The sequence below is a fragment of the Pandoraea sp. CB10b_02 genome (assembly GCF_002216225.1).
GTDB lineage: Bacteria > Pseudomonadota > Gammaproteobacteria > Burkholderiales > Burkholderiaceae > Pandoraea > Pandoraea nosoerga.
Map to the genome: position 1 here is coordinate 1 of NZ_NJGW02000022.1, position 53563 is coordinate 53563.

Genomic DNA, 53563 nt, shown 5'->3' on the forward strand with positions numbered 1-53563 from the left:
CGATCAAGTGGGAAGTCTTGTGAAGCAGCTAAAGGCCGAACGAGATTTGAGCGACACTCGCCGCATCAAGAGCGCAGAGCTTAACAATAAGATGGTCAAATTGTCTGCAACGGATCAGAAACTCGCCTTGGCTGCGATAGAGCGCGGAGAAATCAGTGACGCGGAGCAACTCACGGAAGCCCTCCCTACAATTAGAGCAAAAAACGCCCGGGCTATTCTTAATGCCATCAAGCGACTTCCTGTTTCAGACCAAGCAATTGCTTGGGACAGAGTGTTGCTGGGGAGCATCACGACGAGCGATCAAGTGGGAAGTCTTGTGAAGCAGCTAAAGGCCGAACGAGATTTGAGCGACACTCGCCGCATCAAGAGCGCAGAGCTTAACAATAAGATGGTCAAGGCGTTAGCCAGCTTGTCGAGTGCACATCGGAAACTGGTACGCGACGCGCTTGAGAATGGCCAAATCGATGTGGATCAAGCTATTGCGTCTGCTAACAAGCTGGCTTTGGATGAGGCATTTGACTCGCTGCCCGAAGCAGTGAAGAAAGAGCTTCTGACGCAGTACGCCTCGGGACAATTCGCCGATCCGGCTGCGTTGGCGATGCAGGCCGCGCAGGTGCAGGCTCACTTGCTGGACCAAGATCGCCGAGGCGCTCTGACGCTGCCGCAGATGGCTTTTGCAGCCGAACAAAACGCAGCCCGTTTGCAGCAAGGTATGCGTGATCGTTTGGCTGGAGATAGCGCTTTCATGCAGGGCGGTGCGCAGTCTGATATTACTGACAGCCGAAAGAATGTCTGGGCACAGGCCTCGGGCGACCAAAGCAACGCGACTGGCAGCGCTGGCGCACTAGGCTTCTCCATGCGTGGCGCGGGGGTCAGTGTCGGCGCGGACACCACCTTCGGCAACAACCGTGTCGGTATCGCACTTGGCTATGCCAACTCGACGATCGATGCGAGCGGCAAGCACGCCAAGTCAAAGGTCGACACCTTCAGCGTTGGCCTCTATGGATCACACAGCATCAACGACTGGTTCGCCAATGCCGGTGTTTCGTACTCAGGGCACTCCATCAAGAGCGACCGAAATGCAGTAGTAGGCGGCACTAGCTATGGCATGTCGGCCAAAACTCACGGCGATACGGTGGGCGGCTTCGTAGAGTTCGGCAAGAAGATTGAGACGTCTTTGGTCAATATCACACCAAGCGTGACGGCTCGAGTCAACGAAACGTCGATCAAAGGCTTTACGGAAAACGGTGTTGCGTCAGTCACCGCAGATAAGAGCGAATATCTCTCTGCCCGCGTCGGTTTCGGCGTGCGTCTCTGGAAGGACTTTGGTGACGAAAGCCATCACATTACGCCGTCGCTTCGCATCGCTTATGAGAGAGACGTTGCCGACAGTGCACCCTCGATGAATGTCGTGCTTCACGGTATCAATGGCCTCGCTCCGATGCGCACCAACCTTTCTGGTCTGAAGCTTGGTCGCAACATCGTCAGCGCACAAGCGGGCGTGACGATGCAACTGAGCAAACGACTGTCAGCAAACGCGGCAATCAACTCGAGCTGGAGGCAGCACGAAACCCAAGTCGGGGCCAGCGGATCCATCGTATATCACTGGTGAGGCACCGGAAGCAAACCGGAGCATGTCTACGGGCATGCCCCTCGCTCATTGAACTAACAGAAGCTCTTAACAAGAGCCAGCGGAAAGAACGTCGTTGAGAACGATCTTTGCCCATTTGAAATATCAAATGGGCATTTTTTTAATCGCTCTCAAAGCCCCCGATCCCGCATGCGCATTGCGCCGACGTCTCCCTAGGTTCCGTAGCACGCCGTGGCTTTTCAGCGTTCCGTTTGCCCTTGAGCCGCCGCAGTTCGTGCGGCCCTTCGTCAAGAGCAACAAAAACGATTTCGTCGACGCCGAGGCTTATCGCTGTGCTGGATCGTTTGCACGCGCATTTCCAATATCTGAGCGAGCAAATCGGCGAGATCGAAATGACCTGCCCTGACCTGCCCCCTTCAATAGGGCCAATGGGCTTCTAGCAAAGTCCCTTTAAACCAGCTCCTGGAAAGCGGCAGGAGCATCCGCGGTTGGGCGTACTCGTATTGCAGGGCGCGCTCGCAGGCGACGCCGAGGCGCGAAGCGCCAAGGTAACTGCGGGCTGTCTGTGCGGTCCGTTCGCGCGCCAGCGCCTCGTCGATGACGGCGTTGACGCGCTCGTGGAACCTGGGGTGGTGGTTGTAATCGAGCATCACCGCCTCCTCAAAACGGCACGTCGTCGGGCGTGAGCTCCCGCAGGTTGTCGAAGTAGGCGGTGATCCGCGCCTTGCGCTCGTCGTCCGACAACTCGCCGTGGATCAGCACGGCGCGGATGCCGGCGGCGACGAAGGCGTCGGCCACGCACTGCGCGTGGGCCACGGTGGAGCAGAACACGATGGTCTTGCGCTCGCCGGCCTTCTCGCGCCAATGACGGATCACCGCGTCGTTGATCGGCGTCCTGTTGAGGATCGCCTCCACCTCGGTCATGTCGAAGTCGGTGGCGGTGCGGCGCACCTGTGCGAGGGCCGACTGCGCGCCGACATCGATGACGAAGGTGCGCGGCGGCACCAGATGGCCGGACCCGGCTCGACGCGATCTGGGATCAGCTATTCCCGGCCGAGCAGAGCCGGATCGTCCGGCTGCTGGTTGAGAAAGTGATCGTGTCGCCCAACGACCTCGAGGTTCGGCTACGCGCCAACGGCATCGAGCGTCTGGTGCTGGAGCTCCGTCCCGAGTCCGTCGAGCAGGCGGAGGAGGCCATGGCATGAGCGACATCCGCATCCAGAAGACCGGCGAGCCGGACATTCTCCAGACCAGCGACGGCAGGCTGACCCTGTCGGTGCCAATTCAGATCAAGCGGCGCAGCGGGCGCAAGCTGGTCACCTTGCCGAACGGCGAAACCGCTCCCGTAAGGCCGTGGGACGTAACACCCACGCCACTCCAGTTGGCGCTGGCCAGGGGGTACCGCTGGCTGGCCATGCTGGAGTCGGGAGAAGTGAAGTCACTGAAGGAGATCGCCGCGCGGGAGGGGATCGACAACAGCTACGTGAGCCGGATGGTCAACCTGACCACGCTGGCGCCGGACATCGTAGCCGCGATCCTGGACGATACGCTGCCGAGCCACATCACGTTGTTCGACCTGGCGGTTGATCCACCGGCGCTGTGGGATGAGCAGCGGGAGAGAGTCGGGCTCTGAGGCGGTAACACCACCTCAGCTCAACATGCCCTTGAGATCCTTGAGCATCAGGAACAGATGGTACGGATCGGTCGGGCTGGGCTCGAATTCCCAGGATTCGTACCACTGCCGCGCCGCATCATCCTTGGCATGGACCAACAGGCAGCGAATCCCGGCGATGTCGGCAGCCTGTGCGGTGCGCAGCAGGGCGTCCTTGAGCAAGGCTTGGCCCAGACCTTTACGCTGATGCGCCTTGTCCACGGCGAGCCGAGCCAGGATCATGACCGGCACCGGGTGACGCGCCAGCCCCTTCATCACTCGCGACGGCGCAGCTTCCGGATCGACACTGCCGACCGCGAGGCTGTAGAAGCCGACCACCACATCACCCTGGCAGCAGACATAGGTCTGCGCGCTATTGGCCTTTTGGTTGATCAGCGCGTAGCGCTGCAGGAACTGGTTCAGCGCGGCCTGGCCGCAGTCGAACGCATCGACCTGATCCGTTGCAGCCAGCTTGCGAACGGGTGAGTAGTCATTGCTCAATCCAGCACCCCAGGTTCACGCAGCAACTTCTTCAGGCGCGGCTTGCTTTGCACCGGGCGGTCCAGCGCCTCCTGGAAGGACTGCCACTGTGTGTCGTCCAGCACGAACTGGCGGCGATCCGCCAAAGTCTGCGCGGCCGCCGTCACGCCCGCGTCGAGCAGGAACTCGCTGACGTTCTTGTGGCAGGCGCGCGCGGCTTCCTGCAGCAGTTGCTTGACCGGCGTGCTGGCACGAACGTCAATGCGTTCGGTCTTGGAAAGATTTAGGGTGCTCATGGTGCCCCTCCGGATTGATCTTGGATGCTTCTATTGTAGGCGTCCGGACATTGTCCTGACAAGGTGTTTCCTCTGCCACCCAATGCTGCAATCCAACCGCTTGATTCGTCCGCGCGTAACGCATTGATTTGTAATGGCCTTGTTCGCGGCGTTTGCGGACTTCTGGCGTGTATGGGGGAGCGAGGCCGGAGAGAAAAATGGCCGGGAGAGAGAGGAAGGTGGCTCTGGACGGGGCCAGGGGCCGGATGCCGAAGTCCGCAGGCTTCCGCAGGAATCCCCGCGAACACGCGGGAACCGGCGCGATCGGGCAAGAAAAAACCCCAACCGAGAACGGTTGGGGTTTTGGTATTGGTGGTGGGATGGTACCCCGCATCAAACGACTATTGAAAGTACGGAATCGAAGCGCTGCGGGCTGCTGCGAACCGGTGCGAACTCGATCAAAAAGCCTGTCGGTACGCTGTTCGTCCGTGGACGATCAAGCAGGTTTTTCGCTCTGATTGGTGCCCGGTAAGGCCGCTCAACCTCGTCTGCTTTCCGGCGCCACTTCAATTCCCGTTTTGGGAGTCGAACCCACGTCCGTCGCCACGACCAAAAGCACACCCATTTACACCCATTCGAGCCGGGTGTCCGTGGAGGCAATGCAACTGCATTGACAAGACAATGCGACTGCATTACCATGCAAGCATCAACCTAGATCCGCAGGAGACCGCCATGGCCGCGACCCTCGAAGTCGAATCCACACTTACCGATCGCTACCAGACCACGGTGCCGGAAACCGTGCGTCGTGCCCTCAAGCTAGGCAAGCGCGACAAGATCCACTACACCATTCGCCCCAGCGGAGAGGTGGTGCTGACGCGCGTCGAAGCATCCGAAGGTGATGACCCGGTGCTCGGTCAGTTCCTCGGCTTCCTGGCCGCCGACATCACTCGCCATCCCGAACGGCTGCAAGCTGTGGATGCCGGCCTCGTCCAACGCATCCAGTCGCTAGTCGGCGGCGTCGATGTCGATCTCGATGCTGCCCTGTCGGAAGACGATGAATGAGCGCGGGGAGGCCTGAGCCCTTGGTCATTCATGGCTGGACGGTCTTCGCCCATCCACTGTTCCTGGCGCAGATTGAAGCGCTGGCGCGGCAGGTCGAGACCCTGAAGCAGAAGGACCCGGCCGGGTACGTAAAAAAGAACGCCAGCAAGCGGCTGGCCGCGCTCACCAAGCTGGCGTTCGATGTCATCCCGCAAGATCCGACGCGACCGGAGTACCGCCAGGGTGGGACGCTCGGTGACGATCACAAGCACTGGTTCCGGGCCAAGTTCTTCCAGCAATACCGACTGTTCTTCCGCTACCACGCCCCGAGCAAGGTGATCGTCTACGCCTGGGTGAATGACGAAGACACCAAGCGCGCCTACGAAAGCAGCGACGACGCCTACCGGGTGTTCCGCAAGATGCTGGATAACGGACATCCGCCCGATGACTGGGATCAGCTCCTGGCTGAGGCGCAGAAAGAGTCGCAGCGGATGCAGGAATCATTGGCTAGAGCGGTAGCAGCCCAGTGATTGGCCCAGTGCGCGTCTACTCGTACCCCATCTTGAGTGCTTGGGCTTGGGCAACCAGTTCGTCCAAGGCCTGATGCCGTTCAGCGTGGCTGGCCGGTTGGTCAGCGACCGACAATGGCCTTGCGGCAACGGGATCACTCGAGGCCGAGGGCAGTCCGCCAAGGCTGAGTTCGCCACCCAGCGCGTTGATGACGCGCAGCACGTGTTCGAGCCGGAGAGTCGGTTTGCCGGCCTCCAACTCGACGATGAAACGCAGGCCGACTCCCGCCGCCAAAGCCAGTTGGGCCTGCGTCAGGCCGAGTTGCCTGCGTGCCGCACGCAGAGATTGTCCGAGAGTATGAATGGTGTCGATGTGAATCATGGGCGCTGCCTGCTCATTGAAAATTCCCGATCGGGAATGTTTGCCCAATTCAGCGAGACAGGCAACGGAATAATCCCGATCGGGAATTCGCAAACCGTGTTGCGGCGAATAGGCCGGTCAATCTCCGCAGAAAATGCGGCGAATAGATTGGCGCAGCGATACCGCTTGGCTCGTCGGCCGAACAGCGCCTTCATGGACTCCTGCCAACTCATTCGGAAGGAGACTAAGATGGAAGTCGCTCACCTCAATCAAAAACAACTGGCCGCACGCTGGAGCATCAGCGAGGCCACCCTGGAACGCTGGCGCAGCGAGGGGATCGGGCCCAAGTTCCTGAAGCTCTGCGGCCGGGTGCTCTACCGGCAGGTCGACATCGAGGCCTACGAGGAGTCGTGCCTAGCGACGTCGACCAAGACGGTCGCGACGCAGGTCAGTGCTGGCTGAGATGTTCTGTTTCGTCGGTAGATATCGACGAATACCGACTTTTTGCAACGTGTCGGTACCGAGAGCCGTCTGGGCGAGCCAGATTTCCGGCCAATCGAAAGTCCGCAGTCCGCAAGCGCGGACCGATAGAGCGGTTTGTTGAAAATCAACGACCTGGCATCGGGCCGTGCGGGCTGGTGAGGGTTCCTGCGAGTTCGTGCGGAAAGATTCGAACTCCTGCGGGGTCTCGGTGGGATGGTACCCCGTATCAAACGACTATTGAAAGTACGGAATCGAAGCGCTGCGGGTTGCTGCGAACCAGTGCGAACTCGATCGAAAAGCCAGTCGGTACGCCCTTCGGCACCGGACGATCAAGCAAGTTTTTCGCCCTGATTGGTGGCCGGAAAGGCTGCTCAACCTGGTCTGCTTTTCGGAGCCAGTTCAATTCCCGAAACCGGAATCGAACCCGCGTCCGTCAGATCGCTACCTTCCACTCCCGCAACTGCCCAACGGTCTGCGTCAGGCCCTGCTTGAGCAGGGTGTCCAGGTACTCGTCGGCAGTCTTGGGCGGGTTCTTCAGCGAACGGCGATGGTTGGCAGCCTGTGCAACGGAGCGAGTCTAGACGGGCAGCTCACCAGCAGGAAGAAAATCGCCCGCCGGGTCTTCACGTAGGCTGATGTACTCGAGGCGCCATTGATCCACCTTCCGGAGATCCGCCAAGGTCATGAATGTGTCGGCTACTGCATTGCATGCGTCCAATGCGATCTCTGTTGCAGTGTCAGCAGTTCCATAGGCTTGCTCGAAGAGCGTACGGAGTTCGCCGGCAACTTTTTCAGCACTCGCCCTAGCATTCGGCCCACCCTCCGTGGCGTCATAGACAACCGAGATGGATAAGAAATAGGGATCTCCGTCCTCCAACTCAATGGCCTTGTCCTCACCGAGATCGAAGAAAAGTGCCACCAGGTGCGATGACTCCGGTTCCAGGATTTTTGCGATGCGATATTCGACAGACTTCTTGCCAACGGTCTTTCGTAATCGGTTCTCGAAGGCGTTGGGGAACGCGGGGCGTCCGTATCGAGCCGCAAGCCACTGCTTCAAAGCGCGCTTCTCGTCAGCGGGCAGAAGAAAGTTTCCGTCCCTCGCCCCAATCTTGGCGAACTCAGCTTTGCTTATCGGTGCGCACCACCAGGGACAATTGTGTTTCCCAAGCGAGGCGCAGCGATCGCGACCAACAAGAAGCGGCTGACTGAATCGTGGAGCGTGTTCGACCCCAATGTCATTGGCGTCGTCCCGGGCAACACAATCAACGCGCGATTTCTCTTTCACTGGTTCCAGTCGTTTGACTTGAGAACCATCACCGAGCCCGGGCCGACGCCGCAACTCAACAAAAAGCATCTTGACCCGCTCCCGATTCCGGTTCCACCGACGACTGAGGGACAAGAGGAAATCGTCGCCATCCTGGACGCCCTTGACCGCAAGATCGCCCTGCACCGGCAAAAACGCGCCGTGCTGGAAGAACTGTTCCAGTCGCTGCTGCACAAGCTCATGACCGGCGAGATCGCCGTGTCTGATCTGGATCTGTCGGCGCTGTCCCCGGCCTCGACGCAACACGCGGAGGCCACGGCATGAGCACACTCAAGATCAGCGAAGCCGGCACGGTGCAGTTCCCGATGGTCAAGCACGCGGTGGAGATCGGCTGGACGTCGATCACGCCGGAGGATGCACGCACCCAGCGCGGTGGTGAGGCGGGCACCTTCTTCCGCGACGTGCTGGAGGCCAAGCTCGCCGCGTTCAACCCCTGGATGTCCGCCGATGCTGTGCGCTCGGTGGTGGAAACCCTGGACGCGCTGCCGGCCAAGGACGCCCTCGATAGGTTGCCGCCATTGACGCTTGTCCAGGTCATGACAGACACGGTGGACGGGGTCACGTTGGGCGGCGAGGATCACGCACCCGAACTGATCGATGACCTTGTCGACAGCTACGAAGTGGAGAACGTGCTTGGTCAGCAGGTCCTGTTCTCGAATCCAAGTGGCTATTGCACGCCGGGTGAGTCGGCGCGCGAAGTCGAGCTCATGGACTTGGCAAAGCGTTCCCGGGCCGCGTCATCGAAGATGTCGTCCTTAAAGCCGTCGATGACGTCCTGGCCGGCGCCGTCCGACAGCAGCACGATACGTTCGGCCACTTCTTCGATCCGCTGCCGCTCGCCCACCCCAAGAGCCGCGAGCACAGCCTCCATCTGCTCACGCTGTTCTTTCTTGGGCTTCTTGGCGTCCGCGTCCGGCATGGCCAGGCCGAATTCATCCACCATAAATTCACGGAACACCGCCGGTGGCAGGTGGCCCAGGAGCTTGCTCAGGTTTTCTGCATCGTTCATCTACATACCCCTCAAAGGTTTGGATCGGCTTGGTATCAGCCTCGACGGCCCCTTCTTCTTGTTGGGGTGTGCAGACCGATGAAGTTCGGTGTACCGAACGATTTAGATTGTCGCGGAGCGGTTATAGGTTTGTCAAGCAGGTACGAATTCGTTCGGTACAGTGGTATTATTTTAGGATTGAAGCCAACAAATGAGGAAATACCGGTGCCATCGCCCCTGGGGGACAAGATCCGCGCACTGCGGAAGCAAAAGAAGCTCAGCCTGGAACAGTTGGCCGAACTGACCGACTCCAGCAAGAGCTACATCTGGGAACTGGAAAACAAAGACGACCCAAAGCCATCGGCCGAGAAGATCGGCAAGATCGCCGCCGTCCTCGAGGTCACCACGGAGTTCCTGCTGACCGAGTCGGCAGCCACCCCGGACGAGGAAGTGCTCGACGAGGCCTTCTTCCGTAAGTACAAGAACATGTCCGAGCCGGACAAGAAGAAGATCCGCAAGATCCTCGATGCCTGGGAAGATGAATGACGGACGCGAAAAAGCCCATGGCCGAGGCCAACCGCATCTCGTCCATGCTCAACACGGTTCTCGGTACGGATCGCTTTCCGGTCAAGGTTGACGAGCTGGCGTTGGAGTATTCCCGCCAGTGCTTTGCAGACTCGCCGATCGACACGGTTCGGGGCGAGGATCTGGAGGGTTTCGATGGCCTGTTGAAGGCCAATAAGGCGCGCTCGAAGTGGCTGGTCCTCTACAACAGCGCCACCCCGTCGGAAGGCCGCAAGCGCTTCACGATTGCGCATGAGTTCGGCCACTACATCCTGCACCGTCACCAGCAGGACCTATTCGAATGCGGCGACGACGACATCGAGACAGGGGACAACAACGAGCGCGACATCAAGGCCGAGGCGGATCTGTTCGCCTCAACCCTGCTGATGCCGCTGGACGACTTCCGGCGGCAGGTGGACGGTCAACAGGTCAGTTTCGATCTGCTCGGCCACTGCGCCGATCGCTATGGGGTATCGCTGACGGCTGCCGCCCTGCGCTGGACCGAGATCGCACCCAAGCGCGCCATACTGGTGGCCAGCCGCGACGATCACATGCTGTGGGCCAAGTCGAACAAGGCGGCGCTCAAGTCCGGCGCCTACTTCGCGACGCGCAAGAACACCATCGAGCTGCCGCACGATGCGTTGGCGCACAGCTACAACGCCTTTGGCATGGCCGACAGCCAGACGGGGCGTGCCCAGTCCTGGTTTGCCCGTGAACCCGCCAGCATGCCGGTCACGGAGATGACGCGCGTCGCGGGTCAGTACGACTACACACTGACCTTGCTACTGCTGCCCGAGGCCGAGTGGCAGGGCGCGCGCCACGACGATGAGGAACCGGAGGAAGACACTTACGACCGCTTCATCCGCAATGGCCAGTACCCGGTGCGATAGATCATGGTGGATCGATCATGAGCGCCCACAAGTGGCAATTCGCTTCCCGTTTTCGCCGGCATGCCTTTGGCTGGCGGTCCGACACGCCGGTGCAGCGGATCAAGGAAGCCATCACGGAGATCAAGCAGGTCGCCCGCAAGGAGCCCGTGCTCGCAGCTGAGGGAGCCATCATCCTGCTGGAAAAGCTCTCTCCGGCACTGGAACAGGTGGACAGTTCATCGGGGGCACTCGGTTCCGCCATCAACAAGGCCATCGATACCCTGGTGCCCCTCATCGTCAAGGCTGACGTCGAGCCGAAGCTGCGACAACGCTGGCTCGAGCGCTTGTGGCAAGCGCTGCAGGACGACGAGATGCCCTACATCGAACTGCTCGGCGATTACTGGGGCGAGTTGTGCGTGACGCCGGAGCTGGCGTCGCACTGGGCCGATGAGTTTTTGCCGGTCGTCGAGAGCGTGTGGAGCCCGAAGGCTTCTGGACATGGATTCTTCAAGGGCACCAGCGCTTGCCTGGCATCGATGTTCGGGGCGGGCCGCCACCAGGAACTGTTGGCGTTGCTCGACAAGGCGCCGTTCAAGTGGTGGCACGATCGGCGTTGGGGTGTGAAAGCGTTGTCGGCGATGGGCAGGAAGGCCGAGGCGATCCGATACGCCGAGGAGTCTCGCGGTCTCAATGATCCTGGCTGGCAGATTGCCCAGTCCTGCGAAGAGATCCTGTTGTCCTCCGGTTTGCTCGACGAGGCCTACCGCCGCTATGCCATCGAGGCAAATCAGGGCACAACGAATCTGGCGACGTTTCGCGCCATCGCCAAGAAGTATCCCCACAAGCAACCGGAAGAGATCCTACGCGACCTGGTAGCCAGCACACCTGGCGCCGAGGGCAAATGGTTCGCCGCTGCCAAGGACGCGGGTCTATTCGAAGTGGCTGCTGAGTTGGCAACACGCAGTCCGACCGATCCGCGCACGCTGACGCGCGCCGCCCGTGACTACGTCGAGAAGCAGCCAGCATTCGCGCTCGCCGCAGGTCTTGCCGCATTGCGCTGGATCTCTCTCGGGCATGGCTTCGACATCACCGGCGCTGATGTTCTCGATGCTTATTCGGCAGTCACGCAGGCGGCGGTGAACGCTGGTGTGCCAACCCCACAGGTCAATGAGCAGATCCGGGACATGATCGCCAGCACCCAGCCCGGCAATTCGATGATGAAGACCATCCTCGCCCGTCATCTGGCGAACTAAAAGGGACCTGCTTTTCGAAGCAACCCGCATTGGTTCGCACGACTCCGAAACTCCCTCATGGTGTCGGCGGCAGTCCATCCGGACAATTTCACTGCATGTGAGTTTGACCGAGAGGACCGCCACCGATGCATCAAATCAACCATCTACCACCGGAGCGGATGACGCCGGAACAGCGTCGCTACGAGATCGCGTCGTTGCTGGCCAACGGCCTGGCACGCCTGCGTATCACCGGCACAGAACAGTCCGCAAGCGCCGCATGCGCTGCGCGGTCTACACGCGCAAATCCACTGATGAAGGGCTGGACCAGGAATACAACTCGATCGATGCGCAGCGCGATGCCGGACATGCCTACATTGCCAGCCAGCGCGCCGAAGGCTGGATACCGGTCGCCGACGACTACGACGATCCGGCCTTCTCCGGTGGCAACATGGAACGTCCGGCGCTTCGCCGCATGATGGCGGACATCGAGGCCGGCAAGATCGACGTGGTCGTCATCTACAAGATCGACCGCCTTACGCGCAGCCTCGCGGACTTCTCCAAGATGGTCGAGGTGTTCGAGCGCTACGGCGTGTCGTTCGTTTCGGTCACCCAGCAATTCAACACGACGACCTCGATGGGCCGCTTGATGCTGAACATCCTGCTGTCCTTCGCCCAGTTCGAGCGCGAGGTCACCGGCGAACGTATCCGCGACAAGATCGCGGCCAGCAAGCGCAAGGGCATGTGGATGGGCGGCGTGCCGCCGCTGGGCTACGACGTCGAGAACCGGCGGTTGGTGCCCAACGAGCGTGAGGCCAAGCTGATCCGGCACATCTTCCAGCGCTTCGTCGAACTCGGGTCCAGCACCGCACTGGTTAAAGAGCTAAAACTGGATGGCGTGACGTCGAAGGCGTGGACCACGCAAGACGGTAAGACCCGCGATGGCAGGCCGATCGACAAGGGTCACATCTACAAGCTCCTGAGCAACCGAACCTACCTTGGCGAGTTGCGGCACAAGGACCAGTGGTACCAGGCCGAGCATCCGCCCATCATCAGCCGCGAACTGTGGGACAGCGTCCACGCGATCCTCGATACCAACGGCCGGGTGCGGGGCAACACGACGCGGGCCAAGGTTCCCTATCTACTCAAGGGCATCGTGTTCGGCAACGACGGCCGTGCGCTGTCGCCGTGGCACACCACCAAGAAGAATGGCCGACGCTACCGTTACTACGTGCCCCAGCGCGACGCCAAGGAACACGCGGGCGCCTCGGGTCTGCCGCGACTGCCTGCCGCAGAACTCGAATCGGCGGTGCTCGACCAACTGCGTGCCATCCTGCGTGCCCCGAATCTGCTCGGCGACATGCTGCCGCAAGCGATCAAGCTCGACCCAACGCTGGACGAGGCCAAGATCACCGTGGCCATGACCCGACTCGACGCGATTTGGGATCAACTGTTCCCGGCGGAGCAGACCCGGATCGTGAAATTGCTGGTCGAGAAGGTGATCGTGTCGCCCAATGACCTCGAGGTGCGATTGCGCGCCAACGGCATCGAGCGGCTGGTGCTTGAACTGCGTCCCGAGCCGGTCGAGCAACAAGCGGAGGCGTTGGCATGAGCGACATCCGCATCCAGAAAACTGGCGAGCCGGACATCGTTGAGGCGAGTGATGGCCGGCTAACTCTGTCTGTGCCGATCCAGATCAAGCGGCGCAGCGGCCGCAAGCTGGTCACTCTCCCGAACGGTGAGACTGCACCGGTCAGACCATGGGACGTGGCACCGACCTCCATTCAATTGGCGCTGGCCAGGGGTCACCGCTGGCTGGCGATGCTGGAATCGGGGGAAGCGAAGTCCTTGAAGGAAATCGCCACGCGGGAGGGGATCGACAACAGCTACGTCAGCCGGATGGTCAACCTGACCACGCTGGCACCCGACATCGTGGCGGCCATCCTGGACGACGAATTGCCGAACCACGTCACGCTGTTTGATCTGGCGGTTGATCCGCCAGCGCTGTGGGATGAGCAGCGGGAGAGAGTCGGACTCTGAGGTGGAGACACCACCTCAGCTCAACATGCCTTTGAGATCCTTGAGCATCAGGAACAGATGGTACGGATCAGTCGGGCTGGGCTCGAATTCCCACGATTCGTACCACTGCCGTGCTGCGTCGTCCTTGGCATGGACCAACAGGCAGCGGATACCCGCAATGTCGGCGGCCTGTGCGGTGCGCAGCAGTGCATCCTTGAGCAAGGCCTGGCCCAGACCTTTATGCTGATGCTCCTTGTCCACGGCGAGCCGGGCCAGGATCATGACCGGCACCGGGTGGCGCGCCAGCCCCTTCATCACTCTCGACGGCGTGGCTTCCGGATCGACGCTACCAACGGCTAGGCTGTAGAAGCCGACCACCACGTCACCCTGGCAGCAGACATAGGTCTGCGCGCTGTTGGCCTTCTGGTTGACGAGCGCGTAGCGCTGCAGGAACTGGTTCAGCGCGGCCTGGCCGCAGTCGAACGCATCGACCTGATCCGTTGCAGCCAGCTTGCGAACGGGCGAGTAGTCATTGCTCAATCCAGCACCCCAGGTTCACGCAGCAACTTCTTCAGACGCGGCTTGCTTTGCACCGGGCGGTCCAGCGCCTCCTGGAAGGCCTGCCACTGTGTGTCGTCCAGCACGAACTGGCGACGATCCGCCAGCGTCTGCGCGGCCGCCGTCACGCCCGCGTCGAGCAGGAACTCGCTGACGTTCTTGTGGCAGGCGCGTGCGGCTTCTTGAAGCAGCTGCTTGACCGGCGTGCTGGCACGAACGTCAATGCGTTCGGTCTTGGAAAGATTCAGGGTGCTCATGGTGCCCCTCCGGACTGATATTGGATTCCTTTATCGTACTCGTCAGGACATTGTCCTGACAAGAGGTTCCTTATCTTAGCCACCATCCAAGCACGTACTTTCGCGTTGCGACATGTCGGTAGTTCTCGATAACTACCGACGAAACGCACCCGCAGCGTGTCCTTCGCCCCCCGATGCTGCAATCCAACCGCTTGATTCGTCCGCGCGTAACCCTTTGATCTGTATGGCGCTGACTTGTGGCCCTTGCGGACTTCGGGCAACTTTCAGGGAGCGAGGTCGGAGCGAGGAATGGCTAGGAGAAAGTGGAATGTGGCCCGGAACGGCCAATTCAGGCGGCGGGCGAAGTCCGCAGGCTTCCGCAGGAATCCCCGCGAACACGCGGGAACCGGCGCGATCGGGCAAGAAAAAACCCCAACCGAGAACGGTTGGGGTTTCAATATTGGTGGCGGAATACGGAACCGAACCCGCGCCCGCATATGAGGTTCTTTAGAAAAGCACTGATCTTGAGGGTGCTCGCCTCTATCAAATGGCCGTTTTGCATCGTGGGAACCCCCTGTTGGGCCAGCCTGCCGCTGCAATAGTCCCAAAATGGGACTAAACTCCGACCAATGCGAGTGATTGCTGTGTCCACCCTTCGAGCCTTCTGGGAGCGCCATCCCGACGCCGAGCAGCCGCTGAAGGCTTGGTATGAGGAAGCAACGAATGCGACCTGGACTCAGCCCGCAGACATCAAGGCGCTGTACCGCAGCGCCAGCGTGCTGAAGAACCGTCGCGTGGTCTTCAACATCAAAGGCAATGATTACCGGCTGATCGTGGCCGTTGCGTACAAGTTGCAGATCGTCTACGTGAAGTTCGTCGGCACCCACAAGGAGTACGACGCAGTGGACGCAGAAACCGTTGAAATGGCCTGACCGGCCACGGAGGAAAACATGGACATCCGCCCTATCCACACCGAAACAGACTACAAGGCCACGCTTAAAGAGATTTCGGCCTTGATGGAGTCCGACCCTGATCTGGGCACGCCGGAGGGGGATCGCCTGGATATCCTCGCCACGCTGGTGCAAGCCTACGAGGCCAAGCACGTGCCCATCACTGCGCCTGATCCAGTAGAAGCCATCAAATTCCGGATGGATCAAAGCGGTCTGTCCGTTAAAGATCTCGAGCCGATGATTGGCAAAAGCAACCGCGTCTACGAAGTCCTGAGCCGCAAGCGCCCGTTGACGCTGGCCATGATCCGCAGGCTGCACAAGAGCCTAGGCATCCCGGCCGACGTGCTGATTGCGGAGACGGCCGCAGGGTAATCATCGAACACTGAGCTTGGCTTCTACAAGGAACAGCGTTGTCATGGGGGCATCAGTCTTGGAGAAGAAGATGCATTACCCCGTGATGACCGAAAGGCAGCTTGCCGCCCGCTGGAAGATCAGCCTGAAAACCTTGCGACGCTGGCGTTCTGACAACGAAGGGCCCACCTGGCACAAATTGTTCCAGTATGTCCGTTACCACGAAGCCGACATCCTCGGCTTCGAGCGACAGAGCGCGCAGCACTGGTCAGCGATTCTTGGTGACGGTGAACGCGTGCCCAAAGTCGTGACTCGGCCGCAGGAACAGCCTGAAACGGAAGAAGATGCCGGGGCGTTCTACGTCACGGCCCAGGATGTGATTGAGGCGACCGGACTGCCCAAACACTGGTTCACAACCCCGGAATACCGTGCCAGGAAGCAGGTTCCACATCTGGCCTTGGTTGGCAGCGTCCGCTTCTCGCTGCAAGCCCTCTGGGAATGGGAGCAAAACCACAGCACTGTCGGTCGGCCGCCGGAGCCCAAGGCACCCCGACAACCAGATACGGAGCCAGAGCCTGCACCGCCATCGCGCGTGCCACTATGGCATGAACTCGCCCGGGAACTGGACAGAGAACAGTTCGATTCCACTTCGTAGTCCGAACAAATGTCCCCGGTTTTGGCCCAAAGTCCACCGTTTCGGCCATTTGTCCCTTGAAGGCGGAACACGGAACCGAACCCGCGTCCGTAATCCGAGCCAGATAGTATCGCCTTGGCCTTGAGGGTGCGGATTCGACGATTTGGCCGAGTGGTACATCACCGGGGCGGATCAGTTCGAGCGATCTCGCTCCAGCCATGGTCGAACGTGAACGTCCGGGCGTGGCCGACGGGGTTTTGAATCCTCAGCACGCGGGCTTGTGCCGGATCGGTCGCGTGCTCGACCACGTACAACCAGTACGCATCGCCCTTTTCGCGTGCGAACTCGAATTGCGTGTGTGACAGACCCACCGGACGATCTTCCAAAGTGCCAGTCATGGACTTCACTTCGACCCATCGGGTTTGCCTGCCATCACTGTCGACCTCGAAGAGGTCAAAGCCTGGATTGCCTTCCGGAGTGTGGCGCTCTTCAGAGGGCGGATCTCCTCCCGCAGCGCGTCAAGCACCCCTTGATCGGTGCCGATGCAGTCAGCAATGGCCTCCTTCAGTTGGGCCTGGCTTGCCGGGTCGATCATCCTCCCTCCTTGCCATCTGGCTGTTCAACGATGTCAAATTCTGCTGTATCCTAGCCAAGATTACCATCATCACCGGTCTTTGCCTGGTGCCGGATGAGGAAGTGATGAAAGAAGACGCTGGAGAGATATTCACGCTCGACGAAGTGGCGGCCTACCTCAAGGTGGGCAAGCGCACGGTTTACCGCTTGGCTGCGGCCAAGAAGATCCCGGCATTCAAGGTGGGGGGTACGTGGCGGTTTCGTCGCCAGGAAATCGATCAGTGGATCACAGAGCAGACCGAGAAGGGGTGGCAGGGCCGAGAGGACTACCACGCCTCGCCCGCTCCAGTGTCGAGCGAACAGAAGAAGACGGTATGAAAAATGGAAAAGTGCAAGACCAAAGCCAGATCAAGTGGATCTCCGACTTCATCTGGAACATCGCGGACAACCGCCTGCGCGATGTCTATGTGCGCGGCAAATACCGCGATGTCATCCTGCCCTTCACCGTGCTGCGGCGGCTCGACGCCGTCCTGGAAGAGACCAAGCAGAAGGTGTTGGAGCGCAAGCGCTTCCTCGACAAGAACAACGTCGCCGAGCAGGACGGGGCTCTGCGGATGGCCGCGGGGCAGGCGTTCTACAACGTCTCGGAATTCACGCTCGCCAAGCTCAAGGCCAGCAGTCAGGGCCAGCGTTTGCGTGAGGATTTCATCGCCTACCTGGATGGCTTTTCACCGAACGTCCAGGAGATCCTCACCAAGTTCAAGTTTCGCGACCAGATTCAGACATTGGTGGATGCGCATGTTCTGGGCTACCTGATCGAGGACTTTCTCGATCCCGAGATCAACCTGTCGCCACTCCCGGTCAAAGACGCGGACGGCCGCATCAAGCTGCCCGCGCTGGACAACCACGGCATGGGCACTGTGTTTGAAGAACTGATCCGCCGCTTCAACGAGGAAAACAACGAGGAGGCCGGTGAGCACTTCACGCCGCGGGATGTTGTCAGGCTAATGGCCAAGCTGATGTTCATGCCGGTGGCCGACCAGATCCAGTCCGGCACCTACTTGCTCTACGACGGCGCCTGCGGCACCGGGGGCATGCTGACCGTCGCCGAGGAGACTCTGCGGGAGCTGGCTGAGGAACACGGCAAGGAGGTCTCCATCCACCTGTTCGGGCAGGAGATCAACCCCGAAACCTACGCGATCTGCAAGGCCGACCTGCTGCTCAAAGGCGAAGGCGATGAGGCCGAGCACATCGTGGGCGGCGCGGACAAGTCCACCCTGTCCAACGACCAGTTCCGTTCCCGCGAGTTCGACTTCATGATCTCCAACCCGCCCTACGGGAAGAGCTGGAAGACAGATCTCGACCGCATGGGCGGCAAGAAGGGGTTCAACGATCCGCGCTTCATCGTCAGCCACGGCGGCGACCCGGAGTTCAAGCTCATCACCCGCTCCAGCGACGGGCAGCTCATGTTCCTAGTGAACAAGCTGCAGAAGATGAAGCAGCACTCGCCTCTGGGCAGTCGCATCGCCATCGTCCACAACGGCTCCGCCCTGTTCACGGGCGATGCAGGTCAGGGCGAGAGCAACATCCGGCGCTGGATACTTGAAAACGACTGGCTCGAAGCCATCATCGCCCTGCCGCTCAACATCTTTTACAACACGGGCATCGCGACCTACATCTGGGTGCTTACCAATCGCAAGGCTGAGCACCGCAAAGGCCGCGTGCAGCTCATCGACGCCACCCGCTGGTTTCAGCCGCTGCGCCGCAACCTCGGCAAGAAGAATTGCGAGCTGTCCGAGGCTGACATCCAACGCATCCTCGACCTCTACCTCGGGCAACCGCAGGACACACCCGAGTGCAAGTGGTTCGACAACGCCGACTTCGGCTACTGGAAGATCACCGTCGAACGTCCGCTGCGGCTGAAAAGCCAGCTTACGCGCCGCGCCATCGAGACCTTGCGCTTTGCCAGTGGCGATGAAGCCCTGCGCGCCGAGATCTGGGCCAAGTACGGCGACAAGCTCTACGCAGAGTTTTCCAAGCTCAAGCCCGAGATCGAGGCGTGGCTGAAGGGCGATACCGGGGAAGACGACGACGAGCCGGAGGGCGATGAAGACGAGGGCGCGCCCGCGAAGAAGGCCGTGCCCGAGAAACGCCGCAAAAAGCTGCTCGATGTTTCGACCTGGCAACGCGACAAGACTTTAATCGAGCTGGCGCTGCTCGCCCAACAGGAGCTTGGCGACGGCGTGTTCGACGACCACAACGACTTCCGCGCCCGTTTCGAGGCGGCCATGGCCAAGCGCGGAAAGAAGCTGGCCGCCGCCGAAAAGAAGGCGATTTTCAAGGCCGTGAGCTGGCGTGACGAAACGGCGCCGCCGGTGATTGCCAAGCGCACCAAGCTGAAAAAGGACGAACCGTTCGAGCCGGGGCTCGACGGCGTGTACCTCGAGGTGGCGGGCAAAGACGGGTTCCTGGTCGAGTACGAGCCCGATGCCGACCTGCGCGATACCGAGCAAGTGCCGCTGAAGGAGCCCGGCGGCATCGATGCCTTTTTCCGGCGCGAGGTGCTGCCTCACGCGCCGGATGCCTGGATCGCGCGGGACAAGACCCAAATCGGCTACGAGATCTCCTTCGCCCGCTATTTCTACAAGCCTGCGCCGCTGCGCACGCTGGATGAGATTCGCGCCGACATCCTCAGGCTGGAACAGCAGACCGAAGGCCTGTTGCAGAAGATCATTGGAGGGGTGCAGGCATGAGCGAACGTCAAACTCTACTGGCGTCCATCGCGCAGACGATCCAGGACTACCGCGACGGCTCGCTACCAAAGCCGATCACCGACCATGTCGACCGCTGGGTGCAGCAGTTCGATGCCGACGTCCAGCTCCCTATCCTGCGGGAAATGGATCACGTCCTGAAGAACACCTACTTTTCAAAAGAGAACGTATCGAAGTTTATCCGCGGAGCGATCCACACGGCCAAGCTTACCGGCCCGAACCCCAAGGACTTCTGGCGGTCGGCGAATTTCCTGGACATCCAGGGCGGCGGCGACAGCCAGACCGACATGCTCGCCTTGTTCTCGGAGGTGCTTCAAGAGGAATTCGGCATCGGCATCGAAGACTGCGGCCAGGGCAACGACGTCTTCATCTACCTTGATGACGGCATCTTCACCGGCAATCGGGTGAGGCGCGATCTGGAAGGGTGGGTGCGCGACTTCGCCCCTGCACAGGCAAAGATCCATGTAGTTTGTATCGCCGAGCACAGTGGTGGCCGGTACTACGCGAACGGAAAGATCCAGGAGGTCATTAGGGCGGCCGGCAAGCAGATTGAGATCACCTGGTGGCGCGCCATCGAGCTGGAGGATCGCAAAGCCTATAGCGCGATGGCAGACGTGCTGCGCCCCACGGTGATTCCGGACGATCAAGCGGTGCAGGATTACGTGGCGGGCATGCAGTACCAGCCGACGCTGCGCGCTCCCGGTAGCCCTGGCGCTGCCGGTTTGTTCTCCAGCGACGCGGCCAAGACTCTTCTGGAGCAGGAGTTCCTGAAGGCTGGCGTTCGCATTCGGCAGATGTGCCCGAACCTCGGTGCCACCCAGCGCCCTCTGGGCCACATGACGCTGGAGACCCTTGGCTTCGGATCGCTCATCGTGACCTATCGCAACTGCCCCAACAACGCGCCCCTGGCGCTCTGGGTGGATGCGCCGTGGTACCCGCTGTTTCCCCGAACCACGAACACGCAGACGGCTGTGCGAAGGATGTTTGCCGACTTGACCGGGGACGGGCTTTGATGAGTGGCCGCAATCAAGTCCGCACCTACCGCCGGGCCGAGAGCGTCGTCTTCCTCAAGACAGACGAGCCGTTTGGTGGCCTCTCGAACATGGCTGGGGGCTACCCCATCCGTGTGAACGGCATCCGCATCCTCACGTCCGAAGCGCTGTACCAAGCCTGTCGCTTCCCTCACCTGCCCGACGTCCAGCGGATGATCATCGGCGAGAACAGCCCGATGACGGCCAAGATGCGGAGCAAGCCATACCGCAAGGACTCGCGCCGGGACTGGGACCAAGTCCGCGTGCGCATCATGCGCTGGTGCCTGCGCATGAAGCTTGCCAACAACTGGGGCGCGTTCAGCGAGCTGCTGCTTCGCACCGGCGACCGCCCAATCGTGGAGGAATCCAGAAGGGACGATTTCTGGGGTGCCAAGGCCATGAGCGACGGCAGCACGCTGGTGGGCATGAACGTGCTCGGCCGGCTGCTGATGGAGCTGCGCGAACAGGTGAAGGAGCATGGCCGTGACGCCTTCCTGCGGGTTGAATTGCCTGAGGTTCCGGACTTTCAACTGCTCGGCCGCCCCATTGAAGTCTGGGCGTTGAAGGCCGCGCCGCAAGAGGCGGCCGTATTGGCGCCGCCGCAAGCGGGACTCTTTGGTGATGACCTGCCGTGCGATCAAGCGGCAGTGATCGTCTCAGCGCCAGCAACCTCGGCCCAGCAGATGAGGGCACAGCCATCGAAATCCGATACGTTGGAAATGAATGGAAAAACCGAGTCCGCCGCACCGGCAAGCCTTCCGGAGGCGACCAACCGGGCGAACGCGTACCCGAGTTACCGAGAGTCAGGTCTTCCCTGGGCTCCCAAGATGCCTGAGGGCTGGCAGGTGCTGCGCAATGGCCGCCTCTTCGGTCATCGCGTCGAAACAGGTTTTCCCGATCTGCCCATTCTGGAAGTGTCGCTGCGCACAGGCGTGCGGGTACGTGACATGGAAAACCTGAAACGCAAGCAGGTGATGAGCCAAAAGGATAAGTACAAGCGTGCGCTCAAAGGCGACATCGCCTACAACATGATGCGAATGTGGCAGGGCGCGGTCGGCACAGCCCCGGTTGATGGCCTAGTCAGCCCGGCTTACGTCGTGGTCAAACCATACCCGGAAGCCAACAGCGCGTACTACAGCTACTTGTTCCGCACGGCGGCATACATGCAGGAGGTCAACAAGTTCTCGCGTGGCATCGTGTCAGACCGTAACCGGCTCTACTGGGAGTCTTTCAAGCAGATGCCGTCCTTGGTTCCGCCCCGCCCCGAACAAGACCAGATCGTCGCCTACCTGCGCGCGCAGGACGCGCACATCGCCCGGTACATCTTGGCCAAGCGCGAGCTCATCAAGCTGCTGACCGAACAGAAGCTCACCATCATCGACCACGCCGTCACCCGCGGGCTTGACCCCAACGTCCGCCTCAAGCCCTCCGGCATCGAATGGCTGGGCGAGGTGCCGGAGCATTGGGAAGTCGCTTCCATCAAGCATATTGCGGATGTGCGCTTCAGCGGGGTGGACAAGCACTCGAACGACGATGAAACGCCGGTGCGCCTGTGCAACTACACCGACGTCTACAAGAACGAGCGCATCACGGCTGATATGGATCTGATGCGCGCCACTGCGACGGCAGCGGAAATTGCCCGCCTGACGCTGAAAGCTGGCGATGTCATTCTGACCAAAGACTCCGAAACCCCGGACGACATCGGCGTACCCGCATGGGTGCCGGAGGACTTGCCTGGCGTGGTTTGCGCCTATCACCTTGGTTTGCTGCGTCCGGTGCCGCAGCGCGTGTTGGGCGAGTTTCTGTTTCGCTCCATCGGTTCGACACGCACCGCGCAACAGTTCCACGTTCTCGCCACCGGTGTCACACGCTTTGCGCTTGGCAAGCACGATGTGAAGAACGCAATCATTGCGTTGCCACCGGTCGAAGAACAGCAAGCCATCTGCCGCTGGATTGTGGAGGAATGCCAGCCGCTGGACGAAGCCATCGCCCGCGCCGAAGAGGAAATCCAGCTGATCCGCGAGTACCGCGACCGCCTGATTGCCGATGTGGTGACCGGCCAGATCGACGTGCGCGGCTGGCGGCCCGGGCCGGATGATGTGGTGAGCGACGAGGAGCTGGCCGCCTTGGGCGACGACGAGGCCGACTTGGGCGAGGATGAGCCAGGCGATGACGGTGAGTGAAGCAGGGTTCGGCTGCGCGCTGGCCTTGGCTGAGCGGCCATCCAGGGGGTGGCCGGGGAGATAGACTTTACCGATTTGGTAAAGATTGTGCTACCATGGAGAACCGCGTTGGAGATCCGCTTCCGGGACAAGAAGGTGCGCTTGCTGTGCGAAAGCCAGGCTACCGCCGTGAAAAAACTGGGCGATGCCTGCGCCCGCAAGCTGCGGGCCCGACTGGATGACCTGGAGCACGCCGCAAGCGTGGCCGAGCTGGTGGCGGGCAATCCCCACCCGTTGACGGGCGACCGGTCCGGCGAGTACGCGGTCAACCTGGCGGGTGGCTGGCGGCTGACCTTCTCGCCCGCCAATGACCCCGTGCCACGTCATGCCGACGGTGGCATCAACTGGCGGGCCGTGACCATTGTTTGTATCGAATTCATCGGGGACTACCATGACTGATCTGGATGCACCGTTCGCGCCGGACTGGGTTTCCCCGCCCGGCGACACCATTGCCGATGTGCTGGAGGAACGCGGCTGGACGCAAGCCGAGCTGGCCCGGCGGCTGGGCTACACCGAAAAACATGTGAGCCAGCTCATCAACGGCAAGGCGGCCATCACTGAAGACACGGCCTCGCGGCTGGAGCGCGTCCTCGGCAGCACGGCGGGCTTCTGGTTGCGCAAAGAGGCCACGTATCGCGAACGGCTGGAGCGCCAGCAGTTCGCCCAGCGCTGCGCAGGGTGGGTAGGTTGGCTGGAGAGGCTGCCCATCAAGGAGCTGATGGCGCAAGGCGTCGTTGCCAAGGCCCGTCTGGTGGAGAAGAACAAGCCGGCGCTGGTTGAAGCCTGTTTGCGCTTTTTTGGTGTGGCCTCCCCCGAGGAATGGGAGGGCGTTTACGTGGCCGACTTGAAGGCGCAGTACCGCCGCAGCCGCGCCGAGCAGAGCGACCTGGCCGCCATTGCAACCTGGCTGCGCCTGGGCGAGAAGCAGGCCGAAGGCTGGGATGCCCTCAAGTACGACCGTGCGCGTTTCGAGAAGGCGCTGGGGCAGATTCGCCACCTGACGACGCAGCCGCCGCAGGTTTTCGAACCGCAAATGAAGCGGCTGCTTCGCGATGCGGGGGTGACGCTGGCCTTGGTGCCGGCAATACCCCGGGCGCACGTCTCGGGGGTGGCGCGGTGGTTGTCCCCGTCGCGGCCGTTGATTCAGCTTTCCCTCTATGGCAAATCCAACGACCGCTTCTGGTTCACGTTCTTCCACGAGGCGGCGCACATCCTCTTGCACGGAACGTCGGCGCAAGGCCGCAAAGCCGTGTTCCTTGACGACCCTGACGGCGGCACGAGCACTGATGATTGCGAGCACGAGGCTAACCAGTGGGCGGCAGATTTCCTGATCCCTCCGCAGTATCGGCAGCGCTTGGTCAAGCTGGGTAGCCATGCCGCAGCGATTCGCGCCTTCGCCGGTGAACTCTCGATTCATCCGGGGATCGTGGTGGGGCGCCTGCAGCATGAAGGGATCGTCCCGTACGCATCGCCCCTCAATGCATTGAAAGTGAGTTTCCGCTGGGCAGACCCCAAGCCGGACGCGAAGGGGGAACCCGATGAGCACGACTGACACCAGCGAAAAGGGCCTCGAAGCCCTGATCGTGCGCGACCTGGTCGCCAGCGGCTACGTACAGGGCCATGCCGCGGACTACAACCGCGATGTGGCGCTGGACGTGACCCAGTTGCTCGCCTTCCTTCGCGCGACGCAGCCCAGGGCGGTGGAAGCGCTGAACCTGGACGCCGAGGGCATCCAGCGCACCCAATTTCTGCACCGGCTGCAGGGCGAGATCACCAAGCGCGGCGTGGTGGACGTGCTGCGCAAGGGCGTGAGCCACGGCCCGGTACACGTGGACCTTTACAAGCTGTTGCCCACCCCGGGCAATGCTGCCGCTGCCGAGGCCTTCGGCAAGAACATTTTCAGCGTCACGCGGCAGGTGCGCTACAGCAACGACGAGTCCCAGCGTGCGCTGGACATGGTGATTTTCATCAACGGCTTGCCGGTGCTCACCTTTGAGCTGAAGAACTCGCTCACCAAGCAGACCTTCGCGGACGCCATCGTGCAGTACCAGACCGATCGCAACCCGGATGAGCTGCTGTTCCAACTCGGCCGCTGCGTTGCCCACATGGCGGTGGACGACGCCGAGGTGCGCTTTTGCACTCACCTGACCGGCAAGACCTCCTGGTTCCTGCCTTTCAACCAGGGTTGGAACAGCGGTGCAGGCAACCCACCGAATCCTCATGGTTTGAAGACCGACTACCTGTGGAAGCAGGTGCTGGTGAAGGAGTCGCTGGCTAACATCATCGAGAACTACGCGCAGCTGGTAGAGGAGGAAGCGGCAGACGCCAATGGCCGCAAGCGCAAGACGCGCAAGCAGATCTTCCCCCGGTACCACCAACTTCGCACGGTGCGCGCCCTGTTGCGGCGCAGCCGAGCGGACGGCGTCGGCAAGCGCTACCTGATCCAGCATTCAGCCGGCAGCGGCAAGAGCAACACGATTGCCTGGCTGGCCCATCAGCTGGTGGAACTAAAGACGGCGGCGGATGCGGGGCAGGCACAGTTCGATTCGGTCATCGTCATCACCGACCGCCGTGCGCTGGACACGCAGATTGCCCGCACGATCCGGTCCTACGACCATGTGGCCTCGATCTACGGTCATTCGGAAAGCGCCGAGGAGCTGCGCACCTTCCTGCGCCGAGGCAAGAAGATCATCGTCACCACGGTACAGAAGTTCCCGTTCATCCTGGACGAGCTGGGGGATCTCGGCGACAAGAAGTTCGCGCTGCTGATCGACGAGGCCCACTCCAGCCAGGGCGGCAAGACGACGGCTAAGATGCATCTGGCGTTGTCCGGACACACCGCGGAAGGCGGCGAGGACGAAGAGGAGGAATCGATCGAGGACAAGGTCAACGCCTTGATCGAGTCCCGAAAGATGCTGGCCAACGCCAGCTACTACGCCTTCACGGCCACGCCCAAGACGAAGACCTTGGAGCTGTTTGGCGAGCGCCAGGTCGTCGGCGACACGGTGCAGTTCCGGTCGCCCGAGGAGCTGACGTACACCACCAAGCAGGCGATTCAGGAGGGCTTCATCCTCGACGTGATCGCCAATTACACCCCGGTATCGAGCTTCTATCATGTCGCCAAGACCGTCGAGCACGATCCGGAGGTGGACAAGGCCAAGGCGTTGAAGAAGATTCGGCGCTACGTGGAATCCCACGACAAGGCGATCCGTCGCAAGGCGGAGATCATGGTCGATCATTTTGTCGAGCAGGTGATCGGTGCCAAGAAGATCGGCGGCAAAGCGCGCGCCATGATCGTCTGCAACGGCATCGCCCGGGCCATCGACTACTTCCGCGAGGTTTCAGACTACCTCACCGAGATCAAGAGCCCGTACAAGGCCATCGTGGCGTTCTCCGGCGACTTTGAGATCGGCGGGTCGAGGAAGACCGAGGCCGATCTCAACGGATTTCCGAGCAAGGACATTCCGGCCAAGCTCAGGCAAGACCCGTATCGCTTCCTGATCGTCGCGAACAAGTTCGTCACGGGCTTCGACGAGCCGCTGCTGCACACGATGTACGTGGACAAGCCTCTGGCCGGCGTCCTGGCCGTGCAGACACTCTCGCGACTGAACCGCGCGCATCCGCAGAAGGCGGACACATTCGTGCTCGACTTCGCCGACAACGCGGAGGCAGTCAAGGCGGCGTTCCAAGAGTACTACCGCGCCACGATCCAGGAAGGGGAAACCGATCCGAACAAGCTCCACGACCTGAAGAGCGATCTGGACGCACAGCAGGTCTACAGCTGGCAACAGGTGGAAGACCTCGTCGCGCAGTACCTCGGCGGAGCCGAGCGCGACCGGCTTGACCCGATCCTCGATGCGTGCGTCGCGGAATACGTCGAGAAGCTCTCGGAGGACGACCAAGTGAAGTTCAAGGGCAAGGCGAAGGCCTTCGTCCGCAGCTACGGCTTCTTGGCGGCCATCCTGCCCTACGGGCATCCGGCATGGGAGAAGTTGTCGATCTTCCTCAACTTCCTGATTCCAAAGCTGCCTGCGCCCAAGGAGGAGGATCTGTCCAAGGGTGTGCTGGAGGCCATCGACATGGACAGCTACCGCGCTCAGGCCCAGGCGTCCATGCGCATGGCGATGGATGACGCAGATGCCTTTGTCGAACCTCCACCCCCCGGAGGTGGCGGAGGCAGCGGCGAACCAGAGCTGGACAGGCTGTCGAACATCATCAAGCAGTTCAACGACCTGTTCGGCAACATCGAGTGGCATGACGCCGACAAGATTCGCAAGGTCGTCACCGAAGAGATTCCGGCGCGCGTCGCGCAGGACAAGGCCTACCAGAACGCACAGGCGAACTCGGGCAAGCAGAACGCCAGGCTGGAGCACGACAGGGCGCTCAACCGCGTAGTGCTGGAGCTGCTCGACGACCACACCGAACTCTTCAAGCAGTTTAGCGACAACCCGAACTTCAAGCGCTGGCTGGCGGACATGGTGTTCGATTCGACCTACCGCCCAGGACAGAAACCGTCAGTGCCGCCTCAATCGGGCGCCCAAGCCTGAGCTGCACCCGGGGGCAACATGCAGGAAAAGCTCAATCTCAGCAAGACGATGCTCAGCTTCCTGAAGGAACGCGCTGGCGAGAAATTCACCGCCAGGCAGATCGCCGAGTGGGTGTTCTCGACCTACCCAGAGGAATGCCAGGCCAAGAAAGCCAGCAGCAAATTCATCACCGACGACGCTGGCCTGGTGCAACAACTGGTGGCGGAGATTAGCTCGCAACGGCCCACGCTGCAGAAACGCCACCCCGAGTTGAAGACCACAGAGGGGCGCCCGCGCAAGTACTACTACTCGGAGAAGTCCGACAGCGCCGAGGTGGCAGCGGCTGAGGCGGGACAAGCGGCTGTGCCTGCTGCCGATGCGGCGGCAGGCAAGCTCGGCGAGCACGCGCTGTATCCAATGCTGTCGCAGTACCTGTGGGAGGAGTTCCGGGTCTTCTCCAAGCGCATCGACGAGAAGAAGTCGTCGAACAAGCGCGGCCCCAACGGCAACCGCTGGCTCTACCCCGATGTGGTAGGCATGGAGGACCTGGGCGCGGAGTGGCATCAGGAGGTGCGCGACTGCGTCAATCAGTACTCCGACAAGCGAACTCGACTGTGGTCCTTCGAAGCCAAGCTGCTGATCAACCGGTCAAACGCGCGCGAGTGCTTTTTCCAGGCTGTTTCCAACTCATCATGGGCCAACTTCGGCTACCTGGTCGCGGCGGAGATCGAGGGCCAGGACACGCTCAAGGAGCTGCGCATGCTTTTCGCGGCGCACGGCATCGGTCTGATCAAGTTGGACACCGAGAACCCGGTCGACAGCCAGGTATTGATTCCTGCGCGCGAGCGGGACGAGATCGATTGGGACATGGCCAATCGTCTGGCGACCGAGAACAAGGACTTCCTCGGCTTCGTAAAGCTCGTCAAGCAGTTCTACCAGACCGGCGAGGCGCGCGCGGCGGACTGGGATCTGCCCACGGCGACTGACTGACCGCGCTACTCGAGGTGCCCGACAACGTCGAGCCGCTGGTCGCCACGCCGAAATGCGCCGAACCACCAATTACTCGAATCGGCTCGCGCGCGGCTGATCAGCATGGTGAAGCCCTCACAGCCGCGTTGACGAGACGTGGCGAAGTCCGTGGTGTCGAATCGCGCCTCCCTCACCAGCGTGGGCGCGACTGACTTCATGGCGTACTCGAAGAGTTCGAGCAGGCTGGTCTGCAGCTTGTCGTCGACATTCGCCGCGGTGATGTCGTCGATGACCGCCTTCTTGAATCGGTGGTTCACAGAATCGCTCCAGGGGATCGATGGGATGACATGAACGCGCTGTTCCGGCGAAAAGCCAAGCGCGCCTGACCTGTCCTGGCTCAAGTGTTGTCGAGCAGCCAGGTGGCCTCGGCGGCTCGGCGCGCCACCAGGCCCGGGAGCACCTTCCCGCCGCCGTAGATCCATCGGCGCAGTTCCGTTGCTGCTGCGATCCAATCCCGCTGATTGACCCGCCGCCGCAGTGTCGAGGTTTGCAGCCGCCCCGCTCCCAGGTTGAATGTGAAGTCCACGATGGCCGCGAGCCGGTTCTCGGGCTCCGTAGCCAACACCGGGCAGTAGCGAAGCGTGGCGGCCAGCGCCACCTTCAGATCCTGGGCGAGGTAGGCCTCGGCCTCCGCTTCTGTGATCGGTGGATGCTTTGCGTCGCACAGGTGGCCGTAGCCAATCGTCCAGTACCCGGCCGGGCAGATGTAAGGCTGTGCCCGACCGGGATCGGCCCTTGCCACCCGATGGAACCCCTCGAAGCGCTTGGCAAGCTCGATGGCCGTTTTCGGCACCGGAATCACGGCCGCACCCGCTCGAACACGCGGCCGATGAACCAGAAGTTCAGCACGCCAGTCCACAGCGCCTGATCGGCCTCCGTCCAGGCGTGCAGGACAGCCTCGCCCCAACCCGCGCCGGCGGTGCCGGCGGCCGCGAACGCCGCCGACTTGGCCGCGCAGTACAGCGCCATGAACCAGTAGGTGATCACGGGCCGCACGCTGCTGGACAGCGCGTCGGCCCAACGCACGCCAGTCTTCTCGCCCTGCGAGCGGACGGCTTCGCGCAGCGTCTCGATGGCGCCGGCGTTCCAGGCCACATCCGCGCTCGCGCCGATCTCGGCCATACGCTGCGCGCCGCGCAACTTCTCAAACTCCAGCGCCTTGTCCTGCATCGCCAGCTCGTGGCTGCGCTCGCCCTTGCGGTCGAGCCACTTGAGAATTTCGGGCGCAAGGCGGAAGGCCCCGCCGAGGAGGCCGCCAAGCAGCGTCTCGATCATTGACTTCCTCCCATCAGCTTCAGTTTGATGGCGGCCCCGACAAGCAGTGCGGCCAGGATGCCGGTAGTCAGCACCTTCACGAAGGTTTGCCACGCGGTGTGACGGGCATCGCGCCAAGCCTCGAGCAGATCCCGCAGTTCACGGATGTCGCGTGCCGCGTGGCCGTTTTCCAGGCCGAGATGGGACAGGACACGCTCCGCGCCACGCTCGGCGGCGCGGTCGAGCAGTTCGTCGAAGTCCTCGCGGCGCAGCAGGAGCATGTTCTCGACGAGGGTCGCCGGTGGCTGCTCTTGGTCGCCTGCGATCTCGGTTGCCGGATCCATCTCTTCACCTCCTTATGACCTGGCCTGCCCCACCGATCAGGGGGGGGCCAGACTGGTTTTGCACATCAACTGCAATTCATGCCGCCTGGACTGCGGCTCGATCACCGACTCGATGTCGTAGAACCGGCCGCCCCACACCACCCGCATCTGCGAAGTGACGCCAGTCCGGTAGCGCATCCGGATACGCACGGTGGTTTGCGACTGCAGCGCCTGTGCCGCAAAGAATTCCCGCCCCTGTAAGGGTTCGACCGATGCCCAGACATCGGCCCAATGCGTCCAGGTGTAGATCGGCTGACCCCAGTCGTCCTGGGTCATTTCGTAGTTCTGGATCTCGATGCGGTGGCGCAGGCGCCCGGCTGGCAGACTCAGCATCGCGGCACGCACCAGGGATCGAGCAAGGCGTCGGCAAATCCGCGCGGCAGCTCCGAAGCGGTGCCTGACACCAGTGCCTCGCGCTGCTCGTACCAAGTGCCGATGCGCAGCAGCATCCACTGCCGGAGGGATGACGGAACCGCCTGCGCATTGCCGAAGCCGCAGACCACGGTCACCGTGGCCGCCTGCGCTGTGGTCAGGGTTGGCGGCCAGCGCCCATCCAGGGTGTAGGCCGACGCACTGGTGAGGCTCTGGATCGGCAGCAAGCCCTCCAGCACGCAGCGCTCGCCCGCCGCCAATTCCAACTCCCAGGTCTGGGTGATCAGCCTTTGGCCCGTGAGGAACTCCACCTGCTCGCGGGCTGCACTGATGAGCGCCGTGATCAAGGCATCGTCATCACTGAGATCGACCCGCAGATGCAACTTGGCTTCGGCCAGCATCAAAGGCTCGCCCGCGGGCGGCACCGTCAGGCTTGCCCGCATCACGTTGCCTGCTGCAAGGCCTTAACGGCTCCGCCCACGTCGATCAGATTGCCGTCGTGGCGCGAGAACGCCAGGAAGCCGACCTGGCCCTTCTCCGTGTACTTGGAATCGGTCAGCCGAAACAGGGACACGGCCAGCACATCGCGGATCAGGTATTTGGAGAAATCCCCGAACAGCACCGCCTTGGCCTCGGAGGCCAGCACCGGCATATGCTGGTTGATGGTGTAGGCGTAGCCCAGCACGGTGTCGGGTTCACGCACCGCCACGCCCGGCAACCAGAGCGGTCGCTTTTGGTCGTCCTTGAGCTTCTTAATCGCCTTGAGCGTGCTGTCGTGGAACATGAAGCGGCAGCGCCCCGCCTGCCGGTAGGCCGGATCGACGCTGTGCTCCAGGTCGATCAGTTCATCGAAGGTGATGGCCGCAGCGTTCGCAGCGGTCGCCCCGACACTGGCCGCTGTCACGACGCCGGTCGGCTGGCCCACGCCGGTGCCCACGGTGAAGTGCCGGTTGGTGATGCGCGCAATGCGCTGGGCCAGGCGCTGGTTGATGTGCGCCTCCAGATCGATCACCGCGTCCTGCAGCAATTCGAAGGGCACCGCCACCGACTTGGAGCTGTACTTGTAGGCCCCGATGGACTTCACACCGAAGGTGAAGTCCTGCGCCGTGACCGACTGGTTCTCGCCCACGATCTCGCCCTCCTCGGCGGTGGCATTGGTGGTCGGGTAGTTGATCGGGTTGCCGCTGGCCGTGGGCAAGGTGGTGGCCACCTCGCGCATGCCGCCAAACGCCGCCATTGCCTCGATCAGCTGCCGCGCCACGTCCGTGGGCACCAGATAGCCACCCTCGGCGGGCACCGTGGTACCCATGCTCGCCTGGATGCTGGCCGCCTTGCGGGCCACCGCTTGCTGCTGCTCGTAGCTCAAGGCGTTGATGCCGCCGCGCAGCCAGGCCACAAAGATGGCCTTCTCCTGCTGCAGCTGGTGGGCGGCTTCGTCGGTCGACACCCCGCGCTCGTCGCTGCGGCGTTCGGTGGCGGCATGGTTTTGTGCGTCCAGGTCATAGGCCTTTTGCTGGCGCGCGATCTGGGCATCGAGCCGGTCGATGTCGGCGACCAGGCGGTCGTACTGTTGTTGCTGGACGTCCTGCCACTGATCGCCAGCGTGCTGGTCGACCAGGTTGCGCAGGGTCTTGGCATGGTGGGCGCGCTCTTCGCGCAGGGATTGGATGCTCATGGTTTTTCTCCGGAGATGCAGACGTAAAAAAGCCGCCGGAGAGATCTCGGGCGGCGGGAAGGAACAGGACGGGAAATCGGTAGGTACAGGTCGCTGGCTCAGGCGCAGCGCTCGATCACGGCCAGGCGCCGCCATCGCTCACGCGCGTCACCCACAGGGGAAGCACGCGGCTGCAGGAACGGCGCGTCCGCGTAGGCCGAGAGGTTCCAGCGCTGCTGGGCTGCGGCCTCGGTACTCGCAGTGCTGGAATCGGTCACGCGATCCACCAGGCCCACCGCCAGCGCTTCCTGCGCGGTGAACCAGGTCTCCGCATCCATCCAGCGCTGGACGGTGGCGGGGTCTTGGCCGCTCTTGCGCTGGTAATCGGCGGCGATGCTGGCGTCGATCTTCTCCAACGTGAGGGCCATCTCCAGCAGGTCGTGGCGGTTGCCCAGCACCACGCCCCAGGCGTTGTGGATCATGAGGAAGGCGCCGTCGCTGATTTCGACCTCGTCGGCGGCCAGCGCCACGTAGGACGCGGCCGAGGCGGCCAGACCATCGATGTGGGCGACGATGCGCGCCGGGTGCGCGCGCAAAGCGGTGGCCATCGCGCGGGCGTCGAATACGTCACCGCCCGGGGAATTGATGCGCAGGTGAATCACCGGTGCCTGGATCGCGGCCACGTCCTGGGCGAAGCGCGCCGCGCCAACCCCGCCCCAGGCGTCGGCGCCGATCACGTCGTACAGCCACAGGGTGGCAGCGTCCTCGTTGGCGTCGACCTGGCAGACGTAGCGCCGGGGCGTGTGGGCGTTGTCATGCAGCAGTTGCGGTAGTCGGTTCATCGGTTTGCGTCGTGGGTGGGGCATCATGGAATTCCTTGGGTTGGGCCAGGTGGTCACCACCGGCCAGCGGCGGGAGGTTTTCCAGTTGGCGGATTTCGTTGGGGGTCATCCAGGCGGGGTTTTGCGTACCGCCCAGCGCCCGCGTGTAGTACTCGGCGCGGGCCTTGGAGTCGCCACGCAGCAGTCCTTCGACGTTAAACTCGACGAACAGCCGCTCGGTGCGGAAGCACTTGCGGTTGATCTCCTGCTCGATGCGGTTGAGGTGCGGCGCCAGCGTGTACTGCACGAAGCCGATGCCCTGCTGCTCGATGCCCGAACCCCAGGATGTGGACTTGTCCGTCTCACCCACCATGTGCGGCGGCACGCCGAAGGCGCGGGCGATATCGGCAACCTGAAAGCGCCGCGCCTCGATCAGCTGCGAGTCCTGCGCCGAGAGCGTGACCTCCTTCAAGTCTGTGCCCTCGGTCAGCACGATGGGCAGACTCGCGTTGTGCGCGCCGCCATACTTGCTGGCCCAGATGCGGCGTAGGTTGTCGATCTGCTCCTGGGTCATCTTGCCGGGCACCTTGAGCGCCACGTCCGGATGCGCGCCACTGGCGAAGAAGCGGGAGCTGAAGGCCTCGGCCGCCAGGGCCAGGCCGATCGCTTCCCGCGCCGCATGGCGGATCACGCTCATACCCCGGGTGCCGTCAAAGCCAAAGCCCGGGATGTGCAGGATGTCATCCTGGTCGCGCCCCAGCCACTCGCCATCGCGGCAGAACTCATAGCGCAAGCGTCCTTCGACGCGGCGGATGCCCACGGATCGACTGTCCAGTGGAATCAGTTGACGGATGGCGCCTCCACGACCCCGTTCGATCTCGGCCAGGGCGTCGCCCGAGAGCAGCATCTGGGCCACCAGGTACTCCCAGAACACTGCCGCCGACACCGTGGAGCACGGCTGTTCATTCAGCAGCCACCACAGATCATTGCGCACCCGCTCACGACTGTCCTCGGTGCGGCGGTACACCGCCAACGGCAGACTGGCGATGGCCCCGGCGATCAGACGCACGCAGGCATAGACCGCCGTGACGCGCATGGCCGAGGATTCGTTGACCGCCATACCCGAGGCGGCAGGGCTGCCTGCGAGCAGTTCGTACAGCTCGGCACTGCCCTGGGTCATGGAGTTGCTGGCAGCGGGCGTTGCATTCCGCCCACCCCGCAGGCGTTTCCACACATTGCGAAGGTTCATAGCGCGACGAATCCCTGTTCGATGAAGCCGGTGTCGCCGTTGTCCAAGAGCAGCCGGTTGAGTGCCATCAGCACAGCGATCACGCCGTCAATCTTGTTTTCCGGACGTTCCTTGCGCGGGTAGATGTTGTCCTTGGCGTCGCGGTGGCAGACCACGTTGCTGACCATCCAGGTGAGCACCGGGTCGCCGTCAAACGCCCACTTGCCCTGCAAGACCAGGGCCTCGAGCTGCTTCATCGGCTCGGAGAAGTTCAGCACCGTGGGCCGAACCTCGATCATGGGCAGGCCCTCGGCCAGCATCCGGGTCGAGAACTGCGTCGCCTGGAAGGGATCGAACGCCACAGCCTTGATCTCGAAACGGGCGGCAGCGTCCAGCAGTTCCGCCTCGATCAGTCCGAAGTCGGTCACGTTGCCCGGCGTGGCCAGCAGACGGCCCGCGTGCATCCAGCCCTGGTACTGACTGTTGGCGGCGGCGAACACTGTGTCCTCGGGCAGGTAGTGGCGCACGAATGCCATCACCCTGCCCTCGCGCTTAAAGAGGAACGCCATCGAGGCGATGTCCACCTTGCTGGCCAGATCGATGCCGATCCAGCAGGGCTCCCCCTCGAAGTCCTCTGGGCGCAGGTGGCTATCAGCGCAGCGCTCCCAGGCCCGGATGTCCATCCAAGCTGTGTCCACGCTCACCCAGTCGTTGCAGTGCTTGGTGCGGAAATTGTTGGTGGCCGAGGGCAGTTGCAGCGCCTTGGCCTGCAGCGGCAGGATGACCTCTGGGCGTACCGAGATGCCCCAGTTGGGATTGGCTTTTACCAGCGCGTCTTCCGTGGCCCAATCGTCGCCGTCGTCCAGGCCGTAGATGATGCCGAACTGGCTGTCGTCCTCAACCTGACCGCCCAGCACGCGGGTGACGAAGCTGCGCGCCTCGTAGCAAATGCCCGCCCGATCCGATCCGGCCGTGGTGATCACCCACAGCAGGGAGTTGTCGCGCTTGCCGGTGCCGGTCTCCACCACGTCGTAGACGGTGCGGGTCTTGTGGGCATGCAACTCGTCGATGCAGCCGAAGTGGATGTTCAGGCCATCCAGCGTCGAGCCTTCGGCCGACAGGGCCTCGAACTTGGAGGCGGTGTTGATTACGTGGATGTTGTGCGCGCCCACGGTGACGCCATAGCGGGCCCTGAACCCCGAGGATTTGCGCGCCATCTGCTGTGCATCGCCGAACACGATACGGGCTTGGTCGCGCGTGGTGGCCAGGGAATAGCATTCCGCGCCGCCCTCGCCATCGGCAGTGAGCATGTACAGGCCCACGGCGGACGACAGGGTGGATTTGGCATTGCCGCGCGGCACCTCGATGTAGGCGCGCCGAAAGCGCCGCCGGCCATCGCGTTTGACCCAGCCGAAGATGGTGCTGAGGATGAACACCTGCCAGGGCTCCAGCGTGATGGGCGTGCCGGCCAGCGGCCCCTTGATGTGCGGCAAGAGCTCGACGAAGGCGCACAGGTTGTCAGCGGGCCGGTACTTGCGGCCCATCGCATCGGTGAGCACCGGGTTGAACCGGTAAGGCGAGGCGCGCCCCTTGAAGCGCGCCAGGTCATGAAGTTGTCGCTGGCAGGCCAGACGCACCCATTGGCAGGCGGGGATGTCTCCCGCGACCACGGCTTGGGCGTAGCGCTGGGCCACGGCGGTGTAACTGCGCTGCGCCATCAGCCGCCCCCTGCAATCGCGCCCCAGGGGTCGTCGGCCACGATGGCATCGCGCTTGACCACCACGCGTGAGCGCGAGGCGGGCGTGAATCCCATCTCGGCAGCGGCCTTGAGCATGATCTGCGCTTGGCGATTGACGATGGCCAGGTACGGGGACTGCATCGGAACGCCCGTGTTTGGTGCTTTGATCAGCATCCCGGTGCGGGCGAGTTTTTCGCTGGCCTCCTGGTACAGGTCGAAGGCCACCACCCAGACAGCGAACACCGAGGCATCGACGTCCTTGAGCAGGCCCGGCGGCGAGAGCTCGACGACTTCCCGCCAGGTGGCCTGCTGGCGCTCGGTCAGCCACGCGGGCGGAGCCGCCAGGTCGGTGCGCGGCTGCGGTTCGTGGGCGTTGAGTGCGCGTTTACCGGGGTTGCCAGCGATCAGTTTCAAAGCAGTGGGTTTGGGCTTGCGGCCTCGCATAGGGATATCTCGGTGCCCAGGGGGAATCCCCCCGGTCACAAATTCGCGGAAACAAAAAAATGAGGGACCGCGCGGACACTGGGCCGGCGGCGCTGAACTTCACCTCCCCCCTGCCCCCAAGGGTCACGGGCGGTCAGCAACGATCAGCGGCGCGGGTTACCGAAGCCGCCGTCCTCGCGGGCAGTCTTGGCCGCGTGGCAGGAGGCGCACAGCGGCTGCAGGTTGCTGCGATCGTTGTTCATGGCGTTGCCGTCGACGTGGTCAACGACGGTGGCCAGCTGCACCCGGCCTCCACGCGCGCACTGCACACACAGGGGTTGCTCGCGCAAGACCTCGGCACGCAGCGCGCGCCAGCGCGCATCGCCGGTGTGCCAGGCACGACGGGTCTGACGGGCCTTGGCCCGGGCGGTGTTGTCCCACTGGCGCCGATCGCCTTGGTGGCGAGGGCAGTAACCACTGCCGTCCTCCACCAGCGCGGCGCAGCCAGGGTGGCGACAGGGCAAGGGAGCGGATCGAGGCATGACATCTTTGTTGCGCAAGCGCGGACAGAACGCTTGGCTTTGATCGGGAACAGCGCGTTCATCACGTCACCCCATCAACCACTCCCAAGGAGCAGCAAATGACCACCACCCAACTCACCCCGGCCCAGCACGCCATCCTGGCCAAGGCCATCAATACCAGCGGCGGCAAGATCGACTGGTTTCCCGACCACGTCAAAGGCGGCGCGCGCAAGAAGGTGCTCGACGGCCTGTTCAACCGCGCCCTGATCACGCCCGATAGCGAGGGCTGGCGCGTCGCCGCCGAGGGCTATGACGCCCTGGGAATGGCACGCCCCGCGCCCACTGTTGCGCCACAGGCCGCACCCGAGGCGACAGTTGCCACCTTGGCCCCAGACCCAGACCTCGAGGCCGACGTGGCCGCGTGTGAGGCCCAGTGGGCCAAAGAAACCAAGCCTCGCACCCGCGAGAACAGCAAGCAGGCTGAAGTCATCCGGATGCTTCAACGTCCCGAGGGCGCGACCATCGGCCAGATCTGCACCGCCACCGGCTGGCAGGCACACACCGTGCGCGGTACCTTTGCCGGGGCCTTCAAGAAAAAGCTGGGCCTATCCATCGTCTCGGACAAGCCGCAGGGCGGCGAGCGGGTCTACCGCATCGCCTGATCAGAAGGATCGAGAAAGGGGCCAAGCAGCGCTTGGCTTCTCAATCGAACAGCGCGTTACTACGGGTGTCGCAACGATCAACTCGAAGGAGCCAGAAATGAACGCCACCACGCAAATCCCCACCACCCAAAACGACGCCTGGGGCTTCTGGGGCACGATGGGCGAACACGCCGCCGCTGCGTGGCCGATGGCGATGGCCTCCATCGCGGACACCACGGGCGAAGATCTCGACAACATCCGGGCTTTCCTCGACAGCCGCCACGGGCGCCACTTTGCGGACGATGTGCAGAACAGCCTCTACATCGGCAAGACCCTCAAGGACGCCATCGACGCCGCCACGCAGACGTGGATGGGCTGGACGATTGGCCGCCAGACCAGCAAGGACTACGGCATCCCGCGCGGCGTGCCCTACCTGACGGGCTTCGTGATTCACTGCGCGATCATCGAAGAGCAGGAAGCCGCCTGATCGAACGCCACGCCATCCACCTCGCGGGTGGCCTGCTGGCCAGTCCAGTCCTGCCAACGCCGCACGATCACGTCGACGTACTTCGGGTCGAGTTCGATCAGCCGCGCCTGTCGCCCTGACTTCTCGGCGGCGATCAACGTCGTGCCCGAGCCGCCGAAAGGGTCGAGCACCACGTTGCCGGGGCGGCTCGAATTGCGGATCGCGCGCTCGACCAACTCCACCGGCTTCATCGTCGGGTGCAGGTCGTTCTTCTGCGGCTTCTTGATGTTCCAGACGTCGCCCTGATCCCGGTCGCCACACCAGTGCCGCTGTGCGCCCTCGGGCCATCCGTACAGGATCGGCTCGTACTGGCGCTGGTAGTCGGCGCGCCCCAGAGTGAAGGTGTTCTTGGCCCAGATGATGAAGGTCGACCACTTGCCACCGGCAGCGCGAAAGGCGGCCTGCAGCACATCCAGTTCGCTGGAGGACATCGCCACGTAGATACCGCCCCGGCAATGGGCCACGGTGGGCGTCAGTGCCGCCAGCAGGAAGTCGTAGAAGCCTTCACCCAGGTTGTCGTTCAGGATCGCGCGATCCTTGCCGCGCATCTTGTCGCGGGCAGAGTTGGCGTAGTTCACGTTGTACGGCGGGTCGGTGAAGACCATGTCCGCCACCGCGCCTTGCATCAGGTGGTCGTAGCTCGCGGCCACGGTCGAGTCGCCGCACAGCAGCCGGTGCTGGCCCATGATCCAGACATCGCCCGGACGCGAGATGGGTGTCTCGCTGAGCTCGGGCACCGCATCCTCATCGGTCTGGCCCTCGTTGTCCGGCTCTTCGCCCGCGATGAGTTCGGCCAGCGCGTCGGCGTCGAAGCCGGTGATATCGAGGTCGAAGTCTTCCAGCTGCAAGGCTTCCAGTTCGATGCGCAACATTGCGTCGTCCCACCCCGCGTTCTCGGCGATGCGGTTGTCCGCGATGACCAGGGCCCGACGTTGGGTGGGGCTCAAGTGATCGAGTACGACCACCGGTACGATCTCCAGTCCGAGTTTCTGGGCGGCGACCAAGCGCCCGTGACCTGCAACGATGATGCCGTCGCTGCCCGCCAGGATCGGATTGATGAATCCGAACTCCACGATGCTGGCGGCGATCTGCGCCACCTGCTCCTCGGAATGGGTGCGCGCGTTGCGAGCGTAGGGCAGCAGCTTGGCGGTCGGCCACTGTTCGATCTTGTTGGCCAGCCAGTTCATGCCATCACCTCGATGTCAGAGGTGGCAGCGCGCTCGGCGGCGACCTGCTCGAAGGACTGACCGGTGGCGATCAAGGTGACCGGTATGCCGGGGTGGTTCTGCTGGAACCGCTTGATGGCCACGTCCACGTACTCCGGCGCGATTTCCACACTGCGGCAGATGCGGCCCGTTCTCTCGGCAGCCAGCATCGTTGTGCCGCTGCCGCCGAAGGGTTCGAACACGATGTCGCCCGCATCCGTATAGGCCTCGATGACGAACTCCGGCAGCGCCACCGGGAACACGGCGGGGTGGTCGATGTCCTGACCGATCTTGCCCTTGTGGCGCATCACGCGGATCACGCTGTCGGGGATGCGCGTGTCCTGCGTCGGCAGCCCCTTGTGCGTCCAGCCGCCCACCTCGCCATCCTTGCCGCGCATGGCGGTGGACGACCCGTCAGCGCGCAGGTGCGACTCCTGCCCGGCGTGCTTGCACGGCACGATCTTGTGGGGCTTGCGGCTTTCACGATTGAAGTGAAAGACGAACTCGAAGCTCGGCGCGAAGCGGCCTGCCCAGTCGCCGGGCATCCCCGGCCCCTGATCCCAGACGTACCACGCAAAGCGCCGCCAGCCCTGCTGGCGCATCCAACCCAGCCAAGCGTCCCAGTACGGGATCACTTCGTTATCGCGGTGGATGAGGCCCAGGTTGACCAGCACCTGACCGTCGCCTGCCATCGGCAGGTGCGCGAACACGCCGCGCATCAGGCCGTCCCAATCGGAGATGCCGCCCGAGGTGTAGTCGCGCTGGTTGCCGTAGGGCGGCGAGGTGAAGCACAGGCGAGAGACTTCACCCTGCATCAGCGCAGCGACCACGTCCCGGTCGGTGGCGTCACCACAGATCAGGCGGTGCGGGCCAATCGCCCAGACATCGCCCGGCCGGGACACTGCCACGACGGGGGCTTCTGGCACGTCGTCAGCCGCGTCAGGCTCGTCGGCTTCGGACTCTGATTCATCATCTGCGACGGCCGCCGCACTGGTGAGCAGTGCCTCGATCTCGGCATCCTCGAAGCCGGTCAGAGCGAGGTCGTATCCCGCGTCGGACAGCTCAGCCAGTTCCAGGGCGAGCATTTCTTCGTCCCAGCCCGCATCCAGTGCCAGCCGGTTGTCGGCGATCACGAGTGCCCGCTTCTGCGCGACGGTTAGATGGGCCAGTTCGATCACCGGCACCTGATCCAGGCCGAGCTTGCGCGCAGCGGCCAAACGCCCGTGCCCGGCGATGATGCCGTTGTCGCCGTCGACGAGGATCGGGTTCGTCCAGCCGTACTCGACGATGCTGGCCGCGATCTTGGCGATCTGGCTCTCGGCGTGCGTGCGCGGATTGCGGGCGTAGGGAATCAGCGCCTCGACCTTGCGGTACTCGACGTTGAGCGTGTTCAAAGTGGAAGTCCCAAAAGCAAAACCCGCCAAGCGTTGCCGCCGGGCGGGTTGGTTGAATGAAGATTCTGGTGGGGTGGTAACTGCGCCTGGGGGTGGTAACCGGAGCCGGTAACCTGGCCGACTGGTAACCTTGCCCGTACCCTGACGCTAAATAAGCGTCGCGCTCGCGCCCCCCGCATGGCATCTTCGGAAGGAAGGACCCCTTTTGCCTCAGGCTGTCTGGGATGCCTGCACCGCTGTCCAGAACGTAGCTGAAATATTAGCGGCGACAGCCTGTTTTGTTGCGGCGTAATCTCGCTCGAAAAGGGACAAGCGCCGCAACCGAAGGACAAACCCGGCAGCCACTACCCGACGTTGCTCACGTTCTTGGAGGGCGGCTACGCATCCTCGCCGTTGAGACGGTCGGTGACGGTCTGAAGAGCCTTCTGCCAGCGCCGCCATGCCGTCGTCCTATCGCACGCGAATCGGATCGTGATGTCTCGCCAGCCGTAGCGCTTGGCCCGCATCCACACCAGGTGCCGCTGCTCGACCTCGAGCCACTGCACCCAGCGCATCGTCTCCAGCATGCGATTGACAGCCTCAGGGCTGGGTGGGAAAGGCCGGTAGACCTTCTCATCGGCGGCGAACGCCTCCCACTCCTGTCGCACGAGTACCGGCCAGGTGTTGAAGTAGCCCTGCACCCGCACCGGGGGTAGGCGTCTTCCGGTGGTGGCAGCCTCTTCGAAGCGAACTGCCACGTCCTCGATGGTCCACTCAGCCACGGCGCGGCCCTCCTGCGCCGTAGAGACGTTCGCCGATGCGGCGCACGAACTCGCGCTCGACGAAGTCCAACCGCTCGTCGGTTTCGTTGATGACCAGAATGTGCTGATCGCGCCAACCGCGTTGCTTGAGCAACTCGAGGTCGGTCGCCTCGGGTTGGAGCCTGCCAAGTGGACAGCGGTAGGGCGGAGTCGGGATCTTCATCTCACACCTCCTGCCCCACGCCGTGGTCCTGAATCGCCCAATGCAACAGCGCCAGTGCGTCGGCTTCGTTGTCGTCGACCGGCGCATGTCCTCGGCTACGGACAGCGATGATGACCTGGTCCTTGCCAGCGTTACCCCGGCCGGTGGCGTGCTTCTTGATGGTGCCGACAGGCACGCCCTGGTACGGAATCTGGTGGTGCTCACACCACGCGGTCAGCGTTGCAAGAAATCCACCGTAGGCATGCGCCGCGTCTGTCGAGGCATGGCGCCGAACCTCCTCGAAGTACAGCGCGCCGATGCCGTCCGCCTGAGACTTGATCTCGGTGAGCCAGCGCTTGAAGCGCAAGAAGCGCATCCCGCCGCCTTCGAATCGTTGCGGGCGGAAGCTCTCGCTACCACTTGTGATGTGGCCGTCACTGCTGCGCAGCGCCCAGCCGGTTCGGGTGCCCAGGTCGAGGGCCAAAAGAGTCGGGTTCATGGATGCAGTCCTTGTTTGGGGACTGACACATCGGACAGGCCGCATCGAAACCCGCTTGAGGCGCGTGCACGCGCGCCCGCGCGGGAAAACTTACGACGTGGTGCGTCAAATCCGTCAGTCGGGTAGGTGGGCATGGCGGTCAGTGGTCGGCGTAGGGGGTAAAGGTGGGCACGGGCGGGTTCTTGAGGCCCACGCCCCGAAAGCCGCGCAAGCCCACGGTGTTGCGCCACTTTTCAACGCCGCGCGTGAGCAGCAGGTCGGCGAAGCGCTTTTGCGAGCCGGCGAACTCGCCCGCGGACTCGGCCCACTGCTTCCAGTCGGCGAAGAGCTCGGCCGTCAGCGACTTGGCGTTGGGGTCGCGCACGCAGCGTTCGTCGAGCCAACGGCCGAGCGCATCCTCGGCTTCGAAGTACTCCTCGGTCGCTTCGACCACCTGCTGAGGCGGATCGAGCCGGCCCAAGCGCTGCCAGTCCAGGCAGCCTTGCACCGCCCAGGCCAGGATGCCGTCGCGCTCCGCCAGAAGCTTGTGCTGCAGCAGCTTGTCGCGGCGTTCGGGCGGCACGGTGATCGTGAAGGGGATCAGGTGCAACCGCCGCTTCATCGCTTCGTCGATGTTGCGGATGGCGGGCTTGTGGTTGCCAGCGACGAAGAGCTTGAACTGCGGGAAAAACTCGAAGAAGTCCTGCCGCATGAAGCGCGCGGAGATCTTGTCGCCCCCTGTCAGACTCTTGACCTTGGATTCGGCCCAGCGACGACCCTGCTCGGTCTCGATCGCTGCGACGAAGCGCGCACCGCGCAGGCCGGCCATATCGGTCGGGTGCCGGTCGGTGCGCGTCTCCATAAAGGTGTCCATGGGCGCGTTGGCCGCGTAGTCGCCCAGGATCGTGGCCAGGGTGTTGACGAACACCGACTTGCCGTTCGCACCCGTGCCGTACAGGAAGAACAGCGCGTGCTCCTGCGTCGACCCGGTGAGCGCGTAACCCGCCATGCGCTGCATGTAGGCCTGCAGCGTGGCGTCGCCGCCGGTCACTTCAGCCAGGAACTGCCGCCAAGTCGGACAGTCACCGCCCGGCGTGGCAGTGGTGATCTTCGTCATCCGGTCGGCGCGGTCGTGCGGGCGCTGGCGGCCGGTCCTGAGGTCGACCACACCGCCCGGCGTGTTGAGCAGCCACGGATCTGCATCCCATTCATCGGTGGTGGCCGCGTGCCTGCGATCAGCACGCGCCAGACGCTCCACACCGCCGACCGTTCCTGCGCTGGCCAATTTGGCCGCCACCTTGGGGTTGTCGGCCTGCACTGCGGCGTGACGGCAGACGCCACGGATCAGGTCCGTTGCCGCCAGCGTGTCCTCGGTGCGCCAGCGCTGGCCGTCCCACACCAGCCACCGACCCCAGGCGGCCACATAGCGCCAGTCGCGGTGGTAGCGGCGGGTGAACGCGAGCGCAAGCGCGTCCTCGGTGCCCCAGACCGATTCGTCGGTGCCGACCACCGGCTCGCCGGGGTCGGCGATGTCGTGCATCTGCACGCGCGGCCCGTGCGCCAGAAAGGTCGCCACATCGAAGCCCTCGGCGACAGCGTCGGCGGCGTCCCAGCCCTCGGCAGCGTCCTCGGGCGGGTAGAGGATGTGGCAGGCCTTGGCCCCGGCCGTCAGGATGGCTTGGGCCGCCTGCACCGCGTACTCCCAGCCAGGCTTGTCGCGGTCGGGCCAGACGAGCACGGCCTTGCCGGCCAGCGGCGACCAGTCGGTCTTGTCCACGGGCGCGTTGGCACCGTGCATGGCGGTGGTGGCGGTGACGCCGGCGTCGATCAGCGCCTGCGCGCACTTCTCGCCTTCGACGAGCACGACCTGCGCCGCCGTCGTCAGACCCGGCTGGTTGTAGAGGGGGCGCGGCTCGGGCGGGGCCATCTTGCGGCGGCGCGCGTCCCAGGGACGGAATTCCTTCCTCTGGCCGGGCGGGTCGTAGCGGTAGACGACCGCGATCAGTCGGCCAGCGGCATCGAGGTAGTCCCACTTGGCGGTGGCCGGACCAAGGTCATCGACCGGAGCCTCCTTCTTCGCCCGACGCGGCGCGACCGGCCGAGCGCGACCGATCAGGTCAGCGGCAACACCGAGCACGCGCGGGAAGTCGGCGTGGACGTCCGTGCCGATATGGCGGGCGATCACGTCGAACATGTCACCGCCGTCGCCCGTAGCACGGTCGGTCCACAAGCCGGCCTTTTCGCCTTCGAGCACCACTTCAAGGCTGTCGCCGGGGCTGCCCATCACGTCACCGATAAGGAACTTGCCTCGCCGCTTCTTGCCGGCAGGAAACAGGGTGAACAGCACCGATTCGAGCCGGGCCAACAAGGCAGCGCGGATCTGATCGCGCTCGGCATCGAGGCTGCGCTCCGGGGCGGGAGCAACGTCGTTGAAGTCGATCATTCGCCCCCCTCCGCTTTGCTTGGCCGCAAAGCATCACGCCCCTGCGCAGCGGTGCTGTGAGCCGCCCATGCAGACAGTTCTGACAGCCGGTACCGAACGAGCCCGCCCAGGAGGTAGTGCGGAATGCGGTACTTGCTGCGCATCGCCGGGTCGGCGAACCAGTAGTACGGAAGCCGCAGCGACGCGGCCGCTTGCTTGGCGTCGATCATCGGTTCGACGGCCATGACGGCATCGGGCTTGGTGCTCATGCCTGACTCCTCCAGCACCGGTCCTGCCACGGGCACATCCGGCATTCAAAGTGGGTAGATTCGGAGAACGAGCGCGGCAGCAGATCACCGGCCTCAGTCGCGGTGATCACCTTGACCGCGCGGTCCGACATGCGCTGCGCGAGCGCCGCATCGAAGGGCACCAGCTCGGCGTAAATCTCCATCGTGTCTGCGTTGACTGCGGTGAACAGCGCCGGGTGTTCGTGCAGATCAAGGTAGGCCTGGTACAGCGCCACCTGGGCCGCATACACGGGCTTGGCGACAGCGAGCCGGTACTTCTCCAACTCGCGCCATGACTTCGAGCCCAGGCACTTGTTCTCCCACAGCGCGGGATACCCGAAGCCATGACCCAAGTCGGGACCGGCCACGATCACGCCATCGACGTGCCCCTGCAGGCGGCCGTCCAAGGCGGTGAAGCCGAACTGGTCGCCGTTGGCCTTGCGTGTGCGCAGATCGAAGCCCGCCGCACGCAGCCACGTCACCGCGCAGTCCTCCATGACGTGACCGCGCTCGAAGATGCGCAGGATGCGCCCGTCAGTGTCGCGGCCGGCATCGACCGGAGCCGCGGCGTACTCGTACTGCAATGCACGCTCGCACTCGGCCCCGAGGCGCGATGCGCCCAGATAGGTGCGTCGCGGCTGCGCTGCCCGGGCGCGCTGCATCCCGGTATCGATCAACGCGGTCAGAAGGCCAGAGAGACTGGCCGAGGAGTTGAAGTCCATCATGGCTTCTTCCCCTTGGTCTGCTGCCCGGGATGTTCCCAAGGCAGGTCGTCGGCCATGTCGGCGAATGGGCTCGCATCCGCCCTCATGGGGTCGGGCGTTGGCGTCATTCCGCGCACTGGGGGGTACTTGGTCGCCTCATGGTGCTCGACCATCGCCTGCGTGTAGCAGGTGACGATGGCGTCGATAACCTGCAACGCCTCTGCCTCCGCGTACTCACCGAGTGGCTTGGCAAAGCCGATCTCGCCTGCCGCTTCGCCGAAAGCCTTGAGGCACTTGCGCATGGCGGCAAGCTCGACGTCAGACGGATCGATCATGGTGACCTCCGTCTCGTTTCGCGCCCCTTCCTTCACGCGCAGCCAGTTGCCGTAAAGCGCGTGAAACGCCTCCTGGCAGCGACGCGAGCAGAACACCCAGTCGATGGGGTAGCGCCGGGGATCGCCGACACCGTGCCGGTTGTCGGTGTGGCCGAAGCCCCGGGCCTGTCGTTTGCAGACCCAGCATTTCATCCGCCCCCTCACTGCGCCCAGGCGGGCTTGCCAGGGACGGCAGGGCGGACTGCCTGCATGGGAGCCGCCGGTGCAGATGCAGAACGCGTCACCGCAGCGGGTACAGGCGCCGCGCCCAACGCTTGGGCGTAGTCCGCCTGGTCGGGCTCGACCGCCATCTTCACGACGTTGCGCAGTTCGCCGCGCCCGTCCTTCTCGATGTCAATGCGCGCAACGAACTCCAGGCCATCGAGCTCGTGGAAGCCCTGGATGCGGCGGGCAGCGGCGGCCTGCGGCGAACTGTCCTGAGGTCGGATGTTGCGCGCAGAGTTCAGCGCGGCACGGACGAAGCTCCGCCCCATGTTCCCCCACGCCGGTCCCTTTGGGCTGTGCAGGCCGACATTGCTCCACATCTTGCGGCGGGCGTACTCGCCCTCCAGCACGACGAACTCGCAGGCCAGGTAGACCGAGCCGGTCTCGAAACTCTGCGTGGCGTATCCACCGGTCCAGCCCTGCACCGGGTCGTCGTATCCGCCGGGCTTGATAGTCATCCGGACTCGGGCGACCGTGCCCTTGGGGATCAGGTCGAAGGTCTGCTGCTGTTCGGCGTCGTTGAAGTCGTTCCAAGCGGTCATGGCTTATTCCTTGGTGGTGTTCGGGATGTGGGTGGCGGCGGCGCACTTCTCGATCAGCGCGTGCAGGTCGGGCGGCTCCAGCACATCGAGCTGACCGGAGCGGTCCTTGGCCGGGTAGCCGTAGGGGTTCAGGGTGTGGGTGACGAAGGCGCGGTAGGCGCTGCCGTCCTCGGCCTTGATCTCGGCGAGCGTCACCACCTCGTCGACGATGCCGGGCAGTTCGGCAGCGGTCTTGGCGCCCTCGATCTGGGGCACGAACACCTTGCGGTTGAAGTCGTCGATGCGCTCGTCGAGAATCGCGACGAACACGACGTGCTTGCCGCGGGCGTGCTGCAAGTGGGTGAGCGCGGTCAGCATCTCGGTACCGAGCAGTCCGTAGGCGCCGCGCGTGTCCGGCTTGCCAGTGCGCTCGGACACAGCCTGCGGCTGCGCCTTCGCCCAGATCAGCGCCAGCCGCGCCAGCACGGTGATGCTGTCGACGAAGTAGGTGTCGTACTTGGCCAGTTGCGCCGGGTCGCCGTAGCGTTCGCAGACGTGGCGGTAATGCGCCTCCGAGAACGGTGCCTCGGGCGGCAGCGCCGGATTCGGACCGGCGAGGAACACCACGAGATCGCGGAACTCCGGCCAGGTGGTCGGACGCACACAGTCGCCGCGCCAGTCCTTGACGGCCAAGTCGCCGGCCTCCAGATCGACGAACAGAGTCGAGGCCTCGGGCAGTGTCTTGAGCTGGGTGGTCTTGCCGATGCCGCTCTTGCCCAGCAGCACGAGTTTCACGCCCTGCTTCTCGCGCAGCCGTTGGTCGGCGGTGATGATGGGAAGTGCCATCACGCCACCTCCTTCAGCTGCTCGGCGACGGCGGGGTTCCAGAGAATCTGGTAGCCGCTGTGCCCGTTGCGCGAGTACGGCATCGCTTCGGCCCAAGCCTCGCCGGACTCGGTCAGCTCCCACTCGTCGCGTTCGTTGCGGAACTGCAGGCCGTGCTGGGCCAGACGCTGGTTGGTGGCCTTGGCAGACAGGCCGAGCAGCTTGCCGAGCTGAGTGGCGTTGAGCGAGCAGATCGCCTCGTTCGCGGCCGGCAGAGCGCGCCGCAGGGTCTCGACCGCCAAGCCCGTGTTCTCGTGGATGCAGGTGAGCGTGGCCGCCATCGCGATGCCGGGCTTCACCCCGGGAACCTTGGCGACGGCCTCGCCGATCAGCAGAATCGAGCACACACGGTCTTGGGTCGGGGCAGGCAGTGCCGGTGTTCCAGACAGCGCGTAGCGACCCGTCTTGCGGATGGCCGGCAGCACTTCGTGGGTCACCCAGCGCTTGAAACGCTTGGCCTCGGGCTTGCGGCTCTTGAGGATGGCCGAGTACAGGCCGGATTCGTTGATGACCAGCATCTCCTGATCGCCCGAGGGGGTACGCACAATCTGCGTACCCTTCTCGTCGTCATCGAGCGAGCGGGTCATGTCGCTGGCCATGCGGTAGTCGAGCGACTGGGCGACATCCGCCGCGACGAACCACGGCTCGCCTTGTGCGTCGGTGACAACACGGACCGGCCGGCCCTCGAAATCGAACGGAATCAGTTCGTTGTTCATGGATCAGTCCTCCGAGGTCAAGGTCAGCCGAAACGTGGGTTTGCCAGGCTTGACCGTGCGCGCGGCCTCGAACTGCGAGCGCAGAGCCGCGGGCCAGTTGTTGAAGCGCGACTCGGAGACGCTGAACTCGACGTCCAGGTAGTCCTCGACCTTCTCGCCGGCCTCGGCGATGCGCCGAGCGGTGGCAGCGAGCTGCGCCTGGTCCCAGGACACGCGCTTCGGGGTGTCGACCGTGACGCGCAGCGGGCCGTCCTGGAGATGGATGACGCCGAAGTCCTTGCCGGCCTCGAAGCGCGCGGCGCGGACCTGTTCGCCATAGGCCGCATCCAGCGCCACGTCGAACTTGGCGCGCGCCTTCTTGAGCCAATCAAGGGCTTCGTCGAGGTTGCGGGAGATCTCGGCCTTCTGGTCAGGCGGAAGCGCGGCCAATTGGCCGACCGACATCGCGGCAATGTCGGCGGGGAATACGGTCAGGTCACTCATGGCCGTCTCCCTCACTGGTACGCCCGAGCAAAGGTCGAGTAGCGCGAGACGCGCCGTTCGAAAGCTTCGACTTCGAAGATCAGGTAGGTGACGCGGGCGCCCAGCTTGCAGAAGACTGGGCCGAGCTGCTCTTGACGCCAGCGGCGTAGGGTCTTAACCGACAGGCCCCAGCGGGCCGCCAGCTCATGCTCGTTGAGGGCGAGGCGGACTTCGCCTGCAGATTGCGTCCAGCGTGCAGATTGGCTGCGCGTCTGAACAGAAGGGACTCGGGTATTCACGAGATGTGCTCCTGTGTAGTGAAAGGGCACGTCTCATTCTTCGAATCGGTCTGTAGGTCGTCCGCTGATGTTTTGTAGGTCGAATGTAGGTGGACGCCAGAAGCAGAACGGGCTGCCCAAGGGCAGCCCGCACGGCGTTGACTCCTCCAGATGTAGCGATCAGAGCAGCAGCATCCAACCCCGGGACTTGTCGGGTGGATGCCCGATGTACTGCTTCCAGGTATCGCCAGTAAAGAGCTGGGCAGGAGACTTGCTGCTCATGCCTTCGAACAGCGCGCCACCGGTCACAACCGGATTACCTGCGCGATGCGCTTGCATCAAGCGCTCGACCACCAGAACTTGTTTGCCCCCGACGAGAGAGAACGGCAGCTTGCCAGGGATGATGAGCGTGGCCGTTTCCTTGCCCGCGATATCGCAGGTGATGCGCAGATCAGGAACGGCCGCTGCGAAGGCTCGATGGCGACCATCGCGCAGGGTCTGCATCAGTCGTGTCTGGTCGACGGTGATTCCAGCTTCGTCCGCTGTCAGGACGTCAGCCAGCTGCACGATGACGTTCGCCCCGAGGAACTCAGGACAAACCCCCGTGGCTGTCAGAACCACACCCCAGCCCGACTGACCGTCGCCGCGCAGACTGCTGTCTACAGAGGCAATGACATCCATTCGGTCAAGGCAGCGAGCCAGGTGCACCGGAACATCGTCGTTTCCGTCGACCAGCGTACCGAGCTTCACGACAGGACCGGTTAACCGCGGCGTGCGCCCCATGCGCATCGCACCGCGCAACCCCTTGATGACACGCTCGGTGAGCCAGTCCCGCTTGACCTCGAATCGCTCCAGCTCGCTGGGATCAACCGCAACCAGGAGTCCGGTCTGCGGGTCGTCAAAGACCAGCCGCCCTTCAATCGAACGCACCGGCGCCTGGAGTACCGTCCCATCGTCGCGAACTCGGGTCACAAATGATGCCCGCGCCTTCGGAACCAGGAAGCCCGCCGACCGCAGCACGGAAACGTCCGCGCCCCAGTTGTGCAGTTCAGCGCGGGACACTTCCGCACAATCCGACTCATACAACCGCAGCATCGCGCTGAACTGCCCGGCCTCGCTCGCGGCATCGAGTGGCGCGACCGATCTGACGATGCCGTAGGCCTCAAGAACCGCATAGCCCAACTCGCGGTCGCGCGGGTCCTGACGGCTTGCTAGGTTGCAACGATTAGGCGCGCTCAGCGTGATCGGCAGGTTCACCTCCTTACCGTTACGTTCGAACCGCAGGTTGATCACGACCCGGCTGATCAGCGTTGCCCGGCTGAAGATGTTGTTGTCGCCGAGCATGGCGCGCGCTGCGGTATCGATGTCGTCGTCCTTGTCGACCTTTACCACCACACGGCGCTTGAGGTTCTGCGGCCGCGCTTCGGCCTCGACCACTCGAACGTCCAACACACCAAGATGTTCCACCTCTGTTTGCGACAGATGAAGCGACCGATAGAAGCGCTCCAGGTTGTACTGGCGAAGCGACATCGGCCTACCTGACAGATCTGATCCAGTCGCGACTTCCGCGAACGCAGCGGCGATCAGCGGACGCTCGGCTGCCTGCTCGGCGAACACCTCGATCCGCTTCTGGGCAGGTTCGAATAGCAGTGTTGCTTCGACCGGAGGCTTGTAGTGGATGGGCTGTAGAGAGAGATCGGGCAAGGTGTCCTGGACGCTGCTGGTCATTCCGGCATGCCGGATCAAGAACATGTGTAGTGAAGGCGAACCTGCACCGTCATCAGACTGGGAGACCTCGAAGTGCTGAATGAGGCAAGGACCGGAGATCTGCAGCTGCTCCTTGATCTTGGTCTCGAACGCGGCCTTGGCGGCTTCGTTCCACTCGAATTGCGCCAGTTGGTCGCAGTCGACCTCGAAGGCTTCATAGAGGCGACCGAAATTCCGATAGTGCTCGGCGAAGTGGAATCGCTCGGCCTCCTCGAACAGCTGGGGCATCCGAATCAGCAGGAACACCGATCTCCCAAGGTCGTCGGTCTGTGCATCAAAGCCGGCGCGTAGTCCGCCTTCCGGATCATCGAATTTGTAGATGTCGCGCTCGACAACTTTGATTGCCGCGGGACCTTTGCCTTCGGCCAATGCGATCACCCGTCGCGCATCGCCTTCAAGCCTCGACAGGGATTCCGTGGTCAGATGTCGGCAGCCGTCGGACAGCGCCCGTCGAGCCTGGGCACACGTCTGGGCATCGGCCTCAGGCGTCAGTTGCGCGAGCGCGGACGTAACCCACGGCTGACCTGCCAGGTCGCTGACGCTGTCGCAAAGCGTCCGAATGGCACCAAGGGATGCGGTTTCAACAAACCGATGGAACGAGGCAGTGTTCTTTTTCGCCTGGGTCATTGTTCGTTCTTGTTGTTCAACCTTCCTGTCAGGGGATGATCCCGAGACGGACCTTCACCTTGATCTCATCGAGCCACCGCTGGCGGTAGTGGCGAGCCATTTGGTCGATCTGAACTCGGCCGACGCCGGCTTGCTGGGCCAATTGCTCCAGAGACGTCACCAGATCGAGCCAGTCGAGACGACCGGCGACGACGATCGCCGCCTTGTCCGCCGTCGATAGCAGCAGCTTGACTGTCCCCATCAATCCTTGGTCATGGAGCCAGGCCAGCAAGTGAAGCTCCCCGGCGTCGAGTCCAGCGCTGGCCGGATAGGCAAGCCCGAACCGGGCGATGGTGCGTTTGTCGACCGGGTGGCGCGCCGACAAACCTGCGACCAGAACGTCTCGATCGACAGCTACGTGGCGCGGATCAGTCGGGTCCCCTGTCAGGGCCTCCTCGACGCACTTCTCGACGGTTTCAATCGAAAAGGTAGTTGGCAGTGATGACCAGCACCCAACGCGGAAGGCTTCGAGGATGACATTGGTGTCGACGAAAACGCGGACCCGGGCGTGAGGAGCGACGACCTGCTGCATTCCGGGCGCACCTCAAAGCTCATAGGGTGCAGCCAAGGAGTGCTCAGCAAACAGGTCGACCAGCTGCGTGAGGCTCATGCCCATCGCCTTAGCTGCCTTACGCGCCGACAGCCTCCCATGGTCGATCGCCCGATGCAGCATCGCAACGAACACAGGCGAGAAACGCTTCGGAGTTGCAGATCGCGAGAGCCGCTGCCGCTCAGACAGGAGCGCCTGGCGCGTCGGCTCCGTGATCCATCGCAGGTTGAACAGCCGCCAAGCCAGCGCTGCCGGCGCCACGCGCAGTTGGGCTGCAATCTCCGCTAGGTGGGCTGCGTCGTCGATGCGGCGCCGGTCAATCAGACGGTCCAGCGATGCCGTCGGCATGAGCAGCGCAGCCGCGAAGTTGTTGGCCAGTTGCTCGATGCGCTTGCCCCGGGAGCGGTCCTCAACCGAGTTCGATTCCCGGTGGTCGGGCTGCATCGCGTCCCAAGTCAGCGCATGGAACAGCTCATGCGCGAGGTCGTAGAAGCGCCGCGATTCGGGCTCGTGACGGTTGATAAGGATGACGCCCAGATCCTGCAAGTGGCAGGTCGCGCCTGAAATCGACTCGCCTTCCTCGGTTTGGACGGTATCCACGAACAGCACCGGAATGTCGAGACCGCGCTCCACGCGCTCGATCAGGCGCTCGGCGGGCACATCACCCAACTCCAGCGCCTGTACGAGGCTTTCGGCCCGCGCCTGGGCATCCTCGAACGAGGACTGCGCGGTGAGCCGCAGGCTGTGCTTGAGCGGGCCTTGCTGGTTCTCTGACGCCCTCAGCCATCGCAGGAGGCCGATCCACTGGCCCGCCTTTAGCTCGAACGCGTCCAGGCTCGCCTCGTCGATCTCGGGAGCTGCGCGCCAGTTGAACTGGGCCTCGCCGGTGACAGCGAACGGGTCCAGAAAGAACTCGACGTCGCGGTCGAGCACGTCGGACAGCAGGACCAACTCATCTGGCTTCACCAGCCGCTTGCCCTTCTCGATGTCCGACAGCGTCTGCCGATCGTTGATGCCCATCGCGGCAGTCAACTGTTCTTGCGTCCAGCCCTTGCCCTCGCGTGCAGCTTTCACGCGATAGCCCACCAAGCGAGGGGAAAGACGGTCGAGCATGGCAGTCCTCTGAGGAAAGAACTGCATTGTATTCTTGCGAAACAAGATTCGCAAGATAGAGACGCGTTGCTATGCGTTGCCATCCGTTTCAGACGGCCTCGCGGACCATCACTGACGGTTTCGACTCCCTAGATCCGTCATGAAGAACCTCGAACTTCCATCTCCCGCGGAGATGCAGCCCGCCGCCCGTGCTGCTGAGATCACTTGCATCCTTGCGGCAGCCATCGTCCGCGGCACCACCGCCGAGCCTCCAACAGAGAGTCCGGTTGACCTTGGCTTCTTGCCCGACCAGCGCGTTCATGCAACCCCCTATCCAACGGAGAAGTTGTCATGAACGAGAAGTCAGCGTCCATTGGGGCGCGGATCGCCGACCTGGGTCATCTCCCGATGGCCGAGCTGTGGGTCCTGTGGGACCGGTACTTCGAGCGCCGGCCCGAACATCCGAATCGCACGCACGTCGAGTCCCGCATCGCCTACAAGCTGCAGGAAGAAGCCTTCGGCGGACTCGCACCCGAAACGCGCCAGCGCCTTGAGGCCATCGGCGTCAAGCACTCCAAGATCAAACTGCGCGCGCGCCCGCGCAAGTTCGACTTCGCGCCAGGCACTGTGCTGCTGCGCGAATGGGGCGAGCGCGAGCATCGGGTGACGGTCGACGCCGACGGTCACTTCGAATACGAAGGCCGCCGCTTCAAGAGCCTGACCGCCGTGGCGCGGCACATCACCGGCCAGCATTGGAGCGGCCCGCTGT

The 53563-nt window shown here is 63.2% G+C and carries 65 protein-coding genes and 2 pseudogenes (1 of these 67 cut by a window edge); 26 read left to right on the forward strand and 41 right to left on the reverse strand.

Annotation, left to right across the window (positions count from 1 at the left end; genetic code table 11):
* Positions 1-1612 (forward strand): autotransporter outer membrane beta-barrel domain-containing protein (locus CDN36_RS18605; RefSeq protein WP_287497554.1); only part of this gene is annotated, 1612 nt, incomplete at its 5' end.
* A 395-nt stretch (positions 1613-2007) separates the two neighbouring features.
* Here the strand turns inward: CDN36_RS18605 and CDN36_RS18610 are convergent.
* Together CDN36_RS18610 and CDN36_RS18615 are read right to left on the reverse strand one after the other, a co-directional pair.
* Entirely contained in the window at positions 2008-2241 is a 234-nt protein-coding gene (locus CDN36_RS18610) for a hypothetical protein (protein WP_287497625.1), read from the reverse strand.
* A gap of 10 nt (positions 2242-2251) precedes the next feature.
* Complete coding sequence (locus CDN36_RS18615; RefSeq protein WP_287497555.1) at positions 2252-2596, reverse strand: hypothetical protein; 345 nt, start codon at positions 2594-2596, stop codon at positions 2252-2254.
* Between the two features lie 196 nt (positions 2597-2792).
* On the opposite strand from CDN36_RS18615, the gene CDN36_RS18620 reads away from it, so the two are divergent.
* Positions 2793-3224 carry a ParB/RepB/Spo0J family partition protein gene (locus CDN36_RS18620; protein WP_287497556.1) on the forward strand — a complete coding sequence of 144 codons (432 nt, stop codon included), beginning with the start codon at positions 2793-2795 and terminating at the stop codon, positions 3222-3224.
* 15 nt (positions 3225-3239) lie between these two features.
* On the opposite strand, the gene CDN36_RS18625 is transcribed toward CDN36_RS18620, so the two are convergent.
* Positions 3240-3743, reverse strand: a complete 504-nt coding sequence (locus CDN36_RS18625) for a GNAT family N-acetyltransferase (RefSeq protein ID WP_287497557.1) — start codon at positions 3741-3743, stop codon at positions 3240-3242.
* Positions 3740-4018 (reverse strand): type II toxin-antitoxin system TacA family antitoxin, encoded by a 279-nt coding sequence (locus CDN36_RS18630; RefSeq protein WP_287497558.1) that lies wholly within the window; start codon positions 4016-4018, stop codon positions 3740-3742. Before CDN36_RS18630 ends, CDN36_RS18625 begins: the two co-directional genes overlap by 4 nt.
* Positions 4019-4729: 711 nt before the next feature.
* Between CDN36_RS18630 and CDN36_RS18635 the strand changes: the two genes are divergently transcribed.
* Both CDN36_RS18635 and CDN36_RS18640 read left to right on the forward strand, forming a co-directional pair.
* Positions 4730-5059, forward strand: a complete 330-nt coding sequence (locus CDN36_RS18635; protein WP_287497559.1) for a type II toxin-antitoxin system PrlF family antitoxin — start codon at positions 4730-4732, stop codon at positions 5057-5059.
* Complete coding sequence (locus CDN36_RS18640) at positions 5056-5568, forward strand: type II toxin-antitoxin system YhaV family toxin (RefSeq protein ID WP_287497560.1); 513 nt, start codon at positions 5056-5058, stop codon at positions 5566-5568. Before CDN36_RS18635 ends, CDN36_RS18640 begins: the two co-directional genes overlap by 4 nt.
* A gap of 16 nt (positions 5569-5584) precedes the next feature.
* On the opposite strand, the gene CDN36_RS18645 is transcribed toward CDN36_RS18640, so the two are convergent.
* Positions 5585-5929, reverse strand: a complete 345-nt coding sequence (locus CDN36_RS18645; protein ID WP_287497561.1) for a helix-turn-helix transcriptional regulator — start codon at positions 5927-5929, stop codon at positions 5585-5587.
* Entirely contained in the window at positions 5926-6123 is a 198-nt protein-coding gene (locus CDN36_RS18650) for a hypothetical protein (protein ID WP_287497562.1), read from the reverse strand. Before CDN36_RS18650 ends, CDN36_RS18645 begins: the two co-directional genes overlap by 4 nt.
* Positions 6124-6157: 34 nt before the next feature.
* On the opposite strand from CDN36_RS18650, the gene CDN36_RS18655 reads away from it, so the two are divergent.
* Complete coding sequence (locus CDN36_RS18655) at positions 6158-6370, forward strand: helix-turn-helix transcriptional regulator (protein WP_287497563.1); 213 nt, start codon at positions 6158-6160, stop codon at positions 6368-6370.
* Between the two features lie 454 nt (positions 6371-6824).
* On the opposite strand, the pseudogene CDN36_RS18660 reads toward CDN36_RS18655, so the two are convergent.
* Positions 6825-6941: pseudogene (locus tag CDN36_RS18660) on the reverse strand (VapC50 family PIN domain-containing toxin); the annotation flags it as partial.
* A 27-nt stretch (positions 6942-6968) separates the two neighbouring features.
* A complete protein-coding gene (locus CDN36_RS18665) occupies positions 6969-7448 on the reverse strand; it encodes a hypothetical protein (RefSeq protein ID WP_287497564.1) in 480 nt (159 codons plus the stop codon).
* A gap of 99 nt (positions 7449-7547) precedes the next feature.
* Here CDN36_RS18665 and CDN36_RS18670 point away from each other — a divergent pair, with 99 nt between their 5' ends.
* The 7 genes from CDN36_RS18670 (at position 7548) to CDN36_RS18700 (ending at position 13405) form a co-directional block, all read left to right on the forward strand.
* Complete coding sequence (locus CDN36_RS18670) at positions 7548-7979, forward strand: restriction endonuclease subunit S (protein WP_287497565.1); 432 nt, start codon at positions 7548-7550, stop codon at positions 7977-7979.
* Entirely contained in the window at positions 7976-8806 is an 831-nt protein-coding gene (locus CDN36_RS18675; protein ID WP_287497566.1) for a hypothetical protein, read from the forward strand. The genes CDN36_RS18670 and CDN36_RS18675 overlap by 4 nt, the downstream gene beginning before the upstream one ends.
* A 122-nt stretch (positions 8807-8928) precedes the next feature.
* Entirely contained in the window at positions 8929-9249 is a 321-nt protein-coding gene (locus CDN36_RS18680; protein ID WP_287497567.1) for a helix-turn-helix domain-containing protein, read from the forward strand.
* A complete protein-coding gene (locus CDN36_RS18685) occupies positions 9246-10157 on the forward strand; it encodes an ImmA/IrrE family metallo-endopeptidase (RefSeq protein ID WP_287497568.1) in 912 nt (303 codons plus the stop codon). Before CDN36_RS18680 ends, CDN36_RS18685 begins: the two co-directional genes overlap by 4 nt.
* Before the next feature lie 17 nt (positions 10158-10174).
* Positions 10175-11389, forward strand: a complete 1215-nt coding sequence (locus tag CDN36_RS18690; RefSeq protein ID WP_287497569.1) for a hypothetical protein — start codon at positions 10175-10177, stop codon at positions 11387-11389.
* Between the two features lie 256 nt (positions 11390-11645).
* Entirely contained in the window at positions 11646-12977 is a 1332-nt protein-coding gene (locus CDN36_RS18695) for a recombinase family protein (protein WP_287497570.1), read from the forward strand.
* Positions 12974-13405 carry a ParB/RepB/Spo0J family partition protein gene (locus tag CDN36_RS18700; protein WP_053821301.1) on the forward strand — a complete coding sequence of 144 codons (432 nt, stop codon included), beginning with the start codon at positions 12974-12976 and terminating at the stop codon, positions 13403-13405. The genes CDN36_RS18695 and CDN36_RS18700 overlap by 4 nt, the downstream gene beginning before the upstream one ends.
* Positions 13406-13420: 15 nt before the next feature.
* Here CDN36_RS18700 and CDN36_RS18705 read toward each other — a convergent pair whose 3' ends face one another.
* A complete protein-coding gene (locus CDN36_RS18705) occupies positions 13421-13924 on the reverse strand; it encodes a GNAT family N-acetyltransferase (protein WP_087778736.1) in 504 nt (167 codons plus the stop codon).
* Entirely contained in the window at positions 13921-14199 is a 279-nt protein-coding gene (locus CDN36_RS18710; RefSeq protein ID WP_029577227.1) for a type II toxin-antitoxin system TacA family antitoxin, read from the reverse strand. Before CDN36_RS18710 ends, CDN36_RS18705 begins: the two co-directional genes overlap by 4 nt.
* Positions 14200-14807: 608 nt before the next feature.
* On the opposite strand from CDN36_RS18710, the gene CDN36_RS18715 reads away from it, so the two are divergent.
* From CDN36_RS18715 to CDN36_RS18725, 3 genes are all read left to right on the forward strand, one after another.
* Positions 14808-15110, forward strand: a complete 303-nt coding sequence (locus tag CDN36_RS18715; protein WP_128313642.1) for a type II toxin-antitoxin system HigB family toxin — start codon at positions 14808-14810, stop codon at positions 15108-15110.
* Between the two features lie 18 nt (positions 15111-15128).
* Complete coding sequence (locus CDN36_RS18720; RefSeq protein WP_066690583.1) at positions 15129-15500, forward strand: helix-turn-helix domain-containing protein; 372 nt, start codon at positions 15129-15131, stop codon at positions 15498-15500.
* Positions 15501-15570: 70 nt separating this feature from the next.
* Positions 15571-16134, forward strand: coding sequence for a MerR family transcriptional regulator (locus tag CDN36_RS18725; RefSeq protein ID WP_190286412.1), 564 nt, complete (start codon positions 15571-15573; stop codon positions 16132-16134).
* Positions 16135-16292: 158 nt separating this feature from the next.
* On the opposite strand, the pseudogene CDN36_RS18730 reads toward CDN36_RS18725, so the two are convergent.
* Positions 16293-16532: pseudogene (locus tag CDN36_RS18730) on the reverse strand (protein NO VEIN domain-containing protein); the annotation flags it as partial.
* Entirely contained in the window at positions 16517-16708 is a 192-nt protein-coding gene (locus CDN36_RS18735; protein ID WP_287497571.1) for a hypothetical protein, read from the reverse strand. The pseudogene CDN36_RS18730 and the gene CDN36_RS18735, both read right to left, overlap by 16 nt.
* A 104-nt stretch (positions 16709-16812) precedes the next feature.
* Here CDN36_RS18735 and mads1 point away from each other — a divergent pair, with 104 nt between their 5' ends.
* The 8 genes from mads1 (at position 16813) to CDN36_RS18775 (ending at position 28226) form a co-directional block, all read left to right on the forward strand.
* Positions 16813-17064 carry a methylation-associated defense system helix-turn-helix domain-containing protein MAD1 gene (mads1, locus tag CDN36_RS18740; RefSeq protein ID WP_287497572.1) on the forward strand — a complete coding sequence of 84 codons (252 nt, stop codon included), beginning with the start codon at positions 16813-16815 and terminating at the stop codon, positions 17062-17064.
* Positions 17061-19439: a type I restriction-modification system subunit M gene (locus CDN36_RS18745; RefSeq protein WP_287497573.1), complete on the forward strand. Its 2379-nt coding sequence runs from the start codon at positions 17061-17063 to the stop codon at positions 19437-19439. Before mads1 ends, CDN36_RS18745 begins: the two co-directional genes overlap by 4 nt.
* Complete coding sequence (locus tag CDN36_RS18750) at positions 19436-20470, forward strand: phosphoribosyltransferase-like anti-phage protein (protein ID WP_287497574.1); 1035 nt, start codon at positions 19436-19438, stop codon at positions 20468-20470. Before CDN36_RS18745 ends, CDN36_RS18750 begins: the two co-directional genes overlap by 4 nt.
* Positions 20470-22671 carry an NADAR family anti-phage protein gene (locus tag CDN36_RS18755; RefSeq protein WP_287497575.1) on the forward strand — a complete coding sequence of 734 codons (2202 nt, stop codon included), beginning with the start codon at positions 20470-20472 and terminating at the stop codon, positions 22669-22671. Before CDN36_RS18750 ends, CDN36_RS18755 begins: the two co-directional genes overlap by 1 nt.
* Before the next feature lie 108 nt (positions 22672-22779).
* The gene (locus tag CDN36_RS18760) at positions 22780-23109 is read left to right on the forward strand and encodes a type II toxin-antitoxin system RelE/ParE family toxin (protein WP_010959640.1); all 330 of its coding nucleotides are present in this window, start codon (positions 22780-22782) and stop codon (positions 23107-23109) included.
* Positions 23102-24262 (forward strand): HigA family addiction module antitoxin, encoded by a 1161-nt coding sequence (locus tag CDN36_RS18765; RefSeq protein ID WP_010959639.1) that lies wholly within the window; start codon positions 23102-23104, stop codon positions 24260-24262. The genes CDN36_RS18760 and CDN36_RS18765 overlap by 8 nt, the downstream gene beginning before the upstream one ends.
* Positions 24249-27257 carry a type I restriction endonuclease subunit R gene (locus CDN36_RS18770; protein WP_287497576.1) on the forward strand — a complete coding sequence of 1003 codons (3009 nt, stop codon included), beginning with the start codon at positions 24249-24251 and terminating at the stop codon, positions 27255-27257. The genes CDN36_RS18765 and CDN36_RS18770 overlap by 14 nt, the downstream gene beginning before the upstream one ends.
* 18 nt (positions 27258-27275) lie before the next feature.
* Positions 27276-28226, forward strand: a complete 951-nt coding sequence (locus CDN36_RS18775; protein ID WP_287497577.1) for a COG2958 family protein — start codon at positions 27276-27278, stop codon at positions 28224-28226.
* A 5-nt stretch (positions 28227-28231) separates the two neighbouring features.
* Here the strand turns inward: CDN36_RS18775 and CDN36_RS18780 are convergent, their stop codons facing one another.
* The 12 genes from CDN36_RS18780 to CDN36_RS18835 form a co-directional block, all read right to left on the reverse strand.
* On the reverse strand, positions 28232-28522 hold the full coding sequence (locus CDN36_RS18780) for a hypothetical protein (RefSeq protein ID WP_287497578.1): 291 nt from the start codon (positions 28520-28522) through the stop codon (positions 28232-28234).
* 80 nt (positions 28523-28602) lie between these two features.
* Positions 28603-29067: a lysozyme gene (locus tag CDN36_RS18785; protein ID WP_287497579.1), complete on the reverse strand. Its 465-nt coding sequence runs from the start codon at positions 29065-29067 to the stop codon at positions 28603-28605.
* Positions 29064-29540 carry a hypothetical protein gene (locus CDN36_RS18790; protein ID WP_287497580.1) on the reverse strand — a complete coding sequence of 159 codons (477 nt, stop codon included), beginning with the start codon at positions 29538-29540 and terminating at the stop codon, positions 29064-29066. The genes CDN36_RS18785 and CDN36_RS18790 overlap by 4 nt, the downstream gene beginning before the upstream one ends.
* Positions 29537-29863, reverse strand: a complete 327-nt coding sequence (locus CDN36_RS18795) for a DUF6127 family protein (protein WP_502920391.1) — start codon at positions 29861-29863, stop codon at positions 29537-29539. Before CDN36_RS18795 ends, CDN36_RS18790 begins: the two co-directional genes overlap by 4 nt.
* Positions 29864-29899: 36 nt before the next feature.
* Positions 29900-30235 (reverse strand): phage head closure protein, encoded by a 336-nt coding sequence (locus CDN36_RS18800; protein WP_287497581.1) that lies wholly within the window; start codon positions 30233-30235, stop codon positions 29900-29902.
* Positions 30229-30717, reverse strand: coding sequence for a head-tail connector protein (locus CDN36_RS18805; RefSeq protein ID WP_287497582.1), 489 nt, complete (start codon positions 30715-30717; stop codon positions 30229-30231). Before CDN36_RS18805 ends, CDN36_RS18800 begins: the two co-directional genes overlap by 7 nt.
* Positions 30717-31949 carry a phage major capsid protein gene (locus CDN36_RS18810; RefSeq protein WP_287497583.1) on the reverse strand — a complete coding sequence of 411 codons (1233 nt, stop codon included), beginning with the start codon at positions 31947-31949 and terminating at the stop codon, positions 30717-30719. The genes CDN36_RS18805 and CDN36_RS18810 overlap by 1 nt, the downstream gene beginning before the upstream one ends.
* 98 nt (positions 31950-32047) lie before the next feature.
* Entirely contained in the window at positions 32048-32770 is a 723-nt protein-coding gene (locus CDN36_RS18815) for a head maturation protease, ClpP-related (RefSeq protein ID WP_287497584.1), read from the reverse strand.
* Complete coding sequence (locus CDN36_RS18820) at positions 32742-33998, reverse strand: phage portal protein (RefSeq protein WP_287497585.1); 1257 nt, start codon at positions 33996-33998, stop codon at positions 32742-32744. Before CDN36_RS18820 ends, CDN36_RS18815 begins: the two co-directional genes overlap by 29 nt.
* Entirely contained in the window at positions 33995-35695 is a 1701-nt protein-coding gene (locus CDN36_RS18825) for a terminase large subunit (protein WP_287497586.1), read from the reverse strand. Before CDN36_RS18825 ends, CDN36_RS18820 begins: the two co-directional genes overlap by 4 nt.
* Positions 35695-36129 carry a phage terminase small subunit P27 family gene (locus CDN36_RS18830; RefSeq protein WP_287497587.1) on the reverse strand — a complete coding sequence of 145 codons (435 nt, stop codon included), beginning with the start codon at positions 36127-36129 and terminating at the stop codon, positions 35695-35697. The genes CDN36_RS18825 and CDN36_RS18830 overlap by 1 nt, the downstream gene beginning before the upstream one ends.
* Before the next feature lie 173 nt (positions 36130-36302).
* Positions 36303-36680: an HNH endonuclease signature motif containing protein gene (locus CDN36_RS18835; RefSeq protein WP_287497588.1), complete on the reverse strand. Its 378-nt coding sequence runs from the start codon at positions 36678-36680 to the stop codon at positions 36303-36305.
* A gap of 98 nt (positions 36681-36778) precedes the next feature.
* On the opposite strand from CDN36_RS18835, the gene CDN36_RS18840 reads away from it, so the two are divergent.
* Both CDN36_RS18840 and CDN36_RS18845 read left to right on the forward strand, forming a co-directional pair.
* Complete coding sequence (locus CDN36_RS18840; RefSeq protein ID WP_287497589.1) at positions 36779-37321, forward strand: DUF3489 domain-containing protein; 543 nt, start codon at positions 36779-36781, stop codon at positions 37319-37321.
* 97 nt (positions 37322-37418) lie between these two features.
* Entirely contained in the window at positions 37419-37787 is a 369-nt protein-coding gene (locus CDN36_RS18845; RefSeq protein WP_287497590.1) for a hypothetical protein, read from the forward strand.
* Here the strand turns inward: CDN36_RS18845 and CDN36_RS18850 are convergent.
* The 17 genes from CDN36_RS18850 to CDN36_RS18930 all read right to left on the reverse strand — a co-directional run bounded on the left by CDN36_RS18850 (position 37751) and on the right by CDN36_RS18930 (position 52815).
* Positions 37751-39013 carry a site-specific DNA-methyltransferase gene (locus CDN36_RS18850; protein ID WP_287497591.1) on the reverse strand — a complete coding sequence of 421 codons (1263 nt, stop codon included), beginning with the start codon at positions 39011-39013 and terminating at the stop codon, positions 37751-37753. The genes CDN36_RS18845 and CDN36_RS18850 overlap by 37 nt on opposite strands.
* On the reverse strand, positions 39010-40425 hold the full coding sequence (locus tag CDN36_RS18855) for a site-specific DNA-methyltransferase (protein WP_287497592.1): 1416 nt from the start codon (positions 40423-40425) through the stop codon (positions 39010-39012). The genes CDN36_RS18850 and CDN36_RS18855 overlap by 4 nt, the downstream gene beginning before the upstream one ends.
* Positions 40426-40802: 377 nt before the next feature.
* The gene (locus tag CDN36_RS18860) at positions 40803-41186 is read right to left on the reverse strand and encodes a DUF6362 family protein (RefSeq protein WP_287497593.1); all 384 of its coding nucleotides are present in this window, start codon (positions 41184-41186) and stop codon (positions 40803-40805) included.
* The gene (locus CDN36_RS18865) at positions 41179-41388 is read right to left on the reverse strand and encodes a hypothetical protein (protein ID WP_287497594.1); all 210 of its coding nucleotides are present in this window, start codon (positions 41386-41388) and stop codon (positions 41179-41181) included. The genes CDN36_RS18860 and CDN36_RS18865 overlap by 8 nt, the downstream gene beginning before the upstream one ends.
* A gap of 1 nt (position 41389) precedes the next feature.
* Positions 41390-41866, reverse strand: a complete 477-nt coding sequence (locus CDN36_RS18870) for a crossover junction endodeoxyribonuclease RuvC (RefSeq protein WP_287497595.1) — start codon at positions 41864-41866, stop codon at positions 41390-41392.
* Between the two features lie 139 nt (positions 41867-42005).
* Positions 42006-44288 carry a phage/plasmid primase, P4 family gene (locus tag CDN36_RS18875; RefSeq protein ID WP_287497596.1) on the reverse strand — a complete coding sequence of 761 codons (2283 nt, stop codon included), beginning with the start codon at positions 44286-44288 and terminating at the stop codon, positions 42006-42008.
* The gene (locus CDN36_RS18880) at positions 44285-44536 is read right to left on the reverse strand and encodes a hypothetical protein (protein ID WP_287497597.1); all 252 of its coding nucleotides are present in this window, start codon (positions 44534-44536) and stop codon (positions 44285-44287) included. Before CDN36_RS18880 ends, CDN36_RS18875 begins: the two co-directional genes overlap by 4 nt.
* Positions 44533-45279, reverse strand: coding sequence for a hypothetical protein (locus tag CDN36_RS18885; protein ID WP_287497598.1), 747 nt, complete (start codon positions 45277-45279; stop codon positions 44533-44535). The genes CDN36_RS18880 and CDN36_RS18885 overlap by 4 nt, the downstream gene beginning before the upstream one ends.
* Complete coding sequence (locus CDN36_RS18890; protein WP_287497599.1) at positions 45276-45785, reverse strand: DUF6511 domain-containing protein; 510 nt, start codon at positions 45783-45785, stop codon at positions 45276-45278. Before CDN36_RS18890 ends, CDN36_RS18885 begins: the two co-directional genes overlap by 4 nt.
* Before the next feature lie 8 nt (positions 45786-45793).
* Entirely contained in the window at positions 45794-46399 is a 606-nt protein-coding gene (locus CDN36_RS18895) for a hypothetical protein (protein ID WP_287497600.1), read from the reverse strand.
* A 3-nt stretch (positions 46400-46402) separates the two neighbouring features.
* Complete coding sequence (locus tag CDN36_RS18900) at positions 46403-47224, reverse strand: ATP-binding protein (protein ID WP_287497601.1); 822 nt, start codon at positions 47222-47224, stop codon at positions 46403-46405.
* Positions 47224-47979: a BRO-N domain-containing protein gene (locus tag CDN36_RS18905; protein WP_287497602.1), complete on the reverse strand. Its 756-nt coding sequence runs from the start codon at positions 47977-47979 to the stop codon at positions 47224-47226. Before CDN36_RS18905 ends, CDN36_RS18900 begins: the two co-directional genes overlap by 1 nt.
* 3 nt (positions 47980-47982) lie before the next feature.
* A complete protein-coding gene (locus tag CDN36_RS18910; RefSeq protein ID WP_287497603.1) occupies positions 47983-48462 on the reverse strand; it encodes a hypothetical protein in 480 nt (159 codons plus the stop codon).
* 11 nt (positions 48463-48473) lie between these two features.
* Positions 48474-48740, reverse strand: a complete 267-nt coding sequence (locus CDN36_RS18915) for a DNA-binding protein (protein ID WP_287497604.1) — start codon at positions 48738-48740, stop codon at positions 48474-48476.
* Positions 48741-48899: 159 nt separating this feature from the next.
* The gene (locus CDN36_RS18920) at positions 48900-51113 is read right to left on the reverse strand and encodes a hypothetical protein (RefSeq protein WP_287497605.1); all 2214 of its coding nucleotides are present in this window, start codon (positions 51111-51113) and stop codon (positions 48900-48902) included.
* A gap of 28 nt (positions 51114-51141) precedes the next feature.
* Positions 51142-51684 carry a hypothetical protein gene (locus CDN36_RS18925; protein ID WP_287497606.1) on the reverse strand — a complete coding sequence of 181 codons (543 nt, stop codon included), beginning with the start codon at positions 51682-51684 and terminating at the stop codon, positions 51142-51144.
* A gap of 12 nt (positions 51685-51696) precedes the next feature.
* Entirely contained in the window at positions 51697-52815 is a 1119-nt protein-coding gene (locus CDN36_RS18930; protein ID WP_287497607.1) for a helix-turn-helix domain-containing protein, read from the reverse strand.
* Positions 52816-53145: 330 nt separating this feature from the next.
* Here CDN36_RS18930 and CDN36_RS18940 point away from each other — a divergent pair, with 330 nt between their 5' ends.
* A protein-coding gene (locus CDN36_RS18940; protein WP_287497609.1) for a DUF2924 domain-containing protein crosses the window boundary here: on the forward strand, positions 53146-53563 show its 5' portion. It continues 26 nt past the right edge of the window; the window shows 418 of its 444 coding nt (coding positions 1-418); its start codon is at positions 53146-53148; the stop codon falls past the right edge of the window.

What these genes read in the sequence shown, in the direction of transcription:
- CDN36_RS18710 (WP_029577227.1), bottom strand. Translation starts at nt 14,199, where the DNA reads ATGAGCACCCTGAATCTTTCCAAGACCGAACGCATTGACGTTCGTGCC.
- CDN36_RS18825 (WP_287497586.1), bottom strand. Translation starts at nt 35,695, where the DNA reads ATGGCGCAGCGCAGTTACACCGCCGTGGCCCAGCGCTACGCCCAAGCC.
- CDN36_RS18675 (WP_287497566.1), top strand. Translation starts at nt 7,976, where the DNA reads ATGAGCACACTCAAGATCAGCGAAGCCGGCACGGTGCAGTTCCCGATG.
- CDN36_RS18750 (WP_287497574.1), top strand. Translation starts at nt 19,436, where the DNA reads ATGAGCGAACGTCAAACTCTACTGGCGTCCATCGCGCAGACGATCCAG.
- CDN36_RS18925 (WP_287497606.1), bottom strand. Translation starts at nt 51,684, where the DNA reads ATGCAGCAGGTCGTCGCTCCTCACGCCCGGGTCCGCGTTTTCGTCGAC.
- CDN36_RS18790 (WP_287497580.1), bottom strand. Translation starts at nt 29,540, where the DNA reads ATGATCGAGACGCTGCTTGGCGGCCTCCTCGGCGGGGCCTTCCGCCTT.
- CDN36_RS18630 (WP_287497558.1), bottom strand. Translation starts at nt 4,018, where the DNA reads ATGAGCACCCTAAATCTTTCCAAGACCGAACGCATTGACGTTCGTGCC.
- CDN36_RS18690 (WP_287497569.1), top strand. Translation starts at nt 10,175, where the DNA reads ATGAGCGCCCACAAGTGGCAATTCGCTTCCCGTTTTCGCCGGCATGCC.
- CDN36_RS18640 (WP_287497560.1), top strand. Translation starts at nt 5,056, where the DNA reads ATGAGCGCGGGGAGGCCTGAGCCCTTGGTCATTCATGGCTGGACGGTC.
- CDN36_RS18800 (WP_287497581.1), bottom strand. Translation starts at nt 30,235, where the DNA reads ATGCTGAGTCTGCCAGCCGGGCGCCTGCGCCACCGCATCGAGATCCAG.
- CDN36_RS18900 (WP_287497601.1), bottom strand. Translation starts at nt 47,224, where the DNA reads ATGGCACTTCCCATCATCACCGCCGACCAACGGCTGCGCGAGAAGCAG.
- CDN36_RS18885 (WP_287497598.1), bottom strand. Translation starts at nt 45,279, where the DNA reads ATGATGGACTTCAACTCCTCGGCCAGTCTCTCTGGCCTTCTGACCGCG.
- CDN36_RS18865 (WP_287497594.1), bottom strand. Translation starts at nt 41,388, where the DNA reads ATGAAGATCCCGACTCCGCCCTACCGCTGTCCACTTGGCAGGCTCCAA.
- CDN36_RS18895 (WP_287497600.1), bottom strand. Translation starts at nt 46,399, where the DNA reads ATGACCGCTTGGAACGACTTCAACGACGCCGAACAGCAGCAGACCTTC.
- CDN36_RS18765 (WP_010959639.1), top strand. Translation starts at nt 23,102, where the DNA reads ATGACTGATCTGGATGCACCGTTCGCGCCGGACTGGGTTTCCCCGCCC.
- CDN36_RS18770 (WP_287497576.1), top strand. Translation starts at nt 24,249, where the DNA reads ATGAGCACGACTGACACCAGCGAAAAGGGCCTCGAAGCCCTGATCGTG.
- CDN36_RS18890 (WP_287497599.1), bottom strand. Translation starts at nt 45,785, where the DNA reads ATGAAATGCTGGGTCTGCAAACGACAGGCCCGGGGCTTCGGCCACACC.
- CDN36_RS18815 (WP_287497584.1), bottom strand. Translation starts at nt 32,770, where the DNA reads ATGAACCGACTACCGCAACTGCTGCATGACAACGCCCACACGCCCCGG.
- CDN36_RS18655 (WP_287497563.1), top strand. Translation starts at nt 6,158, where the DNA reads ATGGAAGTCGCTCACCTCAATCAAAAACAACTGGCCGCACGCTGGAGC.
- mads1 (WP_287497572.1), top strand. Translation starts at nt 16,813, where the DNA reads ATGAAAGAAGACGCTGGAGAGATATTCACGCTCGACGAAGTGGCGGCC.
- CDN36_RS18685 (WP_287497568.1), top strand. Translation starts at nt 9,246, where the DNA reads ATGACGGACGCGAAAAAGCCCATGGCCGAGGCCAACCGCATCTCGTCC.
- CDN36_RS18720 (WP_066690583.1), top strand. Translation starts at nt 15,129, where the DNA reads ATGGACATCCGCCCTATCCACACCGAAACAGACTACAAGGCCACGCTT.
- CDN36_RS18840 (WP_287497589.1), top strand. Translation starts at nt 36,779, where the DNA reads ATGACCACCACCCAACTCACCCCGGCCCAGCACGCCATCCTGGCCAAG.
- CDN36_RS18930 (WP_287497607.1), bottom strand. Translation starts at nt 52,815, where the DNA reads ATGCTCGACCGTCTTTCCCCTCGCTTGGTGGGCTATCGCGTGAAAGCT.
- CDN36_RS18620 (WP_287497556.1), top strand. Translation starts at nt 2,793, where the DNA reads ATGAGCGACATCCGCATCCAGAAGACCGGCGAGCCGGACATTCTCCAG.
- CDN36_RS18700 (WP_053821301.1), top strand. Translation starts at nt 12,974, where the DNA reads ATGAGCGACATCCGCATCCAGAAAACTGGCGAGCCGGACATCGTTGAG.
- CDN36_RS18795 (WP_502920391.1), bottom strand. Translation starts at nt 29,863, where the DNA reads ATGGATCCGGCAACCGAGATCGCAGGCGACCAAGAGCAGCCACCGGCG.
- CDN36_RS18635 (WP_287497559.1), top strand. Translation starts at nt 4,730, where the DNA reads ATGGCCGCGACCCTCGAAGTCGAATCCACACTTACCGATCGCTACCAG.
- CDN36_RS18695 (WP_287497570.1), top strand. Translation starts at nt 11,646, where the DNA reads ATGCGCTGCGCGGTCTACACGCGCAAATCCACTGATGAAGGGCTGGAC.
- CDN36_RS18845 (WP_287497590.1), top strand. Translation starts at nt 37,419, where the DNA reads ATGAACGCCACCACGCAAATCCCCACCACCCAAAACGACGCCTGGGGC.
- CDN36_RS18610 (WP_287497625.1), bottom strand. Translation starts at nt 2,241, where the DNA reads ATGCTCGATTACAACCACCACCCCAGGTTCCACGAGCGCGTCAACGCC.
- CDN36_RS18880 (WP_287497597.1), bottom strand. Translation starts at nt 44,536, where the DNA reads ATGAGCACCAAGCCCGATGCCGTCATGGCCGTCGAACCGATGATCGAC.
- CDN36_RS18735 (WP_287497571.1), bottom strand. Translation starts at nt 16,708, where the DNA reads ATGATCGACCCGGCAAGCCAGGCCCAACTGAAGGAGGCCATTGCTGAC.
- CDN36_RS18650 (WP_287497562.1), bottom strand. Translation starts at nt 6,123, where the DNA reads ATGAAGGCGCTGTTCGGCCGACGAGCCAAGCGGTATCGCTGCGCCAAT.
- CDN36_RS18850 (WP_287497591.1), bottom strand. Translation starts at nt 39,013, where the DNA reads ATGAACTGGCTGGCCAACAAGATCGAACAGTGGCCGACCGCCAAGCTG.
- CDN36_RS18810 (WP_287497583.1), bottom strand. Translation starts at nt 31,949, where the DNA reads ATGAGCATCCAATCCCTGCGCGAAGAGCGCGCCCACCATGCCAAGACC.
- CDN36_RS18775 (WP_287497577.1), top strand. Translation starts at nt 27,276, where the DNA reads ATGCAGGAAAAGCTCAATCTCAGCAAGACGATGCTCAGCTTCCTGAAG.
- CDN36_RS18645 (WP_287497561.1), bottom strand. Translation starts at nt 5,929, where the DNA reads ATGATTCACATCGACACCATTCATACTCTCGGACAATCTCTGCGTGCG.
- CDN36_RS18805 (WP_287497582.1), bottom strand. Translation starts at nt 30,717, where the DNA reads ATGCGGGCAAGCCTGACGGTGCCGCCCGCGGGCGAGCCTTTGATGCTG.
- CDN36_RS18725 (WP_190286412.1), top strand. Translation starts at nt 15,571, where the DNA reads ATGCATTACCCCGTGATGACCGAAAGGCAGCTTGCCGCCCGCTGGAAG.
- CDN36_RS18905 (WP_287497602.1), bottom strand. Translation starts at nt 47,979, where the DNA reads ATGAACAACGAACTGATTCCGTTCGATTTCGAGGGCCGGCCGGTCCGT.
- CDN36_RS18835 (WP_287497588.1), bottom strand. Translation starts at nt 36,680, where the DNA reads ATGCCTCGATCCGCTCCCTTGCCCTGTCGCCACCCTGGCTGCGCCGCG.
- CDN36_RS18820 (WP_287497585.1), bottom strand. Translation starts at nt 33,998, where the DNA reads ATGAACCTTCGCAATGTGTGGAAACGCCTGCGGGGTGGGCGGAATGCA.
- CDN36_RS18870 (WP_287497595.1), bottom strand. Translation starts at nt 41,866, where the DNA reads ATGAACCCGACTCTTTTGGCCCTCGACCTGGGCACCCGAACCGGCTGG.
- CDN36_RS18920 (WP_287497605.1), bottom strand. Translation starts at nt 51,113, where the DNA reads ATGACCCAGGCGAAAAAGAACACTGCCTCGTTCCATCGGTTTGTTGAA.
- CDN36_RS18755 (WP_287497575.1), top strand. Translation starts at nt 20,470, where the DNA reads ATGAGTGGCCGCAATCAAGTCCGCACCTACCGCCGGGCCGAGAGCGTC.
- CDN36_RS18875 (WP_287497596.1), bottom strand. Translation starts at nt 44,288, where the DNA reads ATGATCGACTTCAACGACGTTGCTCCCGCCCCGGAGCGCAGCCTCGAT.
- CDN36_RS18745 (WP_287497573.1), top strand. Translation starts at nt 17,061, where the DNA reads ATGAAAAATGGAAAAGTGCAAGACCAAAGCCAGATCAAGTGGATCTCC.
- CDN36_RS18715 (WP_128313642.1), top strand. Translation starts at nt 14,808, where the DNA reads ATGCGAGTGATTGCTGTGTCCACCCTTCGAGCCTTCTGGGAGCGCCAT.
- CDN36_RS18910 (WP_287497603.1), bottom strand. Translation starts at nt 48,462, where the DNA reads ATGAGTGACCTGACCGTATTCCCCGCCGACATTGCCGCGATGTCGGTC.